At 65.2% G+C, this 56,956-nt stretch carries 51 protein-coding genes and 1 tRNA gene (2 of these 52 only partly in view); 23 read left to right on the plus strand and 29 right to left on the minus strand.

Features of this window, described 5'->3' with window-relative positions:
• Positions 1–528, plus strand: the final stretch of a protein-coding gene (locus E6C48_RS09290) for a lytic murein transglycosylase (RefSeq protein WP_136356379.1). It extends 699 nt beyond the left edge of the window; 528 of the gene's 1,227 nt are visible here — the last part of the coding sequence; its start codon lies off the left edge, out of view; it ends in the stop codon at positions 526–528.
• A 52-nt stretch (positions 529–580) separates the two neighbouring features.
• Entirely contained in the window at positions 581–1,810 is a 1,230-nt protein-coding gene (locus E6C48_RS09295; protein WP_136356381.1) for an SGNH/GDSL hydrolase family protein, read from the plus strand.
• A 54-nt stretch (positions 1,811–1,864) separates the two neighbouring features.
• Here the strand turns inward: E6C48_RS09295 and E6C48_RS09300 are convergent, their stop codons facing one another.
• From E6C48_RS09300 to gltB, 4 genes are read right to left on the minus strand one after another with little or no spacing between them, the layout of a single operon-like run.
• The gene (locus E6C48_RS09300) at positions 1,865–3,319 is read right to left on the minus strand and encodes a glutamate synthase subunit beta (protein WP_136356383.1); all 1,455 of its coding nucleotides are present in this window, start codon (positions 3,317–3,319) and stop codon (positions 1,865–1,867) included.
• Between the two features lie 23 nt (positions 3,320–3,342).
• A complete protein-coding gene (locus E6C48_RS09305; protein WP_136356385.1) occupies positions 3,343–3,753 on the minus strand; it encodes a PIN domain-containing protein in 411 nt (136 codons plus the stop codon).
• A complete protein-coding gene (locus E6C48_RS09310) occupies positions 3,750–4,028 on the minus strand; it encodes an antitoxin (protein WP_136356387.1) in 279 nt (92 codons plus the stop codon). Before E6C48_RS09310 ends, E6C48_RS09305 begins: the two co-directional genes overlap by 4 nt.
• Before the next feature lie 49 nt (positions 4,029–4,077).
• Positions 4,078–8,808, minus strand: coding sequence for a glutamate synthase large subunit (gene gltB, locus E6C48_RS09315; RefSeq protein ID WP_136356389.1), 4,731 nt, complete (start codon positions 8,806–8,808; stop codon positions 4,078–4,080).
• Positions 8,809–9,264: 456 nt separating this feature from the next.
• Here gltB and E6C48_RS09320 point away from each other — a divergent pair, with 456 nt between their 5' ends.
• The gene (locus tag E6C48_RS09320) at positions 9,265–10,308 is read left to right on the plus strand and encodes a threonine aldolase family protein (protein WP_136356391.1); all 1,044 of its coding nucleotides are present in this window, start codon (positions 9,265–9,267) and stop codon (positions 10,306–10,308) included.
• A gap of 65 nt (positions 10,309–10,373) precedes the next feature.
• Here E6C48_RS09320 and E6C48_RS09325 read toward each other — a convergent pair whose 3' ends face one another.
• Positions 10,374–10,841 (minus strand): Hsp20 family protein, encoded by a 468-nt coding sequence (locus E6C48_RS09325; protein ID WP_136356392.1) that lies wholly within the window; start codon positions 10,839–10,841, stop codon positions 10,374–10,376.
• Positions 10,842–11,326: 485 nt separating this feature from the next.
• Here E6C48_RS09325 and E6C48_RS09330 point away from each other — a divergent pair, with 485 nt between their 5' ends.
• On the plus strand, positions 11,327–12,316 hold the full coding sequence (locus E6C48_RS09330) for an alpha/beta fold hydrolase (protein ID WP_136356393.1): 990 nt from the start codon (positions 11,327–11,329) through the stop codon (positions 12,314–12,316).
• 4 nt (positions 12,317–12,320) lie between these two features.
• On the opposite strand, the gene hisN is transcribed toward E6C48_RS09330, so the two are convergent.
• Both hisN and E6C48_RS09340 read right to left on the minus strand, forming a co-directional pair.
• On the minus strand, positions 12,321–13,094 hold the full coding sequence (hisN, locus tag E6C48_RS09335; protein ID WP_136356394.1) for a histidinol-phosphatase: 774 nt from the start codon (positions 13,092–13,094) through the stop codon (positions 12,321–12,323).
• Positions 13,095–13,186: 92 nt separating this feature from the next.
• Positions 13,187–14,029, minus strand: coding sequence for an N-formylglutamate amidohydrolase (locus E6C48_RS09340; RefSeq protein ID WP_136356570.1), 843 nt, complete (start codon positions 14,027–14,029; stop codon positions 13,187–13,189).
• A 261-nt stretch (positions 14,030–14,290) separates the two neighbouring features.
• Between E6C48_RS09340 and cpdR the strand changes: the two genes are divergently transcribed.
• Positions 14,291–14,653: a cell cycle two-component system response regulator CpdR gene (gene cpdR / locus E6C48_RS09345; protein ID WP_006199474.1), complete on the plus strand. Its 363-nt coding sequence runs from the start codon at positions 14,291–14,293 to the stop codon at positions 14,651–14,653.
• 141 nt (positions 14,654–14,794) lie between these two features.
• Positions 14,795–14,869 (plus strand) — tRNA-Val (locus tag E6C48_RS09350).
• A gap of 99 nt (positions 14,870–14,968) precedes the next feature.
• On the opposite strand, the gene E6C48_RS09355 is transcribed toward E6C48_RS09350, so the two are convergent.
• Positions 14,969–15,217: a hypothetical protein gene (locus tag E6C48_RS09355; RefSeq protein ID WP_136356395.1), complete on the minus strand. Its 249-nt coding sequence runs from the start codon at positions 15,215–15,217 to the stop codon at positions 14,969–14,971.
• A gap of 566 nt (positions 15,218–15,783) precedes the next feature.
• Here E6C48_RS09355 and E6C48_RS09360 point away from each other — a divergent pair.
• The 4 genes from E6C48_RS09360 to E6C48_RS09375 all read left to right on the plus strand — a co-directional run bounded on the left by E6C48_RS09360 (position 15,784) and on the right by E6C48_RS09375 (position 20,186).
• Complete coding sequence (locus tag E6C48_RS09360) at positions 15,784–17,013, plus strand: ABC transporter substrate-binding protein (RefSeq protein WP_230978716.1); 1,230 nt, start codon at positions 15,784–15,786, stop codon at positions 17,011–17,013.
• A 248-nt stretch (positions 17,014–17,261) separates the two neighbouring features.
• A complete protein-coding gene (locus E6C48_RS09365) occupies positions 17,262–18,188 on the plus strand; it encodes a carbohydrate ABC transporter permease (protein WP_230978707.1) in 927 nt (308 codons plus the stop codon).
• The gene (locus tag E6C48_RS09370) at positions 18,185–19,066 is read left to right on the plus strand and encodes a carbohydrate ABC transporter permease (protein ID WP_136356396.1); all 882 of its coding nucleotides are present in this window, start codon (positions 18,185–18,187) and stop codon (positions 19,064–19,066) included. The genes E6C48_RS09365 and E6C48_RS09370 overlap by 4 nt, the downstream gene beginning before the upstream one ends.
• 4 nt (positions 19,067–19,070) lie before the next feature.
• Entirely contained in the window at positions 19,071–20,186 is a 1,116-nt protein-coding gene (locus E6C48_RS09375) for an ABC transporter ATP-binding protein (protein ID WP_136356397.1), read from the plus strand.
• Between the two features lie 23 nt (positions 20,187–20,209).
• On the opposite strand, the gene E6C48_RS09380 is transcribed toward E6C48_RS09375, so the two are convergent.
• From E6C48_RS09380 to E6C48_RS09395, 4 genes are all read right to left on the minus strand, one after another.
• Positions 20,210–21,055 carry an EamA family transporter gene (locus E6C48_RS09380; RefSeq protein WP_136356399.1) on the minus strand — a complete coding sequence of 282 codons (846 nt, stop codon included), beginning with the start codon at positions 21,053–21,055 and terminating at the stop codon, positions 20,210–20,212.
• A gap of 190 nt (positions 21,056–21,245) precedes the next feature.
• Positions 21,246–22,337, minus strand: coding sequence for a nickel/cobalt transporter (locus E6C48_RS09385; protein WP_136356401.1), 1,092 nt, complete (start codon positions 22,335–22,337; stop codon positions 21,246–21,248).
• 25 nt (positions 22,338–22,362) lie between these two features.
• The gene (locus tag E6C48_RS09390) at positions 22,363–23,025 is read right to left on the minus strand and encodes a DUF1007 family protein (protein ID WP_136356403.1); all 663 of its coding nucleotides are present in this window, start codon (positions 23,023–23,025) and stop codon (positions 22,363–22,365) included.
• 76 nt (positions 23,026–23,101) lie between these two features.
• Positions 23,102–24,001, minus strand: a complete 900-nt coding sequence (locus tag E6C48_RS09395; RefSeq protein ID WP_136356405.1) for a LysR family transcriptional regulator — start codon at positions 23,999–24,001, stop codon at positions 23,102–23,104.
• A 707-nt stretch (positions 24,002–24,708) separates the two neighbouring features.
• Here E6C48_RS09395 and odc2 point away from each other — a divergent pair.
• Both odc2 and E6C48_RS09405 read left to right on the plus strand, forming a co-directional pair.
• Positions 24,709–25,842: an ornithine/lysine decarboxylase gene (gene odc2, locus E6C48_RS09400; RefSeq protein ID WP_136356407.1), complete on the plus strand. Its 1,134-nt coding sequence runs from the start codon at positions 24,709–24,711 to the stop codon at positions 25,840–25,842.
• Between the two features lie 146 nt (positions 25,843–25,988).
• On the plus strand, positions 25,989–26,693 hold the full coding sequence (locus E6C48_RS09405; protein ID WP_136356409.1) for a GNAT family N-acetyltransferase: 705 nt from the start codon (positions 25,989–25,991) through the stop codon (positions 26,691–26,693).
• Between the two features lie 73 nt (positions 26,694–26,766).
• On the opposite strand, the gene E6C48_RS09410 is transcribed toward E6C48_RS09405, so the two are convergent.
• The gene (locus tag E6C48_RS09410) at positions 26,767–27,051 is read right to left on the minus strand and encodes an SCP2 sterol-binding domain-containing protein (protein WP_136356411.1); all 285 of its coding nucleotides are present in this window, start codon (positions 27,049–27,051) and stop codon (positions 26,767–26,769) included.
• Positions 27,052–27,301: 250 nt separating this feature from the next.
• On the opposite strand from E6C48_RS09410, the gene E6C48_RS09415 reads away from it, so the two are divergent.
• Positions 27,302–27,982, plus strand: a complete 681-nt coding sequence (locus E6C48_RS09415) for a class I SAM-dependent methyltransferase (protein WP_136356413.1) — start codon at positions 27,302–27,304, stop codon at positions 27,980–27,982.
• 32 nt (positions 27,983–28,014) lie between these two features.
• Here the strand turns inward: E6C48_RS09415 and E6C48_RS09420 are convergent, their stop codons facing one another.
• The 11 genes from E6C48_RS09420 to E6C48_RS09470 form a co-directional block, all read right to left on the minus strand.
• Entirely contained in the window at positions 28,015–29,079 is a 1,065-nt protein-coding gene (locus E6C48_RS09420) for an ABC transporter ATP-binding protein (protein ID WP_136356415.1), read from the minus strand.
• Between the two features lie 16 nt (positions 29,080–29,095).
• Entirely contained in the window at positions 29,096–29,887 is a 792-nt protein-coding gene (locus tag E6C48_RS09425; RefSeq protein WP_136356417.1) for an ABC transporter permease, read from the minus strand.
• Positions 29,884–30,792 (minus strand): ABC transporter permease, encoded by a 909-nt coding sequence (locus E6C48_RS09430; protein WP_136356419.1) that lies wholly within the window; start codon positions 30,790–30,792, stop codon positions 29,884–29,886. Before E6C48_RS09430 ends, E6C48_RS09425 begins: the two co-directional genes overlap by 4 nt.
• Before the next feature lie 62 nt (positions 30,793–30,854).
• Positions 30,855–31,955 carry an ABC transporter substrate-binding protein gene (locus tag E6C48_RS09435; protein ID WP_136356421.1) on the minus strand — a complete coding sequence of 367 codons (1,101 nt, stop codon included), beginning with the start codon at positions 31,953–31,955 and terminating at the stop codon, positions 30,855–30,857.
• 243 nt (positions 31,956–32,198) lie between these two features.
• Entirely contained in the window at positions 32,199–33,365 is a 1,167-nt protein-coding gene (locus tag E6C48_RS09440) for an iron-containing alcohol dehydrogenase (protein ID WP_136356423.1), read from the minus strand.
• A gap of 19 nt (positions 33,366–33,384) precedes the next feature.
• Positions 33,385–34,773, minus strand: coding sequence for an aldehyde dehydrogenase family protein (locus tag E6C48_RS09445; protein ID WP_136356425.1), 1,389 nt, complete (start codon positions 34,771–34,773; stop codon positions 33,385–33,387).
• A 174-nt stretch (positions 34,774–34,947) separates the two neighbouring features.
• Positions 34,948–36,318, minus strand: a complete 1,371-nt coding sequence (locus E6C48_RS09450) for a glutamine synthetase family protein (RefSeq protein ID WP_136356427.1) — start codon at positions 36,316–36,318, stop codon at positions 34,948–34,950.
• A gap of 89 nt (positions 36,319–36,407) precedes the next feature.
• Complete coding sequence (locus E6C48_RS09455; RefSeq protein ID WP_136356429.1) at positions 36,408–37,472, minus strand: TRAP transporter substrate-binding protein; 1,065 nt, start codon at positions 37,470–37,472, stop codon at positions 36,408–36,410.
• A 125-nt stretch (positions 37,473–37,597) separates the two neighbouring features.
• Entirely contained in the window at positions 37,598–38,923 is a 1,326-nt protein-coding gene (locus E6C48_RS09460; protein WP_136356430.1) for a TRAP transporter large permease, read from the minus strand.
• On the minus strand, positions 38,920–39,432 hold the full coding sequence (locus E6C48_RS09465; protein ID WP_136356432.1) for a TRAP transporter small permease subunit: 513 nt from the start codon (positions 39,430–39,432) through the stop codon (positions 38,920–38,922). The genes E6C48_RS09460 and E6C48_RS09465 overlap by 4 nt, the downstream gene beginning before the upstream one ends.
• A gap of 12 nt (positions 39,433–39,444) precedes the next feature.
• Positions 39,445–40,248: an N-formylglutamate amidohydrolase gene (locus tag E6C48_RS09470; protein ID WP_136356434.1), complete on the minus strand. Its 804-nt coding sequence runs from the start codon at positions 40,246–40,248 to the stop codon at positions 39,445–39,447.
• Between the two features lie 136 nt (positions 40,249–40,384).
• On the opposite strand from E6C48_RS09470, the gene E6C48_RS09475 reads away from it, so the two are divergent.
• The 6 genes from E6C48_RS09475 to E6C48_RS09500 all read left to right on the plus strand — a co-directional run bounded on the left by E6C48_RS09475 (position 40,385) and on the right by E6C48_RS09500 (position 47,597).
• Positions 40,385–41,206 carry a MurR/RpiR family transcriptional regulator gene (locus tag E6C48_RS09475; protein ID WP_136356436.1) on the plus strand — a complete coding sequence of 274 codons (822 nt, stop codon included), beginning with the start codon at positions 40,385–40,387 and terminating at the stop codon, positions 41,204–41,206.
• Positions 41,207–41,413: 207 nt separating this feature from the next.
• Positions 41,414–42,580, plus strand: a complete 1,167-nt coding sequence (locus E6C48_RS09480) for an efflux RND transporter periplasmic adaptor subunit (protein ID WP_136356438.1) — start codon at positions 41,414–41,416, stop codon at positions 42,578–42,580.
• Positions 42,581–42,605: 25 nt separating this feature from the next.
• Entirely contained in the window at positions 42,606–45,737 is a 3,132-nt protein-coding gene (locus E6C48_RS09485; RefSeq protein WP_136356440.1) for an efflux RND transporter permease subunit, read from the plus strand.
• Between the two features lie 122 nt (positions 45,738–45,859).
• A complete protein-coding gene (locus E6C48_RS09490; RefSeq protein ID WP_136356442.1) occupies positions 45,860–46,345 on the plus strand; it encodes a MaoC family dehydratase in 486 nt (161 codons plus the stop codon).
• Between the two features lie 109 nt (positions 46,346–46,454).
• On the plus strand, positions 46,455–47,117 hold the full coding sequence (locus E6C48_RS09495) for a TetR/AcrR family transcriptional regulator (RefSeq protein ID WP_136356444.1): 663 nt from the start codon (positions 46,455–46,457) through the stop codon (positions 47,115–47,117).
• Positions 47,118–47,348: 231 nt separating this feature from the next.
• Complete coding sequence (locus E6C48_RS09500) at positions 47,349–47,597, plus strand: DUF680 domain-containing protein (protein WP_136356446.1); 249 nt, start codon at positions 47,349–47,351, stop codon at positions 47,595–47,597.
• Between the two features lie 228 nt (positions 47,598–47,825).
• Here the strand turns inward: E6C48_RS09500 and E6C48_RS09505 are convergent, their stop codons facing one another.
• From E6C48_RS09505 to E6C48_RS09525, 5 genes are read right to left on the minus strand one after another with little or no spacing between them, the layout of a single operon-like run.
• Positions 47,826–48,047, minus strand: coding sequence for a hypothetical protein (locus E6C48_RS09505; protein ID WP_136356448.1), 222 nt, complete (start codon positions 48,045–48,047; stop codon positions 47,826–47,828).
• A gap of 51 nt (positions 48,048–48,098) precedes the next feature.
• Positions 48,099–48,671 (minus strand): sarcosine oxidase subunit gamma, encoded by a 573-nt coding sequence (locus E6C48_RS09510; protein WP_136356450.1) that lies wholly within the window; start codon positions 48,669–48,671, stop codon positions 48,099–48,101.
• Complete coding sequence (locus tag E6C48_RS09515) at positions 48,664–51,657, minus strand: sarcosine oxidase subunit alpha (RefSeq protein WP_136356452.1); 2,994 nt, start codon at positions 51,655–51,657, stop codon at positions 48,664–48,666. Before E6C48_RS09515 ends, E6C48_RS09510 begins: the two co-directional genes overlap by 8 nt.
• A complete protein-coding gene (locus E6C48_RS09520) occupies positions 51,657–51,953 on the minus strand; it encodes a sarcosine oxidase subunit delta (protein ID WP_136356454.1) in 297 nt (98 codons plus the stop codon). Before E6C48_RS09520 ends, E6C48_RS09515 begins: the two co-directional genes overlap by 1 nt.
• A gap of 19 nt (positions 51,954–51,972) precedes the next feature.
• Entirely contained in the window at positions 51,973–53,226 is a 1,254-nt protein-coding gene (locus E6C48_RS09525; RefSeq protein ID WP_136356456.1) for a sarcosine oxidase subunit beta, read from the minus strand.
• Positions 53,227–53,439: 213 nt separating this feature from the next.
• Here E6C48_RS09525 and E6C48_RS09530 point away from each other — a divergent pair, with 213 nt between their 5' ends.
• From E6C48_RS09530 to E6C48_RS09545, 4 genes are all read left to right on the plus strand, one after another.
• Complete coding sequence (locus tag E6C48_RS09530) at positions 53,440–54,198, plus strand: SDR family oxidoreductase (protein ID WP_136356576.1); 759 nt, start codon at positions 53,440–53,442, stop codon at positions 54,196–54,198.
• A gap of 86 nt (positions 54,199–54,284) precedes the next feature.
• Complete coding sequence (locus E6C48_RS09535; RefSeq protein WP_136356458.1) at positions 54,285–55,793, plus strand: ATP-binding protein; 1,509 nt, start codon at positions 54,285–54,287, stop codon at positions 55,791–55,793.
• Positions 55,794–55,940: 147 nt separating this feature from the next.
• The gene (gene rpsU / locus E6C48_RS09540) at positions 55,941–56,201 is read left to right on the plus strand and encodes a 30S ribosomal protein S21 (protein ID WP_136356460.1); all 261 of its coding nucleotides are present in this window, start codon (positions 55,941–55,943) and stop codon (positions 56,199–56,201) included.
• Between the two features lie 156 nt (positions 56,202–56,357).
• On the plus strand, positions 56,358–56,956 hold the 5' portion of the coding sequence (locus E6C48_RS09545; protein WP_136356462.1) for a tetratricopeptide repeat protein. The gene runs 241 nt beyond the window's last position; 599 of the gene's 840 nt are visible here — the first part of the coding sequence; it begins with the start codon at positions 56,358–56,360; the stop codon falls past the right edge of the window.

A 56,956-nucleotide genomic window follows, 5' to 3' on the forward strand; every position in this document is an offset into this window, starting at 1 on the left:
AACCTTCTGCGCAAGAACGGCTGGCAGGCGGGGCGCACCTGGGGCTATGAAGTGACCTTGCCGGGAGGCGGGAAATTTCCCGCAGGCTCGATGTCGATCGCCAAATGGCAGCAGCTCGGCTTCACCCGCGCCAACGGCAAGCCGTTCAGGAACACGTCCGACAGGGCGGAACTGAAACTGCCCGGCGGCCGCGAGGGGCCGGCCTTCCTGGTCATCAAGAACTTCTCGGTCATCAAGCGCTACAACAACTCCGACAAGTATGCCCTCGCCGTCGGCCTTCTTGCCGACGAGATCGCCGGTTATGGTGGGCTGGTGCGCGACTGGAACCGGCCGTTCACCAAGCTCAGCTTCGAGGAAAAGCAGGAATTGCAGCAGCGGCTTTCCCAGCACGGTCTCTACGACGGCAAGTTCGACGGCAAGATCGGCAGCGGCTCGAAGGCCGCCATCATGTCCTTCCAGGCGCAGATGGGCTTGACCCAGACCGGTTACCCCAGCATGGAAGTGCTGAAATGGCTGCGCAAGAAGTAGCCGATGAAGACGGCCTGGCGCGCACTTCAGGCCTGAACCATGGAGCGGATGCTTGATCTCGGCAAGGCGCATCGGCGGGGTTCTGCGGCATGTGTCGCTCATGCTCGTCGCCGTCGCCGTGCTTGCGGCAGCCGTCCTTGCCGTCGCGCAGACGCCGGTTCTGGCCCAGGATCAGGGCTGGTCGCTGCGCGATCTCCTGTTCCCGCGCCGGCGCGAGCGCATCGAACCGCCGGTTGAAATCCAGAAGCCGAAGAAGAAGACGCGATCCAAGCCGGTGACGCGCAAGGCCGAGCCTGAAATACCGGTCGTCGAGAAGGCGCCGGACGCCCGCACCGTTCTGGTGATCGGCGACTTCATGGCCAGCGGCCTCGCCGAAGGACTGGAGACGGTCTTCGCCGAGAACCCTTCCATCCGCATCGCCGATCGCGCCAAGGGCTCGTCCGGCCTGGTGCGCGACGACTTCTACGACTGGCCGGCCTCGATCAAGGACGTGCTGGAAACCGAGAAGCCCGTGGCGGTCGTCGTCATGCTCGGCTCCAACGACCGGCAGTCGATGCAGGTCGGCGACAATCGCGAACAGCCGCGCAGCGATGCCTGGACCAAACAGTACGAGCAGCGCGCCGAAGCCCTCGCCACGGGCGTCAAGGCCGGCAAGGTACCGTTCCTGTGGGTCGGCATGCCGTCTTTCAAGATCAGCAAGATGACGTCGGACATGCTGGCCTTCAACGACATCTACCGCTCCGTCGCCGACAAGGCGGGCGGCGAGTTCGTCGACATCTGGGACGGTTTCGTCGACGAGAACGGCGCCTTCGTTTCGACCGGTCCCGACATCAACGGCCAGCCGGTGCGCCTGCGCTCCGACGACGGCATCAACATGACGCGCGCCGGCAAGGCGAAGATCGCCTTCTACGCCGAAAAGCCGTTGCTCAAGATTCTCGGATTGGGCGACCCCTCGGGCACCGGCACGTTGTCGGCGCCGGCCGGCCAGCCGGCGGTCACCGGCCCGATGCCGCCGGCGGCCCCTGCCGCCGTCGACCGCACGCCGCCCATGCTCCTCAGCGATCCGGCGCTGGATGGAGGCGGCGAACTGCTCGGCTCCGCACCGGCGGCCACGCCAGCCACGCAGGCGCCCGGCGAGAAACTGCCCGGCGAAAAGCTGCTCGTCGAAGGCGTGGCGTCGGAAGCGTCGCCCGGCCGCGCCGACGATTTCTCCTGGCCGCCGAAGGCGCAACCGGCAACCGCCGCGACCGCCGGCGATAAGACGACGGCGATCACGCCGTAAGGCCCGGTTCGCCGATCTGGAGTCCGCTGTAAGCCGTCCAGTCGGGACAGGCGCTCAGCGCGGCAGGAGGGTGGAGCCCATCAAGGCCTCGTCGATGGCCCGCGCCGCCTGTCGGCCCTCGCGGATTGCCCAGACGACGAGCGACTGGCCGCGCCGCACGTCGCCGGCGGCCCACAGCCTGTCCACGCTGGTGCGATAATCGCGGTCGTTCGCCGCCACGTTGCGCGACCGGCGTGCGTCGGTGGCGATGTCCATCCGGCCTTCGAGTTCCTTGACCAGCCCGCCTTCCAGCGGGCCGGCGAAGCCGATGGCGATGAAAGCGAGATCGGCGCGGATGACGAACTCGGTGCCGGGAACGGGCTTGCGCTTCTCGTCGACTTCGCAGCACTTGACGCCGGTCAACTGCCCTTCCTCGCCGATGAATTCCAGCGTCGCCACCTGGAATTCGCGCTCCGCGCCCTCGGCCTGGCTGGAGGACGTGCGCATCTTGGTCGCCCAATAGGGCCAGACCGTCAGCTTGTCCTCCCTCTCGGGCGGCTGCGGGCGGATATCGAGCTGGGTCACGCGCACCGCGCCCTGGCGGAAGGCGGTGCCGACACAGTCGGAAGCGGTGTCGCCGCCGCCGACGACGACGACATGCTGGCCGCCGGCAAGGATGGGTGCTGCCGGCCATGCGACGGACACAATGTCCTCGCCGCCGACGCGCTTGTTCTGCTGGACCAGATAGGGCATGGCATCGTGCACGCCTTCCAGGTCGTCGCCGGGAATGCCGGCCGGACGCGGCGTTTCGGAGCCGCCGCAATAGAGAACGGCGTCGTATTCGGCCAGAAGTTCGTCGACCTTCCTGTCGACGCCGACATTGACGCCGCAGAAGAAGGTCACGCCCTCGCCCTGCATCTGTTCGACGCGCCGGTCGATGTAGTGCTTCTCGATCTTGAAGTCGGGAATGCCGTAGCGCATCAGCCCGCCGGGCCGGCTCTCGCGCTCGTAGACATGCACCTCGTGACCGGTGCGGCCGAGCTGCTGGGCCGCCGCCATGCCGGCCGGGCCGGAGCCGATGATGGCAACCCGCTTGCCGGTCTTCGCCTGCGGCGGATAGGGGCGAATGTAGCCGGTCTCGTAGGCCTTGTCGGCCAGCGCCTGCTCCACCGTCTTGATGGCGACGGGGATGTCCTCGAGGTTCAGCGTGCAGGCTTCCTCACAGGGCGCGGGGCAGATGCGGCCGGTGAATTCGGGGAAATTGTTGGTCGAGTGCAGGTTGCGGATCGCCGCGTCCCAGTTGCCGTTGTAGACGAGGTCGTTCCAGTCCGGGATCTGGTTGTGCACCGGGCAACCGGTCGGCCCGTGGCAATAAGGCACGCCGCAATCCATGCAGCGCGCCGCCTGCTTTTCCACTTCCTTGTCCGACATCGGCAAGGTGAATTCGCGGAAATGACGGATGCGGTCTGAAGCCGGCTGGTACTTCGGCACCTGCCGGTCGATCTCGAGAAAACCTGTTACCTTGCCCATGTTCGTTCCAACCTGGTATTCGTTCAAGGCTGCGACCGCAGCCAGTTCTCGATCTTGAGGCCCGGGACGCGGGAAAACTCCCCAACATTCGCCGTAACGAGAGTGGCGTCCAAAGCCAATGCATGTGCTGCGATCAGCAGGTCGTTCGGTCCGATCGGACGGCCTCGTCGCTTGAGCTCTGCCCGCAAAGCCCCGTAGTGGCGATCCGCCGGGTACTCAAAGGGCAAGATCGGCAAGACCGAAAACACTTGCTCCATCTGAGCCCTGAGTCGCTTGCTTTGCTTCAACTCCAGCCCGAATTCGATCTCCCCGTTGACAATGATGCTGGTGGCAACGTTTTCTGGCCCGACCTTGCCGATATGCCGAGCAATCGGTCCGGCCGGCTCATCCGCCAGGTTCGACACTGCGTTCGTGTCCAACAGATAAAGCGTCACAGCTTCACGTCGTCCAACGGCAGCAGGTCGCTGTCATCGATTTCCGGGAATCGGTCTTCCGGCGCCAGAGGCTCCAGCGTCGCCAGCACTTCCAGCAGCGTCGGCTTCTTCCTGACCGGCTCAATCGTCAGCTTGCCCGTATCGTCGCGACTGATAAGAACCTCGTCTCCTTCAAATTCGAACTCCTTCGGTATTCTCACGGCCTGGCTACGCCCGTTGCGAAACAGGCTCGCCGTGCGAACGTCCTTGTCATGAGCATTCATGCGCGCCTCCATTTGGCATATGCCAGAACATATGCCAAACCTTCTCGCCGTTCAAGGAAGCCTACTCCGCCGCCACGCTCATGCGGGCGCGCTCCATTTCCTGTAGCGCCCGGCGGTACTCGACCGGCATCACCTTGCGGAATTTCGGCCGGTAGGTCGCCCAGTCGTCGAGGATCTCCTTGCCCCTGGTCGAGCCGGTGAAATGCACATGGTTGGAGATGAGTTGGTAGAGCCGCTCCTCGTCATGGCTGGTCATGTCGTCGGAGACGTCGACGCGGCCCTTGTGGTCGATGTCGCCGCCGTGATGCAGAAGCTTCTCCATCAGGTCGTCTTCTTCCGGAACCGGCTCCAGTTCGACCATGGCCATGTTGCAGCGCTTGGCGAAGTCGCCCGCCTCGTCCAGCACATAGGCGACGCCGCCCGACATGCCGGCGGCGAAGTTGCGCCCCGTCTGGCCGATGACGACGACGATGCCGCCGGTCATGTATTCGCAACCGTGGTCGCCGACGCCTTCGACCACCGCCACGGCGCCGGAATTGCGCACGGCGAAACGCTCGCCGGCGACACCGCGGAAATAGCACTCGCCCTCGATGGCGCCGTAGAGCACGGTGTTGCCGACGATGATCGAGTTCTCGGCGACGATCTTCGCTTCCTCCGGCGGGCGGATGACGATGCGCCCGCCCGACAGGCCCTTGGCGACGTAGTCGTTGGCGGCCCCCACCAGGTCGAAGGAGACGCCGCGCGTCAGGAAGGCGCCGAAGGACTGCCCGGCCGTGCCGGTCAGCTTCACCTTGATGGTATCCTCACGCAGGCCCTTGTGGCGGAAGCGCTTGGCGACCTCGCCAGCCAGCATGGCGCCGGTGGAACGGTCGACGTTGCGGATCGGCACCTCGATCTCGACCGGCTGGCGCGCTTCCAGCGCCGGCTTCGCCTGCTCGATCAGCCTGCGGTCGAGCACGTCGTCGATGGGATGCTTCTGCCGCTCGGTCCAGTGCGTCGCCTGCGGCGGCGCGTCCGGCTTGAAGAACAGCTTCGAGAAATCGAGGCCCCTCGCCTTCCAGTGCTCGACGACGGCGCGCTTTTCCAACAGGTCGGTGTTGCCGACGATCTGGTCGAGATGGGTGAAGCCCATCGCTGCCAAAAGCTCGCGCACCTCCTCCGCCACGTAGAAGAAGAAGTTGATGACGTGCTCGGGCTGGCCCTTGAAGCGCTTGCGCAGCACCGGGTCCTGTGTGGCAACGCCGACCGGGCAGGTGTTGAGATGGCACTTGCGCATCATGATGCAGCCGGCCGCGATCAGCGGCGCGGTCGAGAAGCCGAACTCGTCGGCGCCGAGCAGAGCACCGATGACGACATCACGGCCGGTGCGCAACCCGCCGTCCACCTGCAGCGCCACGCGCGACCGCAAGCCGTTCAGCACCAGCGTCTGGTGCGTCTCGGCAAGGCCCATCTCCCACGGCGAGCCGGCATGCTTGAGCGAGGTCAGCGGCGATGCGCCGGTGCCGCCATCGTAGCCGGAAATGGTGATGTGGTCGGCGCGCGCCTTGGCGACGCCGGCGGCAACCGTGCCGACGCCGACTTCCGACACCAGCTTGACCGACACGTCGCCGGCCGGATTGACGTTCTTCAGGTCGTAGATGAGCTGCGCCAGGTCCTCGATCGAATAGATGTCATGATGCGGCGGCGGCGAGATCAGGCCGACGCCCGGCGTCGAATGCCGCGTCTTGGCGATGGTGGCGTCGACCTTGTGGCCGGGCAACTGGCCGCCCTCGCCGGGCTTCGCGCCCTGGGCCACCTTGATCTGCATCATGTCGGAGTTGACGAGGTATTCCGCCGTCACGCCGAAGCGGCCCGACGCCACCTGCTTGATGGCCGAACGCTCGGGGTTCGCCCCACCGCCCGGCAGCGGCAGGTAGCGGTCCGGCTCCTCGCCGCCCTCGCCGGTGTTCGACTTGCCGCCGATGGCGTTCATGGCGCGCGCCAGCGTCGTGTGCGCCTCGCGTGAAATCGATCCGAACGACATGGCGCCGGTGGAGAAGCGCCTGACGATCTCGGCCGCCGGCATGACCTTTTCAAGCGCAACCGGCTGGCGGCCGGTTTCCCCCGCCAGCTTGAGCTTGAACAGGCCGCGAATGGTCTGTGCGCGCGCCGTCTCGTCGTCGATCTGGGCGGAGTATTCCTTGAACGTCGCCCATGAGCCCTTGCGCACGGCATGCTGCAGGGTGGCGACCGCATCCGGCGACCACATATGCGCCTCGCCACGCATGCGGAACATATATTCGCCGCCGACGTCGAGGCTGCCCGCCAGCACCGGGTCGTTGCCGAAGGCGCGGTGGTGGCGCTGCACCGTCTCGGTGGCAAGCTGCTCGAGCCCGACGCCTTCGATCAGCGTGGCGGTGCCGGTGAAATACTTGTCGACGAATTCCGACTTCAGCCCGACGGCATCGAAGATCTGCGCGCCGCAATAGGACTGGTAGGTCGAGATGCCCATCTTGGACATGACCTTGAGGATGCCCTTGCCGATGGACTTGATGTAGCGGGTGACAACCTCGTGCGCGTCAACCTCGGGCGGAAAGTCGCCACGCCGGTGCATGTCGATCAGCGTGTCGAAGGCCAGATAAGGATTGATCGCCTCCGCGCCATAGCCGGCGAGGCAGCAGAAATGATGCACCTCGCGCGGCTCGCCAGATTCCACCACAAGCCCGACTGCCGTGCGCAATCCCTTGCGGATCAGGTGATGATGCACGGCCGCCGTCGCCAGCAGCGTCGGGATGTCGATGCGGTCCGGCCCGATCTGGCGGTCGGACAGGATGATGATGTTGTAGCCGCCGGCCACCGCAGCCTCGGCCCGCTCGCACAGACGCTCGATGGCCGCCGGCATGCCTTCCGAGCCCTCGGTCGCGGCATAGGTGATGTCGATGGTCTTGGTGTCGAAGCGTTCCTCGGTGTGGCCGATGGAACGGATCTTCTCGAGATCGGCATTGGTGAGGATCGGCTGGCGCACCTCCAGCCGCTTGCGGCGCGAGGAGCCGACAAGGTCGAAGATGTTCGGACGCGGCCCGATGAAGGAGACGAGGCTCATCACCAGTTCCTCGCGGATCGGGTCGATCGGCGGGTTGGTCACCTGCGCGAAGTTCTGCTTGAAATAGGTGTAGAGCAGCTTCGTCTGGTCCGACATCGCCGAGATCGGCGTGTCGGTGCCCATCGAGCCGACCGCCTCCTGGCCGGTGGTCGCCATGGGCGACATCAAAAGCTTCAGGTCTTCCTGCGTGTAGCCGAAGGCCTGCTGACGGTCGAGCAGCGTCACGTCCTTGCGCAGCGCGCGCGCCTCGACGGGGTTCAGGTCCTCCAGGATAAGCTGGGTGTTGGCGAGCCACTTCCTGTAGGGGTGCTTGCCGGCGATCTCGGCCTTGATCTCCTCGTCGGAGATGATGCGGCCCTTGGCGAGGTCGATCAGCAGCATCTTGCCCGGCTGCAGGCGCCACTTGGCGACGATGTGCTTTTCCTCGACCGGCAGTGCGCCGGCTTCAGAGGCGAGGATGACGCGGTCGTCGTCGGTGACGATGTAGCGCGCGGGGCGCAGGCCGTTGCGGTCGAGCGTCGCGCCGATCTGGCGGCCGTCGGTGAAGCACACCGCCGCCGGCCCGTCCCACGGCTCCATCAATGCGGCATGGTATTCGTAGAAGGCCTTGCGGTCCTCGTCCATGAGCTTGTTGCCGGCCCAGGCTTCCGGGATCAGCATCATCATGGCGTGGGCCAGCGTGTAGCCGCCCTGGAACAGGAATTCGAGCGCGTTGTCGAAGCAGGCGGTGTCGGATTGGCCCTCGTAGGAGATCGGCCACAGCTTGGAGATGTTGTTGCCGAACAGTTCCGAATCGACCGAGGCCTGGCGCGCCGCCATCCAGTTGTTGTTGCCGCGCACCGTGTTGATCTCGCCGTTATGGGCGACCATGCGGTAGGGATGCGCCAGCTTCCACGACGGGAAGGTGTTGGTGGAAAAGCGCTGGTGGACCAGCACCAGCGCCGTCTCGAAGCGCGGATCGGCGAGGTCCTTGTAGTAGGCGCCGACCTGATAGGCGAGGAACATGCCCTTGTAGACGATGGTGCGCGCCGACAGCGACACGCAATAGGCGCCGACGTCCTTGTTGTCGTTCTCGGCATAGATGCGGCCGGAAATGACCTTGCGCAGCAGGTAGAGCCGGGCTTCGTACTCTTCGTCGTCGTCAATGTCGGCGGTGCGGCCGATGAACACCTGCCGGTGGAACGGCTCGGCGGCGGCGATATCCGGCGCCTTCGACAACGAGGAATTGTCGACCGGCACGTCGCGGAAGCCGATCAGCGGCAGGCCCTCCGAAGCGGCCGATTCGCGGATGATCTCGTCGATATGGGCACGCAACGCCGCATCCTGCGGCATGAACCAGTGGCCGACGCCGTATTGGCCGGGTGGCGGCAATTCGATGCCCTGCTTTGCCATCTCCTCGCGGAAGAAGCGGTCGGGAACCTGCACCAGAAGGCCGGCGCCGTCGCCCATCAGCGGATCGGCGCCGACGGCGCCGCGATGCGTCAGGTTCTCCAGCATTGCCAGACCGTCTTCGACTATTCTATGCGACTTCACGCCCTTCATCTGAGCGATGAAGCCGACGCCGCAGGCGTCGTGTTCGTTGCGCGGGTCGTAGAGGCCCTGGGCTGCCGGCAGGCCGGGCAGCGCACCGCCGCTGGCGGTCGTTTTGACGGTCGCCGCTCGCTTCTGCGCGGCGGGGCCGTCTGTCGCAGGGAGCGTGAACGCCGTCATATTCTTCATCCTCGTTTGGCCGGCCGCCAACTGCGCCAGGAAGGTTCTCTTCCCCCAAAGTCGCAGCGCGACACCTGCTCAGGTTACTGACCACGGTCCTTCGAGCGGACCACCGAACATCCCGCTGGCCTTCGGCCGGGAGAAGAGTGCGATCCGCACGTCGCGCCACACCCCGCACCGCGATGATAGCTCATCTTGGCCGGCTGGGCGCGATTAAATAAGACAGCATTACTGTCCTATATCGATATTGCAGAAATCGCAGGGCCACACAAGACCGATTCATCAAAAAACGCGACCGCGCGCGAAATAAAATTGCTCGCATCGCCGGTATGGCGAAATCTTGCCCGATGGCAGGCACCCGGCGGTGTCGCAATTTTCGCCTCGTCTGGCCCTTGCGGTTTGTGCAGGAAGCGCCATGGTCCGGCGTCCCTTCACCAACGCAATCACGGATCCCGCATGTTCTTCGCATCCGACAACTGGGCCGGCGCCCATCCAGCCATCGCCGCCGGCCTTTCCGCGCACGCCGGCGGCTATTCGGCCGCCTATAGCGACGGTGCGCTCGACAAGGCCGTCACCACTCGGTTTTCTGAAATCTTCGAGCGCGAGGTGGCCGTATTCTTTGTTTCCACGGGAACGGCGGCCAACGCGCTGTCGCTGACCGCCTACAACAAATCCGGCGGCATCGCGCTCACCCATCGCGAGGCGCATCTGATCGCCGACGAATGCGGGGCATTCGAATATCTTTCCGGCGGCGGGCGGCTGCATGGCGTCGACGGCGCTTCGGGCCGCATCGATCCGGCGGAACTGGAAAGGGCGCTCGACCGCCTCGCTCCGGAAGTCGTCCACACCGGACGCCCCATCGCGGTGTCGATCACCCAGTCGACGGAAGTCGGCACCATCTACAGCCTCGACCAGATCGCCGCGATTTCGGCCCTGGCCAAGCGCTACAAGCTGCCGCTGCACATGGACGGCGCACGCTTCGCCAACGCGCTGGTGGCGCTGGACACCTCGCCGGCCGAGATGACCTGGAAGCGCGGCGTCGACGTGCTTTCCTTCGGCGGCACCAAGAACGGCTGCTGGTGCGCCGAGGCGGTCGTCCTGTTCGATCTCGACCGCGCCCGGGAACTGTCCTTCCTGCGAAAGCGCGCAGCGCAGCTCTTTTCCAAGTCGCGCTTCATCGCCGCCCAGTTCGACGCCTATTTCCGCGACGGGTTGTGGCTGGAGACGGCCCGTCATTCCAACGCGATGGCAGCAAGGCTCGCGGCGGCGGTCGAGCAATCGAAAACGGCACGGCTGGCATGGCGGCCGGAAGCCAACGAGGTTTTCGTAATCCTGAAGAAGACGAACGCCAAACGGCTCGAGGAAGCCGGCGCGGTCTTCTACGATTGGGCCGTACCGCAGGGCCTGATCGTCGAAGCGGACGAGATGCTCTATCGCTTCGTCACCTCCTTCGCCACCACGGCCGAAGACATCGAGCGCTTCGCCGGCTTCGTCGCATAGCCCGCGACAAAAAGGCGGCGCGGGTTGCCCCACGCCGCCTTCGTCTCACGGGAGGATGAGACGCGTCAGTTCGCGGCCTTGGCCTCGATCTGCTTGGTTTTCGCCGGAGCCGCCGAAATCGCGATCTTGCGCGGCTTCAGTTCCTCGGGAATGTTGCGCTTGAGGTCGACGAACAGAAGGCCGTTCTTCAGCGCGGCGCCCTCGACATCGACATGGTCGGCGAGTTGGAAGCGGCGCTCGAAGGCGCGCGCGGCGATGCCGCGGTAAAGCAGCTCCTTGCCGTCCTCGTCGCTCTCTTCCTTGCGCTCACCCTTGATGGTCAGCACGTTGCGATGGGCTTCGATCGAAATCTCGTCGTCCGAGAAGCCGGCCACCGCGACCGAGATGCGATAGGCGTTCTCGCCGGTCTTTTCGATGTTGTAGGGCGGATAGGTCTGGCCGCCCTCGGGCTGGGCCAGCGAATCCAGCATCGTGAACAGTCGGTCGAAACCGACGGTCGAGCGATAGAGAGGGGAAAAATCGACATGACGCATGATGTGTTCTCCTTTGAGCAACATGTTTTGCGTGATGGCCCTGATGAAACCCTTGGGCGAAAACCCTGATGGCGTTCCAGACGGACCAGCGGCCCCGCTATCGGCGGCCGCACTGGTTAGGTGGGAGTGCTTTTTCGGCATTTCAAGACTGTTTTTGCGCCCGCGGCACGTCCTTGATTGATGAACGCCGGATGAACCGGACCTTCGGATCACGTTCAGGTGACCGCCGCTAGGATCAGCTCAACAGTTCAGCGGCCGAAATGGGTCGCGACGAGATCGAGCCGGGTGTAACGTCCCTTCCTCCCGGATCGACGAAGGCCGGGAGTTCGCTCTGGCGGCTCCCGGCCGTTATCTTGCGGCCGCGTCAGGAGACTTGCCGTCTTTGCATTCTGGCGCATTTGCTTCTATCACCATGTGGCCCTCCCGCAGGCAACCTCACATCAGCCGAAGCGCCGCCTCTCGAAACGCCGCCCCCAAAACGCCGAATGACGGACGATCTGTTCCACGACATCCCCGGCAATCCCCGGCCCGAGAACGCCGAGGGCGGTTTCTTTACCGCGCGCGACGGGCGCCGCGTCCGTTACGCCCGTTTCGCCGCCACCGGCCGGCCGATGAAGGGCACGGTCGTCATCCTCACCGGTCGCAACGAGTGCATCGAGAAATATTTCGAGACGATCCGCGACCTTGCCGGCCGCGGCCTCGGCAGCGCCATCCTGGACTGGCGCGGACAGGGCGGCTCCGACCGGCTGCTCTCCAATCCGCAGCGCGGCTACGTCAAGAGCTTTTCCGCCTATACGGCCGACCTCGAGCAATTCTTCGCGGAAGTCGTGCTGCCCGATTGCCGCGGCCCCTATTATATCCTTGCCCATTCGGCCGGTGCCACCGTGGCGTTGCTTGCCGCCCCCTTCATGACCAATCGCGTCCGCCGCATGGTGCTGATCGCGCCCTTCCTCGCTTTGCCCGGCCAGAAGGTGTCGATGCGCTGGGTGCGGCGCGTCACCACCTTGCTGACCTTTCTCGGCTTCGGCCGCATGTACGCCGCGTGGGGTCCGCGGCCGAAGGAATCCACGCCTTTCGCCGTCAACAAGCTGACCACCGATCCCGTCCGCTACCGGCGCAACACCCTGCTTTATGAGACATATCCCGAACTCGCCCTGGGCGGCCCGACGGTGCGCTGGCTGCGGGCCGCGGCGATCGCCGCCGAAGCCGTCAGCGCGCAGGACTTTATGGGCCGCTTCCAGGTGCCAACGCTGATCGTCGGTGCCGGCGCCGACGAGGTGGTCTCCACCCGGGCGGTGGAAGCCTACGCCCGGTACCTGCGGCTGGGTTCGTTCCTGATGATCGACGGCGCCCGCCACGAGATCCTGCAGGAAGCCGACCTCTACCGCGAACAATTCCTCGCTGCCTTCGACGCCTTCATTCCCGGCACCGAGGATGGTGCTCAGCAAGCCTCGACGTCCGACGCCGAAGGCTGAGGCCCTATCCCCTCAGCGCAGCCATGGCCGCTTCGTGCAGTTCCGGCGTGGCGGCGGCGACGATGTCGCCGCCGTTCTCGGCCGGGCCGCCGTCGAAGGTGGTGACGATGCCGCCCGCCTTCTCGATGATCGGGATGAGCGCCACGATGTCGTAGGGTTTCAGGCCGGGCTCGGTGACGATGTCGACGCTGCCGGCCGCCAGCATGGCGAAGGCGTAGCAATCGGTGCCGTAGCGCGCCAGCCGCACCGTCTGCTCGAAACGGTTGTAGCGGCCGCGCGCCTCGTCCTTGAACAGGGCCGGCGTGGTGGTGAACAGCGTCGCTTCCTCGATGCGGGTCGTCTTGCGCGTCTGCAACCGGCGCGGTCCGCCGGGGCCTTCATAGTGCGCGCCGGACCCGTTGGCGTAGAACAGCTCGCCGGTGAAGGGCTGCGCCATCATGCCCGCCACCGCCTCGCCGTCGGTGGTGAGCCCGACCAGCGTGCCCCATGTCGGCAGGCCGGAGATGAAGGCGCGCGTACCGTCGATCGGATCGATCACCCAGACGTGCCGGCTGGCGAGGTTCTGGCTGCCGTGCTCCTCGCCGAGGATGCCGTGGTCGGGGAACTCCGCCGCAATCAGCGCCCGGATCGCCAGTTCGGTCTGCTGGTCGGCTTCTGTGACCGGGTCGAAGCCGGCCGCTTCCTTGTTGGCGACCGCGCCCTGCCTGCGGAACCGCGGCAGGGTCTCAGCGGCGGCGGCAGCAGCGATGCGCCGCAAGAAATCGGTCGAAATGTCCAAGACGCCCTCCTCGGCCCGCGCGATCCGGCACGGCCTTCGCTGCATAGCAAAAGCGCGACCGGAATGTCACGCGCCGCAGTGCCGCTCGCGGACTATTCGGCCGCCAGCGGCAGGTCGAGGAAATGATGGTCCGGCATCGCCATGAGGTCGGCAGAGAAGCGCGCCAGATCCTCGGCCAGCGCGGCAAAGCCGACCGTCTTCTGCAGCGTGCGTTCGTTCATATAGAGCCCGCGATTGACCTCGACCTGCAGGGCATGCAGCCGCCGCGCCGGCCGGCCGTAGTGTTCGGTGATGAAGCCGCCGGCATAGGGCTTGTTGTGCGCCACGGTGTAGCCCATGGCCGACAGGAGCGAGATCGCCCGCTCCGTCAGCGCGGCGGACGCCGCCGTGCCGAATCGGTCGCCGACGATGAAATCCGGCCGGAAGCCGCTGTCGCCGACGCGCACGCTGGCCGGCATCGAATGACAGTCGATCAGCACCGCATAGCCGAAACCGGCATGGGTGCGCGCGATCAGCCGCTTCAGCGTCTCGTGATAGGGCTTGTAGACCGTCTCGATGCGCGCCACGGCTTCCGCCAGCGGCAGCCGCCCGGCATAGATGTCGAGCCCCTCGCCGACCAGCCGCGGCACCGTGCCCAGCCCGCCTGCGACGCGAGCCGAGCGGATGTTGCAATAGGACGGCACCGGTTCGGCGAACATGCGCGGGTCGAGTTCCCACGGCTCGCGGTTGACGTCGAGATAGGCGCGCGGAAAATTCGCCGCCAGCAGCGGCGCGCCGAGGGCCACCACCGCGCCGAAAAGCTCGTCCACGTAGCAATCCTCGGATCGGCGGATGGCGGTGCTGTCGAGCCTTGCCATGGCCAGGAAACGCTCGGGATAGAAACGGCCGCTGTGCGGCGAGGAGAAGACGAAGGGAACGCGCTGTTCGGCGCCCATGCGGACCTCGAAGGGCGCGACGCCCGAAAAATCCTCGGCGACCGTCGTCAATTCCAACCTGCTGGCAAGCACCGCAACATCATCGGCAAAGCCTGCCACCTCGGCGCCCACCTGTCCAGCTTTTCAACGGCTTGCGGCGCTTTGTACGAAGGTTCAGCGGCGGCATCATTCACTTGATGTTTACCCTCGCCACCTCATATACAGGATGGTTAACGGGATCGCGTTCCAGGATCCCGCTGAGTGATTCGGACGGCAATCGACATGGCACGCATCCTTCTGGCGGAAGACGACGATGATATGCGCCGCTTCCTGGTTAAGGCGCTTGAGCGCGCCGGCTACCAGGTCAGCGATTTCGACAATGGCGCGAGCGCCTACGAGCGCCTGCGCGAAGAACCCTTCTCGCTGCTCTTGACCGACATCGTCATGCCCGAGATGGACGGCATCGAACTGGCCCGCCGCGCCACCGAGATCGATCCCGACCTGAAGGTGATGTTCATCACCGGCTTCGCCGCCGTCGCCCTCAACCCCGATTCGAAGGCACCCAAGGACGCCAAGGTGCTGTCGAAGCCGTTCCACCTGCGCGACCTCGTCAACGAGGTCGAGAAGATGCTGCAGGCGGCCTGAGACGGGACCGCGGCCGGGGCATACCTGCCCTTGTCCGCCGTATCGCGGAGCCAGCGATTCCGGCCCTGCGAATAGCCCGATCTTTTCGCCATGCCGCTATTGACGCGCCGGGGCAAAAGTGGTGTATGCGCGGCCTTGGATGGGCGTATAGCTCAGCGGGAGAGCACTACGTTGACATCGTAGGGGTCCCAAGTTCGATCCTTGGTACGCCCACCATCCAACCCTCTGAAATCGTTGCGACGGTCCGCCCGTTTCGAGCGGAATTCGGAGGCCTCGGCAGGTTCATCGAACCTGGTACGGCCGAGGCCTTGCGGTCTACGCCCGCGCTGCCGGGTGGAAGAGGTGCCGCAACGACTGGCGCAGCACCGCGAACTCGTCCGGTTCGATGCGATAGCCCTGCACCGAAATCGCCACCACGCGCTTGTCCGACCCGTCCAGTCGCTCGACGGCGACAAGGGCGTCCTCGACATCCCGGCAGGGCATGTCGATCTCGTCCCCCGATCGTGCGGCAAGATAGAGGTGGACGGGCGATATCTCGTCGGCGCGCGCCGTGCGGTGTCTCATCGGATTTTCCAGGTGGATCGGGGTTTTGCCCGCCGCTTCGGATCAATCACCCGGCGGTAAACAATCTCTAAACTTTTAGCCGAATCCCACAGATGATTCGCACCTCACAAGGAATCGGCGCACACTCCGCTCCGACCGCTGGACAGGACCTTTCGACGGGCAAGGCCGGGGCGGGTTCGAATCGATGGCCAGACGGCGGCGGTCCGCGAAACGACGATCGAAGCCGCTTTCACGCATTGACGTTTGAAACGATTGAAAAGACATTGCACATCGCTGGCGACAAGCCCTATGGTTCGTCGCAGGGATGGAACCGGAACACCCGCATGGCGCATCCGTGGCCGGCGCGGGCGAATAGATAGTCCGGAATGCCCTTCGGGGAACAGTCCGGACAATAGCGGGCCTGACAGACGGTCAGGGACGACGCGGAGGGAAGGACGATCCGGTTTCATCACGGCTGGCACGCCGCTTGGGCAGGCCGGTTGAGTTGGGAGTAGCCGACGGATACCGTCGGCCATAGGAATGCAACAAGGGAGGAGTTCATGTTGCGCAAATTGCTCATTGGAACCATGCTGGCATCCAGCCTCGTCGGCTATGCCGCCACGAGCTTCGCGGCCGGCGGTTCGGTCGAAGTGCTGCACTGGTGGACGTCCGGCGGCGAAGCCGCCGCGCTCGACGTGCTCAAGAAGAAGCTCGAGAGCCAGGGCATCACCTGGAAGGACATGCCGGTTGCCGGCGGCGGCGGCGAGCAGGCGATGACGGCGTTGCGCGCCCGCGTCACCGCCGGCGATCCGCCGACGGCCGTGCAGGCGCTCGGCTTCGACATCACCGATTGGGCCAAGCAGGGCGTCGTCGGCGATCTCGGCGAAGTGGCCGACAAGGAAGGCTGGGACAAGGTGATTCCGACCGCGCTCCAGAACTTCGCCAAGTACGACGGCAAATGGATCGCAGCTCCGGTCAACGTCCACTCCACCAACTGGGTGTGGATCTCCAAGAAGGCGCTCGACGCGGCCGGCGGCAAGGAGCCGACCAACTGGGACGAGTTCGTCGCCATGCTGGACAAGATGAAGGCCAACGGCATCACGCCGCTCGCCCATGGCGGCCAGGCCTGGCAGGACGCCACCCTCTTCGACGCCGTCGTCCTGGGGCTAGGCACCGACTTCTACAAGGCCGCCTTCATCGACCTCGACCCGGCCGCGCTCGGCGGCGACAAGATGGTCGAGGCCTTCGACCGCATGAAGAAGCTGCGTTCCTATGTCGACGACGACTTCTCCGGCCGCGACTGGAACCTCGCCTCCGCCATGGTCATCCAGGGCAAGGCCGGCGCGCAAATGATGGGCGACTGGGCCAAGGGCGAGTTCCTCAAGGCCGGCCAGAAGCCGGGCACCGACTTCGTCTGCATCCGCTTCCCCGGCACGCAGGGCGCCGTCACCTTCAACTCCGACATGTTCATGATGTTCAAGGTCGGCGACGACAAGAAGGCGGCCCAGCTCCAGATGGCGTCCGACATCGAGAGCCCCGACTTCCAGTCGTCCTTCAACGTGGTCAAGGGCTCGGTGCCGGCGCGCACCGACGTTCCCGACACCGCCTTCGACGATTGCGGCAAGAAGGGCATCAAGGACCTGGCCGAGGCCAACTCCAGCGGCAAGCTGTTCGGCTCGATGGCCCACGGCTACGCGGTGCCCGCCGCGATCAAGAACGCCATCTACGACGTGGTGACGCGCCACTTCAACGGCGACGTCGACTCCAAGGAAGCCGCCAAGGAGCTGGTCGACGCGGTGGCCGCGGCCAAGGGGTGAGCCACCAGTTTGCGCAGCAAGTCCATCGTGCCGACGGCACGATGGAAGGCGGCGAACGCCGGGGATCTGCGAAGCAGCGGAGCCCCGGCCGGCGATAGCGCAAACCACCCCTCATCCGCCTGCCGACGCCTTCTCCCCGTAGGGAACGGGGAGAAGGAACCAACGGCATTCGGGGCTCCCTATTCCCGTTTGATGGGACAGGGTAAGGCGAGGGGCAAAGCGCCTCGCTGCAATCTCTGGAGAACTTGATGACCCAGACACAAGCCGAAATCGCGCCGGCCCTAGCAAGGACCCGCCGCGCGCCGCGGGAGACGCTGCAGGAACTCCTGCCGAAAATCGTCCTGGCGCCGAGCTTCGCGCTGATCCTCGTCTTCGTCTACGGCTTCATCGTCTTTACCGGCTTCCTCTCCTTCTCGGGCTCGAAGCTGCTGCCCGACTTCTCCACCTGGGTCGGCTTCGACAACTACGTGCGCCTGTTCAGGCACCCGAACTGGATTGTCTCGCTCAAGAACCTCGCCATCTTCTCGGTTCTCTACATCGTCATCTGCTCGGTGATCGGACTGGCGCTGGCGATCTTCCTCGACCAGAAGATCCGCGGCGAAGGGCTGCTCAGGCCGATCTACCTCTACCCGATGGCACTCTCCTTCATCGTCACCGGCGTCGCCTGGAAATGGTTCCTCGATCCCGGCATCGGGCTGGAGCATGCCATGCACGAGCTCGGCTGGGACAGCTTCTCCTTCCGCTGGATCAAGCAGGGCGACATGGCCATCTACACCATCGTCATCGCCGCCATCTGGCAATCGTCCGGCTTCGTCATGGCGATGTTCCTCGCCGGCCTGCGCGGCGTCGACAACGAGATCATCAAGGCCGCCCAGATCGACGGCGCCTCGACGCTCACCATCTATCGCCGCATCATCATCCCGCTGATGCGGCCGGTGTTCCTCTCGGCCTTTGTCGTGCTCGCCCACCTTGCCATCAAGTCCTACGACCTCGTGGTCGCCATGACCGACGGCGGCCCCGGCACCGCCACATGGACCCCTGCCCTGTTCATGACCAAGTTCACCTTCGGCCGCAACGAGATGGGCATGGGCGCGGCCTCGGCCATCATCATGCTGATGATGATCTTCGCCATCATCGTCCCCTATCTCTATTCGGAACTGGGGCAGAAGAAATGAGCACTGCTTCCCAGGACGTCGCCACCCGCAATGGCGTTTTCGCCCGCGCCGCGATCTATGCGATCCTCATCCTCTTCGCGGTCTATTATCTCCTGCCGCTCTACGTCATGCTGGCGAACTCGCTGAAGCCGCTGGACGAGATCCGCCAGGGCAACATGCTGGCGCTGCCGCATCAGTGGACCATCGCGCCCTGGCTGTCGGCGTGGTCGACGGCGCAGATCGGCGTCTCGCCGACCGGCCTCAAACCCTATTTCCTCAATTCGGTGATGATGGTGGTGCCGGCGGTGGCGATCTCCACCATCCTCGGCGCGCTGAACGGCTACGTGCTGACCAAATGGCGCTTCCGCGGCGACACCATCGTCTTCGGCATGATGCTGCTCGCCTGTTTCATCCCCTTCCAGATCGTGCTGATCCCGTCCGCCCGTATCCTCGGCCTGTTGCATCTGGCCGGCACGGTGCCCGGCCTGATCCTGATCCATGCCATCTACGGGCTCGGCTTCACCACGCTGTTCTTCCGCAACTATTACGAAGCCTTTCCAACCGAGCTGATCCGCGCCGCCCAGATCGACGGCGCCTCCTTCTTCCAGATATTCCGGCGCATTCTGTTGCCGTCCTCGGGGCCGATCATCGTCGTCACCGTCATCTGGCAGTTCACCAACATCTGGAACGACTTCCTGTTCGGCTCCTCCTTCTCCAGCGTCGATTCGATCCCGCTGACGGTGGCGCTGAACAACCTGGTGAACTCGTCAACGGGCGTGAAGGAATACAACGTCCACTTCGCCGGCGCGATCCTCGCCGCCCTTCCGACCCTCATCGTCTACATCGTCTCCGGACGCTATTTCGTGCGTGGCCTGATGGCCGGCGCGGTGAAAGGCTGAGCCCATGCCCTTCCTCGAAATCGACAATCTCCAAAAATCCTACGGGACGGCGAAGATCCTGAAAAACGTCTCGCTGGAGATCGAGGAAGGCGGCTTCCTCGTGCTGGTCGGTCCCTCCGGCTGCGGCAAGTCCACTCTGCTCAACACCATTGCCGGACTGGAGCCGATCACCGGCGGGGAAATCCGCATCAACGGCCAGCGCGTCAACGAACTGCACCCGTCGAAGCGCGACATCGCCATGGTGTTCCAGTCCTACGCGCTCTACCCCAACATGACGGTGGCCGAGAACATCGGTTTCGGCATGGAAATCCGCGGTGTGCCGAAGCCGGAGCGAGACAAGGCCATCGCCGAGGTGGCGCAGCTTCTCCAGATCGGCCACCTGCTCGACCGCAAGCCGAGCCAGCTTTCCGGCGGCCAGCGCCAGCGCGTCGCCATGGGCCGGGCGCTGGTGCGCAAGCCGCAGGTCTTCCTGTTCGACGAACCGCTGTCCAACCTCGACGCCAAATTGCGCATCGACATGCGCACCGAGATCAAGCGGCTGCACCAGCGCATGGGAACCACCATCGTCTACGTCACCCACGACCAGATCGAGGCGATGACGCTGGCGACGAAGATTGCCGTGCTGAAGGACGGCATCCTCCAGCAGTTCGGCAGCCCGGCCGAAATCTACAACAACCCGGCCAACATGTTCGTCGCCGACTTCATGGGCTCGCCCGCCATGAACCTGATCCCGGCGACCGTCGCCATGAACGGCAAGGGCCTGCAGGTCGTCATGGAGCGGGAGGCGCGCGAGCCGATCAAGCTGCCGATCGCCCATGCGCCGGCCGGTCTCGGCGCCTTCCAGGGCAAGAAGGTGATGTTCGGCGTGCGCCCCGAGGCCTTGACCGATCCGGAAGGCGCCGACCGCGACGCCAAGGCGGTGGCGACGGCGGACTGTCACATCGAGGTAGTGGAACCTGCCGGCTCCGACACCTTCGCCGTCACCAACCTCGGCGGCAAGGCGGTGGTCGCCCGCCTGCGCGCCGACGCCCATATCCAGCCCGGCTCGAATGCGCCGCTGGCCTTCAATCTGTCGAAGGCCGTGTTCTTCGACCCGGCGACGGAGGACCGCATCGTCTGAAGCGCTGCAGCCGGACGGAGGCTCTATCCCATCCGAAGCGCAATGACGCCGGCGACGATCGACAGCGCCGCAGCACCCCGCCAGCCGGTCATCTTCTCGCCGAGCGCGAGGACCGAAATCAGCATGGCGAACAGGATCGAGGTTTCGCGCAGCGATGCGACCGAGGCGATCGGCGCCCTGGTCATCGCCCACATGGCGATGGCATAGGCCGCCGCGCTGAGGAAGCCGGCGACGATGCCGCTTGCCCAGTCGGCTGCGGAGACGGCGAGCAATTTGCGGCCGCGATAGAAGACACCGATCGCGATGGCGCATAGGCCGTCGCAGACGAACAGCCACGCCGCATAGCTTGCCGCAGTTGTGGCAAGACGCACACCGCTGCCGTCGACCAGCGTATAGCTGGCGATGCACAGAGAGGTGGTCAGCGCATAGCCGACCGCCGCACGGTTCAGCGTCGCCAGATGGCCGCCGCCGCGCAGCGACATCAGTAGCGTACCCAGCGACAGCAGCAGGATGCCGACCACCGCCAGGCCGCTCGGCACTTCCGACAGCAGGAAGACGCCGCCGATGGCCGTGATCAGCGGCGCGGTGCCACGCGCCAGCGGATAGGTCTGGGCGAGATCGCCATGGTCGTAGGCACGGATGAGAAACAGGCGGTAGCCGATGTGGATGATGACCGAGGCGACGATCCACGGCCAGACATTGGCCGTCGGCACGTCGACGAAGGGCAGGACCGGCGCCGCCGACAGCGTCATGCCGAGCGACGTCAGCGTGATCGAGGCGAAGCGGTCGCTACGTACCTTGACCAGAGCGTTCCAGGTGGCGTGCATGGCAGCGGCGGCGAGCACGGCGAGGAAGACGAAGGGCGTCAAGGCGCAACGCTCTGCCAGGCCGGCGACGCACCGCCGGAGCCGTTCGGGATTTGACTGCTGGAGCGCTTCATTTGCTTAACCGGCTCATTTTCCAGTGCCGGCGTAGCCGTTCATCCAGACGGTTGCAATGTGCGCGGCGGGCGGCTGGCTTGGACCACGGCGATGTCGGTATGCTGCTCCGGGCCGCCCTCTACGCCGCCAGGCTGGCCGACAGAAGCGTCAGGCCGAACAGGAAGACGAGCGCCGCGCCGCCGATCTCGATGATCGCATGCACCCGGTTGCCGAGACGGCCATCGCCGGCGAACCACACCGCCCAGTCCTTCGCCGTTACCGCCAGCGTGGCGAGGATCGCCACGGTGATCGCGGTGCCGACAGATATGGCGAGCACCGAAAGGATACCGCCCGTCCACAAGCCGTTGAGGAAGGCGAAGGACAGCACGATCAGCGCGCCCGAGCAGGGCCGGATGCCGACGGCTGCCACCGCCGACCAGGCGGTGCGCCAGTCGAAGCGGTCTCCCGAAAGCATCGCCGGGTCCGGCGCGTGGCTGTGGCCGCAATCGGCGCAGACCGTGCCCGGCGCGTGATCCTGCCCGCAGTCGAATGCCAAGGCGGGGCTGGCGTCGGGATGATTCAACCGCGCGCGGACCATGCCGCGCCCGGCAGTCGTCCCGCCGGCAAGCGCCGGCCCGGCCTGGGCCGCCGACAGGCTGTAGGCCGGCGCCGTCCCGAACAGCCGTACCACCAGCGGGCGAAGCTTTCGCCACAAAAGCCAGGCGCCGAAGGCGGTGACGAAGACGTAGCTGGCGATCTCCAGGAACCATGCCGCGTCCGTCATCGAGATCGCCGTGCCGCGCAGCACGAAGAACGCCAGCAGCATCACCGCGATCGCCGTGACCGCCTGCAGGAAGGCGGAGATGAAGGAGAGCAGGACGCCTCGCCTCAGCGCCACCTCGTTGGCCACCATGTAGGAGGAAATGACCGCCTTGCCGTGGCCGGGGCCGGCGGCGTGGAAGATGCCGTAGAGGAAGGACAGGCCGACCAGCACCCACAGCTTCGAGCCGTCCTGCCGCATCGCCTTCATGGCGCCGGCAAGTGCCCGGTAGAATTCCTGCTGCTTCAGGTTGATCCAGGCAAGCTGGTGGGCGAACAGGCCGGTGGTGGCCGGCATGGCGTCGTTGGTCCCGATGCCGAGCGAGCTCTGCGCATGGGCGACGCCCGCCAGATGCAGAGCCAAGGCAGCCGCAGCCAGCACCAGGCCGGCATGCACTATTCCCCGCCTCATCGGCCGTGCCCTCTTGGCTTGCCCCTCATGGCTTACAGGTCAGCTCCAGCTTGGTGGCGAAAATCTTCGACATGTCGGTGCCGGTCGGATCGTTGAAGAAGGCGTCGGTCAGCGTCTTCTGGTTCTGCGCGATGGCCGTGTCGGGATCGGGGCGGATCACCTTGCGCGTGCAGGTCGACGGCAGGCCCTCGACAGCCATGTTGGCGTCCTCGGTGAAGTCGATGGCCGTATAGAAGGTCGGGTCGTAGACGCCGAAATCGATGGTGCCGGCAAGCTTGATCGGCGTCGCCGGCTCGGATTCGAACAGCACGATCAACTGGTCGTTGTCGAAATTGGTCATCACCTGCGACGGCGCGTTCATATGCACATCCTTGCCGTCGACGGTGACGAGCTGGAAATAGTCGTATTCGGCCAGTGAGGAAAAGATGGTGTCGGCGACATCCTTCAGTTCCGCATCGTCTAGCTTCAGGTCGGAATTCTTGTCGAACTGCATCAGCACCGTACTCGAAAACAGTTCGTCGAACCGCCAAAGGTGGCGCAACGCTTTCACGCTTTGGTGATCGGCGCTGAGCACGACGTCGAGACGCGCCTCGGCGAAGACGTGCGGGTGCGCACTTGCCGAACCAACTGCCGCAAGCAGCGCGGCCAGCGCGCCGATCATGCGCTGAAGGGACGTGGTTGCGATCATTCCTGCTCCCGGGTGGACTGCGCCGAAAGTCGTGACAAAACGGGCGAAATTGGGACCGCGACGAGACGGCGCGGCGTCATGCCGCCTCGCGCGCCTTGAACCACTGGGCGAGGAAGTCCACGAAGACGCGCACCTTGGCCGGCAGGTAGCGGCGATGCGGGTAGACGGCGAAGATACCGCCGCCCTGCAGGATGCGGTCGTCCAGCACCGGCACCAGCCGGCCGCTCATGATCTCGGGCTGGGCGATAAAATCGGGCAGCACCGAAAAGCCGAGCCCGGCGACGGCCGCGGCGCGCGCCGCCATCGGACTGTTGACCTCGATCGGCCCGGAAACGGCGACGCTGGTGGTATCGTTGTCATCGCCGCGGAACGGCCAGTTGGCCAGCCAGCGGCCATTGGTGTCGATGATGCAGGGCGCACGCGCCAGATCACGCGGATGCGCCGGCATGCCGTGCCTGGCGATCAGTTCCGGCGCACCGCAGATGCGCACCGAGAACGGCGCCAGCCGCCGCGCGATCAGCGACGAGTTCTCCAGCCGCGAAATGCGCACGGCAAGATCGAAACCCTCCTCGACCAGGTCGACGAAACGGTCGTCGAGATGGATTTCCAGCACGATGTCGGGATACTGCTTGGCGAAATCGACCAGCGACTGACCAACCGGCGCGTCGGCGAAGGTGCGCGGCGCCGACAGCTTGATCCGGCCGCGCACGTCGCCTGACGATTCGCGCACCGCGTCGGCCAGACTGTCCACCTCGCGCACGATCTCCGAGGCGCGGCGATAGTAGGTATGACCGGCTTCGGTCAGCGAGAACTGTCGCGTCGTGCGGTTGAGCAGCAGCGCGCCGAGTTCGTCCTCCAGTTCGCGCACATATTTCGACAACAGCGCCTTGGAACGGCCGATCTTGCGCGCGGCAGCGGAAAAGCCTTCCGCCTCGACCACGTCGATGAAGGCGCGCATGCGGGTGAGCGTGTCCATGCGAATCAGATCCTTGCTGCAACGAAGTGATGACGCGACCGCGCAGTAATCGACGAGCCGGCGGTCCCCGCAACCGCCCAAAACCCCTCGGATCGAGAAATCACCAGGGAAATCAAATGCGTGTCTCTATTCCGGCGAAACCGCAAGCTGGTTTTTCGCCGCGTTTCCGTTCGCCATTCGAATACAATCGCCGCAAGATTGTTCGCTATCGCGATTTTTTCAACCCGTCGGGAGATTTTAATTGATTGTGAAGGGCGATCTCCCTATATCGCCGCTTGCCCAAAGTCGCACGTGCCTGTGGGCGTCCCCCGACCCTCGAAATGGCGAGGCAATCGGGACGGTACCCGGGAAGTAACGAACCCGGTCGGATGAGCGGCCAACCGCATATCCGAGGACGCCTTGAAGCAACGACGGTGCGGGCCTTTCTGGTGTTCTGCCGGTCGTCCATAGACCGGGGTTACTGAAGAGGCACACCTTCATTGCCGGCAGTGCGGTTGGGATTTCCCATCCAAGCCAAGGCAGACAAAGCGGATCGTGGCCGGGCGGCCAAGGTCCATCGCCGCGGGACGGCGAAGCGCGGATCCGGCGTCTCCACCGGCCGGTCCCGCGAGAAACCATCCCGCCTTTGTTTGACCCGCGTGTCGCGAGGGCTGCGTGCCCGCGCACGCAGCTTGATGACGCGCCGACAGGCGCGACGGGAGTGACCGATGGCAACCCAGCGCATCCTCGATTTCCTCGCCACCCGACGTCCCAGCGGCCCGTGCCTCGTGGTCGACCTCGACGTCGTGCGCGACAATTTCCACGCTTTCCGCAAGGCCCTGCCGGAATCCAAGATCTACTACGCGGTGAAGGCCAATCCCGCGCCGGAGATCCTGCGCCTGCTGGCCTCGCTCGGCTCGTCCTTCGACACCGCTTCGGTCGCCGAGATCGAGATGGCGCTGGACGCCGGCGCGCCGGCCGAGCGCATCAGCTACGGCAACACCATCAAGAAGGAGCGTGACGTCGCCCGCGCCTACGAACTCGGCATCCGCCTGTTCGCGGTCGATTGCGTGGAAGAGGTCGAGAAGGTGGCCCGCGCCGCGCCCGGCAGCCGCGTGTTCTGCCGCGTGCTGACCGACGGCGAAGGCGCCGAATGGCCGCTGTCGCGCAAGTTCGGCTGCGTTCCGGCGATGGCGGTGGACGTGCTGCGCCATGCAGCCCTCCTCGGGCTGGACGCTTACGGCGTGTCCTTCCACGTCGGCTCACAGCAGACGGACCTCGATGCCTGGGACCGTGCGCTGACCGACGCCAGGCAGGTCTTCGCGACGCTCGCCGACGAAGGCATCGTGCTTCGTATGGTCAACATGGGCGGCGGCTTCCCGACGCGCTACCTGAAGGACGTACCGGCGGCGCAGGCCTATGGCGAGGCGATCTTCGGCGCGCTGTCGAAGCATTTCGGCAACCGCATCCCCGAGACGATCATCGAGCCGGGCCGCGGCATGGTCGGCAATGCCGGCGTCATCAAGTCGGAGGTCGTGCTGATCTCGAAGAAAGCCGACAACGACAATGTGCGTTGGGTCTATCTCGACATCGGCAAGTTCGGCGGCCTCGCCGAGACGATGGATGAGGCTATCCGCTATCCGATCGTCACCGGGCGCGACGCCGACGCCAAGGCGCCTTGCGTGCTTGCCGGCCCGACCTGCGATTCGGCCGACGTGATGTATGAAAAGACGCCCTACCCGCTGCCTCTGTCGCTCACCATCGGCGACGAGGTGCTGATCGAGGGTACCGGCGCCTACACCACCACCTATTCGGCGGTGGCCTTCAACGGCTTCGAGCCTCTCCGATCCTACGTGATCTGAAGACTCTCGTCTTCAGATCACCCGGCCGGGCGACGTCTTTGGTCGCGCATGATCCTACCTCGGCCTTTGGCCTCGGATACATGCGCCGGCTGCCGCCCTCCGGTTCGCTTGTGGAAGAAAACCTCCGCTCGTGAAGGATCACGGACATGGAATTCGCAGAAATTCAAACGGCCGCCCAGCCGGCCTTCATCATCACCGCCGAAACCGCCGTCGATGTGCCGGCGCGCGAGGCGCTGCTCGATCGCGCCATGGGACCGGGGCGGAAGAAGAAGTCGTCGGAAAAGCTGCGGCGCGGCCGCCGGCCGTCCGAAGGGCTGGCCTTCGTCGCACGCGATGCGGCGGGCGCGATCGTCGGCACGGTCAGGCTGTGGGATGTGGCGTTTGCTTTCTCCCCCCTTGAGGGGGCTCCGAAGGAGGCCGGCAGGCCAGAGGGGGTAGCAGCAGAAGGCACCGTCAATAAAGCGTCGAGCCTGGTCGAGGCATCCCCCTCCGACGCCTTCGGCGCCACCTCCCCCTCAAGGGGGAAGGGAAAAGCCCTTCTCCTCGGCCCGCTCGCCGTCGAACCGTCGTTGAAGAGCGCCGGCATCGGCTCGGCGCTGATGCGCCATGCCATAGCGGAGGCAGCGCGGCTCGGCCACAAGGCCATTCTGCTGGTGGGCGATGCGCCATATTACAGCCGTTTCGGTTTCTCCTCGCAGAAAACCGGTGCGCTCGCCATGCCCGGCCCCTATGAGCGCCATCGGCTGCTGGCGCTGGAACTGTCGCCCGGCGCACTGGACGGTGCACATGGCACCATCCGCGCTGCCGGGAGGAAAACGGCGAAGACGGCCCGCATCCGGCTGGCCGCTTGAGATCGACGCATCCCAAACAAAAAGGCGCAGCGGTCCGGCCGCTGCGCCTTTTTGAATCGAACAGGCGTGTGCTTCAGCCGATCAGCTGGCTGAGCGCCATGGCGACCGACATGTCACCCTCGATCTTCAGCTTGCCGGTCATGAACGCCATGGTCGGGTTGAGGTCCCCGGCGATCAGCGATTCCAGATCGTCCAGCGAAAGCTTGATGGTGCAGTCGGCCGGACCGTCGGTGGTGGTAACGGTCGCGCCGTCGATGACGATGACGCCGTCGGCACCGGTGTCGAACTTCACCGACCGGTCGAAGCCGGCGCTCGCGACCTGCGCCTTGAGCCTGTCTGCAATATCCTGAACGCCCATGCTGGGACTCCTCGTCTCTTGCGCTGTCATGCGCGTTGCGGTTCGCCGGACTTTGCCGATCCGGCCGGACATGGCAATCCCTTTTGCCGCGTCGTTGGTCACTTCTCGTATAGATCAAAATTGACGTTAACGTCAACGTAATTGAGGGGCGACGAAGCGGAAGAAAGCCCGGCTGCCGCCCGATCTTGCAAAGCGCGGCAGCCCAGGCGGCCGCTGCGCCGGGCGCCAAAACTTCTGCTATAAGGCGCCGATGCCTCTCACCCCGCATCGCGTCGATCCGTCGGGCTTCATTGCCGCGAACCTGCCGCTGACGGCGGTGCCGTTCGTGCCGGAACTCCGCCTGCATATGGCGACGCCGGCAAGCGGCCTGCGCCGCATGCTGGAAGCGACTGGTGCGCCGGGCTCGCCCTATTGGGCCTATCCGTGGGCCGGCGGTGCCGTGCTTGCCCGCTTCGTCCTCGACCGGCCGCAAACCGTCGCCGGCCGGCGCGTACTCGATCTCGGCACGGGCTCCGGCCTCGTCGCCATCGCCGCGGCCAAGGCCGGCGCCGCAAGCGTCATCGCCGCCGATACCGATCCGAACGCCCTCGCCGCCCTTTGCCTCAACGCCGCAGCGAACGGCGTCAAGGTGGAGACGTGGGCGCACGACGTCATCGACGGTCCTGCGCCGGACGTGGACATGATCCTCGCCGGCGACCTCTTCTACGAAACAGGACTCGCCGCGCGCGTCACCGCGTTCCTCGACCGTTGTCTGGACGCGGGCGTTGCGGCGGCGTTGGTCGGCGATCCCGGCCGCGCTCCCCTGCCCCGCCAAAGGCTGCGCCTGCTGGCCGAATACGCGGTGGCCGACTTCGGCGCTGCCGCGCAAGGCGGAGAGAAGCCCGCTTTCGTCTTTTCCTTCCAAGCCGACACACCGAGCCGGGAAGCATAACATGGCTTCCCATCGATCTGGCGGCCAAGTCCTCAGTGCAGGACCAGCACGTCCCCGGACGAAAAGCTGATCTCGGTCTTGTCGCCGACGACGGGTGGCGGGGTCGAGGAATTGTTGAAGGTATCGAGCGAGATCTGCTTGCCACCGACACCGACGCGCACCCGGATGACGGAGCCGAGGAAATGCACGTCGGCGATCTCGCCGGCGAGTTTGCTGTCGTGGCCGGGGCGTGCGCCGAGTGCAATCGCCTCGGGCCTGAGCGCCAGCGACAGCGTGTCGCCGGTCCTGGATCCGTCGAGCTTGCCCTTCAGCGCCACGTCCTGACTGGCGACACGCACCGTGCCGGCGGAGGCGTCGGTAACGGTCCCCTCCAGTACGTTCAGCGTGCCGACGAAATTGGCGACAAACCGCGTCGCCGGCCGGTTGTAGATCTCGAACGGCGCGCCCACCTGCTCGGCCTTGCCGCCATACATGACGGCGATGCGGTCGGAGATCGACAGCGCCTCTTCCTGGTCGTGCGTGACGAAGATGGTGGTGATGCCGAGCTCCTTCTGGATGGAGCGAATTTCCTCGCGCAGCGACACGCGCACCTTGGCGTCGAGCGCCGACAGCGGCTCGTCGAGCAGCAGCAGTTTCGGCTTCGGCGCCAGGGCACGCGCCAGCGCGATGCGCTGCTGCTGGCCGCCGGAGAGCTGGTAGGGATAGCGGTCGGCCATCTGCGGGAGGCTGATGAGGGCCAGCATCTCGGCCACGCGCTTGTCGATATCGGCCCTTGAGGCACCGGCGACCCTGAGGCCGAAACCGATGTTCTGGGCAACCGTCAGGTTCGGGAACAGCGCATAGGCCTGGAACACCATGCCGATGTTGCGCTGATTGGGGCGCAGCCGGGTGATGTCCTTGCCGCCGACGAGGATATGCCCGGCGCTCGGCTCCTCGAAGCCGGCCACCATCCTCAGCACCGTGGTCTTGCCGCAGCCGGACGGCCCGAGGAAAGAGACGAACTCGCCCGCTTCGACATCCAGATTGAAGTCGTGCACGACCTTGGTCGCCCCGAAGGATTTCTCGACATGCTGGATCGAAAGAAACGGATCGGCCATCGAACTCTCTCTCAACTCAGTGCAACTGTTCAGGCGGCTTCGGCGCGAAGCGCGACACCACCTGGATCAGCGCCATGCAGCCCCAGGTGATGAGGAAGGCGATGACGGCGAGCGCCGCCGGCTCGTAAGCCCGGTTGGCACCGAGCAACTGCATGTATGGACCGAAGGCGGGGCGGCTCAAAAGTGCCGCCATGACAAATTCACCGATGACGATGGCGAAGGTCAGGAAGGCGCCGGACAGCACCGCCACCGCGACATTGGGCAGGATGACGCGGGCAAGGATGGTCACCCATCCCGCGCCCAGGCTCTGCGCGGCCTCCGTCAGCGTGGCGACGTCGATGGCCCTGAGGCCCGTATCGACGGCGCGGTACATATAGGGCAACGCCAGCACCACGTAACCGAACATCAGAAGCACGTTGGTTCCCATCGCCGAACCGGTCAGCGGCAGCCACGACGACGTGTTGTAGAGCCGGATGTAGCCGAAGACGATGACGATCGGCGGAATGACGAGCGGCAGCAGCGTCATGAATTCCATGAACGGCCGCCAGTGCGGCAGCTTCAGCCGGACCCAGTAGGCGGTCGGCACCACGAGCAACACGCCGACGGCGATGGTGGCCAATGCCATCAGCACCGAATACATGAACGTCTGCTGGAAGCGCGGGTCGCCGAGCACGACGGCATAGGCGTCGAGGCTGTAGGCGGCGCGCCGCATCTTCAGGGAAAACTCGAACGTGCCGATAAGCGGCAGGGCGAAATAGGCAATCGCCAGCGCGACGAACAGCCAAGACCAGATGCGGTTGGTCCTCATTTGATCCACCGTTCGCTGCGCGCCCTCAGCCAGATATAGATGCCGTTGGCGATGCCGGTGACGACGATCATGCCGAACGCCAGCGCATAGCCCAGATGCGGGTCCTGCAGCACGTCGCCACGGATCTGCGCGAACAGCAGGATGGGTACGATCGACAGCGAGCTTCCCGTCAGCGCATAGGCAGTGGCGACCGCGCCGAAGGAATTCGCAAACAGCAGCGCGAAGGTGCCGAGCAGGCTCGGCCACAGGATCGGAAAGGCCACGATACGCCAGTACTGGAAGCCGGAAGCGCCCAGTATGGCGGCCGCCTCGCGCCATTCGCGGCGCATGCCGTCGAGCGCCGGCGTGATGATGAGGATGGCGAGCGGTATCTGGAAGAAAAGGTAGGTCAGCGTCAGGCCGCCGAAACTGAGCAGGTTGAAGCCGAGGCCATAGATGTTGATCCCGAACCAGTCGCGCAGGATCAGCGTCACCAGCCCCAGCCTTCCGAAGGTCGCCAGGAAGGCGAAGGCCAGCGGCACGCCGGCGAAATTGGAGGCGACCCCGGAAAATGTCAGCAGGGGCGAACGGATCCAGCCGGGCAGGCCGCCGAGCACGAATGCCCAGGCGACGAGAAAGCCGAAGCCGCAGCCGAGCAGCGCGGAAGCGAGGCTGATGCGGATCGATATCCAGTAGGCCGAAAGGATCGACGGCTGGAACAGGTTCGCGATGTTGGCGAGGGTGAACCCGCCTTCATTGGTCTGGAAGCTGCCGACGACGATCTTCATCGTCGGCAGGATCAGGAACAGCAGCGCGAACAGGAGAAACGGCATGACGCCGAGCCATGCGAACGACATCCGCCGTCCGCTGCCCGACGCATATGCGACCGGGGCCGGGCTTGTCGTTTCGCTCGTCGATGAAGTCATCCGCCGCCGTTTCATTCACACGGGTGCGGCACCGCGATGGGCCGCACCCGTTTCTTGCCGGATTACTGGACGTTGGCGCCCACGACGCTGTCCCACCCGCCGGTGACGGCGGTCTTGTTGGCGTCCTGCTCCTCGAGCGAGGGGAAGATCGCCTGCTTGTAGAGGTCGGCCGCCGGTAGCTTGTCGAGGATTTCCTGCGGCACCTTGCCGTCCGCGACCAGTTTGTTGAAGCGTGCCGGGTGGCAATAACCCTTCAGGAAGCCGAGCTGGCCTTCGTCGGAATAGATGTATTCCATCCACAATTTGGCGGCGTTCGGGTGCGGCGCATAGGCGCTGATCGCCTGCGCATAGACGCCGGCCAGGACGCCGGACTTCGGCACCACAACCTCGACCGGCGGGTTGCCGTTCAGCGTGTCGCGATCGGCCAGCGCGTTGTAGTCCCAGCGGATGACGATCGGCGTAGTGCCCTGCGCCAACGACGCGGCCTTGCCGATGACGGGCACGAAATTGCCGGCGTCGTTGAGCTTCTTGAAGAAGTCCAGGCCGGCCTGCGGCGCCTTGGCGGCATCGCCGCCGGAAGTGGCCAGGCCAGCCGCATAGACCGACAGGATCGCCTGGTTGGCGGCGCGCGGGTCACCCGCCAGGGCGACGCTGTTGGCGTATTCGGGCTTCAGGAGGTCCGCCCAGTCCTGCGGCACGTTCTTGACGATGTCCTTGTTCACCTCGAAGGACAGCACGCCGTAATAGCCGCCGTACCAGTGGCCTTCCGGATCCTTGTTCTCGATCTCGTCGAAGGTCTCGACCTTGTAGGGCAGGAACAGGCCTTCCTTGGTCGCCGCCGGGCCGAACGCCAGGCCGACGTCGACCATGTCGGGAGCCTGCGGGCCCTTGTTGTCCTTGTTGGCCTTGATCGCCTCGATCTCGTCGGCCGAGCCGGCGTCGGGGTTGAGTTCGTTGAGCTTGATTTCCGGATACTTGGCCTTGAAGCCGTTCAGGATTCCTTCCCATCCGCACCAGTCGTGCGGCAGGGCGATCGGCGAAAACATGCCTTCGGCCTTGGCCGCGGCGATGAGTTCCGCCGACGGTTCGGCATAGGAAAACGCGGTGGTCGCCAGGAAGGCGACGGCTGAAAGGGAAAGGACCTTCCCTGTTACTCTCGACATTGTATTCCCTCCATTGAACTGGCGCTGTTGGACGCCTGCGATCCGGTATTGCCGTTGCATGACAGTCCGATGAAGAAGGGACCGCCCCGCGCCCAGAAAGACGAAAAGTTAACTACTTTTGCCAGGCGCCTGCAATCGGCGCCCCTTTCATTTCCCGGCTAATCTTTTCCTCCTTCCCCTCGTGGTTTTTCAGGGCTGCGGCCCGCCGAAACCGACGGGCGCAGAAACCCGGCGGCGCCCGGCCTATCCGTTCAGGGCGCTCTCCAGCAGCGACAGCGCCGCCTTCTTGGTCAGCTTGACCGGATTGCCGCCGGCGGTCGGATCGACCACCGCCATGTCGGCGATCAGCGTCTTGCGCTTCTTGTCCATCTCCAGCCCCTTGATGAGGCCGGGCAGCGCATGCGGCACCTTGAGTTCCTTGCGCAGCTTCATCACCGCCTTGGCGAAGCCGTCGAAGCCTCCCTTGATGCCGCAATAGGCGGCGAGCCGGTCGATCTTCTCCTCCACCGCATCGCGGTTGAAGGCGAGCACGTAGGGCATGAACACGGCGTTGGTCATGCCGTGATGGGTATCGTAGAGCGCGCCGATCGGATGCGACAGCGAGTGGATGGCGCCGAGCCCCTTCTGGAAGGCGGTGGCGCCCATCGCGGCGGCCGACATCATGTGGGCGCGGGCGACGAGGTCCTTGCCATTGGCAAAAGCCTTCGGCAGGTTCTCGAACACCAGGCGGATGCCTTCCACGGCGATGCCGTCGGCCATCGGATGATAGCCCGGTGCGCAATAGGCTTCGAGGCAATGCGCCAGCGCGTCCATGCCGGTTCCGGCGGTGATGAAGGCCGGCATGCCAACCGACAGTTCCGGATCGGCGATGACGATCTCGGGCAGCATCTTCGGATGGAAGATCACCTTCTTGGTATGGCTGGCCTCATGCGTGATGACGCCGGCACGGCCGACTTCCGAGCCGGTTCCGGCGGTGGTCGGCACGGCGACGATCGGCACGATCTTCGTCGCGTCGGCGCGCGTCCACCAGTCGCCGATATCCTCGAAGTCCCACACCGGCCGCGTCTGCCCGGCCTGGAAGGCGATCAGCTTGCCGAGGTCGAGCGCCGAGCCGCCGCCGAAGGCGATGACGCCGTCATGCTTGCCCTTCCTGAAGACTTCAATGCCGGCGGTGAGGTTGGATTCCACCGGGTTCGGCTTGACGTCGGAAAAGACGCCGTAGGGAATTTTCGCGTCGTCGAGGATCTTCAGCGTCGAGGCCACGACCGGCAGTTTCGCCAGTCCCGGATCGGTGACGAACAGCGGCCGCTTGATGCCGGTGGCGGCCAGCGCGTCGGGCAGTTCCTTGATGCGGCCGGCGCCGAAGCGGACGGTGGTCGGGTAGTTCCATTTGGAGACGAGGGTGGTCATTTCTTTTGCTTTCGGAAGATCAGATGGTTTCGCGCAGGTGATAGCTTTTCGGCCGGGTCAGGTTGTCGTAGCCGATCTGGCTGAGACCCGCGCCCTTGCCGGTGTCTTTCACGCCGGTCCACACCAGCGCCGGGTCGAGATAGTCGCAGCGGTTCATGAACACGGTGCCGGTCTCGACCCGATCGCCGATGGCGACGGCATGATCGGTGTCGCGCGTCCAGATCGAGGCCGTCAGGCCATAGGGAGAATCGTTCATCAGCGCGATGGCCTCCTCGTCGTTGCGCACCTTCATGATGCCGACGATGGGGCCGAAACTCTCCTCGCGCATCACCGACATCTGGTGGTCGACATTGGTCAGCACTTCGGGCGCGATATAGGGCGAGCCAGCAACGTCCTTATCCACCTTCATGTTGATATGCGCCGCAGCACCCTTGCGCAGCGCTTCGGCCTTCTGCTCACGGATCAGGTCGGCGAAGCGCGCCTGCGCCATCGGCCCCATGGTGGTCGCCTGCTCCAGCGGGTTGCCGACGACATAGTTCTTCGTCTCGGCGATGAAGCCGTGGACGAAGTCGTCATAGACCTTCTCGTGCACATAGACGCGCTCGATGCCGCAGCAGCACTGGCCGGAGTTGAAGAAGGCGCCGTCGACGAGGTTGGCGATGGCGTGGTCGAGCTTGGCATCGGGCAGCACATAGGCCGGGTCCTTGCCGCCCAGCTCCAGCCCGAGCGTCATGAAGGTGCCAGCCGCCGCCTTTTCGATGGCGCGCCCGCCGGCGACCGAGCCGGTGAAGTTGACGTGGTCGATTTTTCCGCTGCCGAGCAGCTTCTCCGTCTGCGCGTGGTTGAGCACCACGTTCTGGAACACGCCCTTGGGCAGGCCGGCCTTCTCAAAGGCCTGGGCGAAGCGCTCGCCGACCAGCAGCGTCTGCGCGGCGTGTTTCAGGATCACGGTGGAGCCCGCCATCAGCGCCGGCACGATGGTGTTGACGGCCGTGAGGTAGGGATAGTTCCACGGCGCGATGACCATGACGACGCCGAGCGGGTCCTTCTTCACATAGCGGCGGAAGCCGTCCTTCGGGTTCGATGCAGGCACCGGCGCCAGCGCCTTCTCGGCGATCTCGACCATATACTGGGTGCGTTCCTTGACGCCGCCGAACTCGCCACCGTAGCGCACCGGCCGGCCCATCTGCCAGGCGATCTCCGGCACGATCTCGTCGGTCATGGCAACCAGCGCCTCCAGCATGGCGAGCATGTACTGGCCGCGCTTGGCGATCGGCACCTGCGCCCAGTCGGCCTGCGCGGCTCGCGCCTTTTCCACGGCGGCATTGACCTGCTGGTCTGTCGCGACCGGTCGTTCGGCATAGATCGAACCGTCGACGGGGGATTTGAGTTTGATGGTTTCCAAGATAACCGACTCCAGTTCAAGATTCCGTTCGTCCGTAGTGCGTCCTTCGAGGCTCGCTTCGCTCGCACCTCAGGATGAGGACCGTTTGTGCGGGGCCTGCGAAAGTGAAGTCGGGCAAACCACCTCCCTCATCCTGAGGTGCGAGCGAAGCGAGCCTCGAAGGACGCACCACATTCGTCAATACCGCTCGAAGCCGCGATGCAGTTCCCAGTCGGTGATGCGGCGGTCGTATTCCATCTGCTCCCAGCGCGCATTGTGGACATAATGCTCGACCACGTCTTCGCCGAGTGCCGCCTTCATCATCTTCGATTTGGCGAAGGCCTCGGTGGCGTCGCGCAGCGTCTTGGGAATTTCCGGCAGCCTTGCGGCCTGGTAGGCGTCGCCGACGAACGGCTTCTGCAGTTCCAGCTTCTCGTCGATGCCGGCCAGCCCCGCCGCGATCAGCGCCGCGAAAGCCAGATAGGGGTTCAGATCCGCGCCGCCGATGCGGCACTCCATGCGGATGCCCTTGGTGCCCTCGCCGCAGAGCCGGAATCCGGCGGTGCGGTTGTCTTCGCTCCACATGATCTTGGTCGGTGCGAAGGTGCCGGACTGGAAGCGCTTGTAGGAGTTTATGTAAGGAGCCAGAAGCAGCGTGAATTCCTTGGCATACTTCAGTTGCCCGGCGCTCCACTGCTGCCCAAGCTTCGACAGCGTCCAGGGCTGGCTCTTGTCGAAGAATAGCGGCGTCTTGCCATCCTTGCTCCACAACGAGTTGTGGATGTGGCTGGAATTGCCGGCCAGCCCGTAATTGTACTTGGCCATGAAGGAGACGGCCTTGCCCTCGGCGTCGGCTATCTCCTTGGCGCCGTTCTTGAGGACGGTGTGGCGATCCGCCATGTCGAGCGCTTCGGCATAGCGCACGTTGATCTCTTCCTGCCCCGGCCCCCATTCGCCCTTCGAGTTCTCGATGGGAATGCCGGCCGCCTGCATATCGTTGCGCAGGCGGCGCATATAGCCTTCTTCCTTGGTGGTGATGCCGATCAGGTAGTCGCCGATATAGGGCGAGGCGGTTTCAAGGTTCTGCCAGTGCTTGGCGCGCGCTGACCGATAGGTTTCCGAGAACAGGTAGAATTCCAGCTCGGACGCGAAATAGCCCATGTAGCCGCGCTCGGTCAGCCGCGCGATCTGCTTCTTGAGGATGGCGCGCGGCGAATGCGGCAGGTCGCCATGGGTGTGGTGGTCGAGAAGATCGCACAGCACCATCGCCGTCTTCTCGAGCCACGGCACCGACCTCAGCGTGGCGAGGTCCGGCTTGACGACGAAGTCGCCGTAGCCTTTCTGCCAGGAAGCGGCCTTGTAGCCGGGCACCGGCTCCATATCGATGTCGTTGGCGAGCAGGTAGTTGCACCCATGCGTCTCGTCATGGGCGGAATCGACGAAATACTGCGCCAGGAAGCGCTTGCCGATGAGTCGTCCCTGCATGTCGACGGCACAGGCCAGAACCGTGTCGATCTCTCCCGCCGACACTGCCTTCTTCAACTGATCGAACGAGAGATTTCCGGCCATTCTTTTCGCACTCCGCCCCTTTGGGCCTGAATTTCAAACGATGCCCGGCCGCCGGAATGGCGGCCGGACGGGTAATCAATATCCCGCTCTCACGCGTAGCGGTAGGGCGGTCCGGCTTTGATCATCGACTGGTTGTACTTCTTGATGATCTCGACGACCTTGGCCGAACGCGGGCTCTGGCCGGCCACTTCGTCCCAGAACTTCGAGGCTTCGTCCTCGACCTGCTTCCAGTCGGATTCGGGGATCGAGGTGAGTTCCAGCTTGCCCTCGTTGCGGTACTTGGCCTCGCCCGCCCAGTACCAGTGCTGGCGGTAGTAGTGCGAGGTGTCGATGGACATCATGAAGAGCTGCTGGAGATGCTCCGGCACCGCCTTCCACTTCTCGGTGTTGACGAAGTAGGAGCCGGCCCAGGCGCCCGACAGCGGGTTGGTCAGGAAGTATTTCAACACGTCCGCCCAACCGACGGTGTGCATCTCGGTGATGCCGCACCAGCAAACGCCGTCCAGCTCGCCCGTCTGGATCGCCGGCTCGACGTCCTCGTAAGGTAGCGACACCGGCACGACGCCGAATTTCGACAGGAACTGGCCGCCGGTCGGGAAGGTGTAGACACGCAGGCCTTTCAGGTCCGCCACAGACTTGATCGGCTTTGTGGTGCCGAAGTTGCACGGATCCCATGCGCCGGTCGATAGCCAGGTGACGCCGGGGATCTCGGCATAGGCCTCCTCCCAGACTTCCTTCAGCCCGTGCCAATGCCACAGCGCCGGCACGTCGAGCGAATAGCGCGAGGCGAGCGGGAAATAGGCGCCGAACACCTTGACGTCCACCGGAGCCGCGGCCGAGTCATCGTCGCTCTGCGCGGCGTCGATGGTGCCCGACTGCACGGCGCGGAACAGTTCGCCCTGCGGCACGAGCTGGTCGGCCGTGTACATCTCGATTTCCATCTCGCCATGCGCGGCCTTGTTGAAGGCGTCGACGCCGACCTTGCACACATGCTCGGCCAGTGCCGGGCCTGCATAGGTCTGCAGGCGCCATTTGATCGGAGCCTGCGCCTTCACGTAGGGCGTCGCCAGCGCGGTCGCGCCGACCGCGCCGGCGCCTGTCAGGATGGATTTGCGCAGGAAATCGCGTTTGTTGATCGTGCTTTTCTCGGTCATCTCACAAGTCTCCCATCAGTCGATATTGGATTTCGAATGGAGGCGGGATGCCCGCCCCCCGGCACGTCTGTCTGTTCTCCATCGTCCCCCTTCTTATGATTTTTCACCGTGTCTGCGTTCGTTCCCTACCGCCCCGAAAAGTATTCGGGCAGCCACATTGCGATCTGCGGAAAGATCATGATCAGGATCAGCGACAGCACCATCAGGAAGAAGAACGGCACGATGGACCTGTAGATGTCCATCAGCGAAACCTCGGGCGGCGCCATCGCCCGCATCAGGAACAGGTTGTAGCCGAAGGGCGGCGTTATGTACGCGATCTGGCAGGTGATGGTGTAGAGGATGCCGAACCAGACCGGGTTGAAGCCGAGGCTTTTCACCAGCGGGATGTAGAGCGGGGCGACGATGACCAGCATGGCGGTATCGTCGAGGAACATGCCCATGACGATGAAGGACAGCAGCATCAGGCTGAGAACCGTCCACGGCGAGAATTCCCAGGTGTCGATGAGCAGCGTCTTGACCGCCTTGACCGCACCCAGCCCGTCATAGACCGACGAGAAGCACAGCGCGCCGAGGATGATCCACATGAACATGCACGAGATGCCCAGCGTGTTGCGCGTGGAGTCCTCGAATACCTTTCTGTTCAGGTTGCCGGCCCACCAGGCTGCGGCCGTGGCGAGCAGCGCGCCGACAGCCGAGCTTTCGACGAGGCTGGTCGTGCCCGACATGAACAGGCCCATCATGATGAAGAAGATGGCGAGCGGCAGGATGCCCTGCCTGAGCAATTGGAACTTCTCCGCGCGCGTGATCTGCGCGCGCTCCTCCGCCGGCAGCGCCGGGCCGATATCGGGCTGCACCAGACAGCGGATATAGACATAGGCACCGAAGATCACCGCCATCAGAAGGCCCGGCCCGACGCCCGCCAGCCACAGGTCGAGCACCGGCTGGCGCGCGATCATGGCGTAGAGCACCAGAACCACGCTCGGTGGAATGAGGATGCCGAGCGACGATCCGGCCTGGATGACGCCGGTGACCATCACCTTGTCGTAGCCGTGGCGCAGAAGCTGCGGCAGCGCGATGGTGGCGCCGATCGCCATGCCTGCCACCGACAGCCCGTTCAGCGCCGCGATCAGCACCATCAGCCCGATGGTGCCCAGCGCCAGACCACCGCGCACCGGCCCGAACCAGACATGGAACATGCGGTAGAGGCCGGTGGCGATGCCGGATTCCGACAGCATGTAACCCATGAAGATAAAGAACGGCACGGTGATCAGGGGATACCAGTTCAACACCTGGAACGAGGCGTTGAACGGCATCTCGAAAGCGCCCTCGCCCCACAGCCAAAGGGCAGCCGCCGAACCAACGAAGCCGATCACGCCGAAGACGCGCTGCCCGGTGAACAAAAGCACCATCATGGTGCCGAACATGAAGAGCGTGATGAATTCCGAACTCATGCGATCGGCTTCCCGCGTGCGATGGCGACGTCTTTGATGAAGGTTGAGATGAGCTGAAGCAGCATCAGGAAAATGCCGGCGGTCATGATGACCTTGATCGGCCACAGCGGCGGCGCCCAGGCGGTATAGTTCTTCTGACCGTAGACGATCGCGTAGTTTGTGCTCGAAATGCCGCCGCCGAGCAGTACGCACAGATAGAAGATGACGAACAGGATGGTGACGGCATCGAGGATGGCCCGCTTGCGTGCCGCGAGCTGGCCGTAGAACAGGTCCATGCGCACATGCTGGTCGAGTTGCAGAGCGTAGGCGCCGCCGAGAAGGTAATAGGCCGACAGGATGAACTGCGACATCTCCAGCGCCCAGTTTATCGGAACGCCGAGCACCAGACGCGAGGCCGTGGAGGCGAGCAGGATCGCGCCCATGGCGAAGAACAGATACATGGCGACGCGGCCGACGCGGTAGTTCAACGCGTCGACATTTCGGACAAAGAGAACGGCGGCTTTCGGCACGGTCTTTCCTGTCTATCGATGGCTGACGGTTTCGTTGGCGGCTTGCCCGCCGGCGAGACGGATCGGAGCAAGCGCCTGCGCCAGCAGGCCCGCCCACTTCGCCTGCTCCGCCCCCGTGGCGATCTCGTCGTTGCGGATCTCGATCATCGCGCAAGGCAGAGCGCGCGGGCGCGCGTGCGCCTCGAGCGTGAAATAGACCCGGTCGGCCGGCGAATAGGGCTGGTTGACGCCGACCGTCAGGCTGCCCTGCCCCTTCAGGGCAGCGATCAGCGGCGCGGCGAGGCGCGTGTCGTCATCATGGATGATGCCGATCTGCCAGGGGCGCTGCACCCCCTTGTAGATTGGCGTGAAGGAATGCACCGAAATCAGCCAGGCCTCGCGTCCGCGCGCCAGCCTGTCTTCCACCACCGCCTCGACGGCATCGTGGAAAGGACGCCAGCAGCGCGCCACGCGCGCCTCGCGCTCCGCCTCCGACAGCTTCGCATTGCCGGGGATCGCGGTCGTCTCGCTGACCGGCGGTATCAGGTCCGGCGCGTCGAGTGGCCGGTTGCAGTCAAGCACCAGACGCGAAATGCAGGTCTCCACCAGCGTCGCGTCCAGCGCTTCGGCGAGAAGGCGGGCTACGGGCAGCGCGCCGGGGTCCCAGGCGATGTGGCGCGATAACTCCGCCTCGGCCAGGCCCAGCGTGCCGAATTCCGGCGGCAGGAAATTGGAAGCATGGTCGCAGGTGAAGACGAAGCGCCCGGCACCGTGGGGATTCGTCACCCGCACGGACTGCGACATCGCATGATCGTCCAGCCGCCCTGTCCTGCCCATGTCCCTCCCCTCGACGGCGCGTATCTAATGATACGTTTTTTCTATGATTGCGTCGTCACGGATGATTTCATACAGTTTGTCCGGCTTTGTCAAACGGCTTTTGCGACTTCCTTTCGGGCGGGGAACGGGTGAGGACATGACAGCAGGCGTTGCCGAATTGATCGCCGACCGGATCGGCGTCATGCCGGCCGGCGAGCGCCGCGCGGCGCAGACGCTGGTGGCCAATTATCCTGTCGTCGGCCTCAAGACAGTCGCCGAGTTTTCGCAGGCGGCGGGGGTCTCCTCGCCCACCATCTTGCGCTTCGTCGCCCGGCTCGGCTTTCACAACTACGCCGAATTCCAGTCGGCCCTGCAGGATGAACTCGCCGCGCAGTTGCAGTCGCCGGCGGCGCGCCCGCCCGGCCCGGCTCTCGACAGTCCCGTCCGGCCGATGATGGAAGCGGCGATCGACAATCTGCGCGAGACCTTCCGCCATTTCTCGCAGGAACAGATGGCCGACATCGTCGAGCGGCTGGCCGATAGCCGCGGCCATATGTTCCTGGTCGGCGGCCGCTTCACCGACCCGCTCGCCCGCTACATGGCCGCCCATCTCACCATCATCCGGCCGAACGTCTTCCATCTCGCCGGCCAAGAAAGCATGTGGCGGGACCGGCTCATCGACATGGGCAAGCGCGACGTACTCTTGATCTTCGACATCCGCCGCTACCAGGACAGCCTCTTGCGCTTCGCCGAGAAGGCGCACCAGCGCGGCGTGCAGATCGTGCTGTTCACCGACCAGTGGCTGTCACCCATCGCGCGCTTCGCCCGCCACGTCGTCGCCGGGCGCACCGCCGTGCCCTCCCCTTGGGACTCCTCCGCCTCGCTTTTCGTCGTCGCCGAGACGTTGCTCGCCTCGGTGACACGCCAACTGGAAGCCGAAAGCACCCGCCGGCTGGGCGAGATGGAAAAACTGCGCTGACCGCTGCCTCCGCTCGGGTGATTTAGCGGATGCCCGACCCTACGCGGATTTGATGCCCAACCTTACGCAGATTTAATGTGCGCAAACGTTGGAGAATTGCCATAAAGGCATAGTATTACGCTGCTCCGTGCCGGGCATGGCGCGTCGTGTCGTCGTCCGGGCGGGAGGAGCCGGTGGACGTTGGTCATATCGTCAGCCGGAGTGCCGATGGCTACCTGGAAACAGATCGTCCTTTCTCTGGTGATCCTCGTCGCCGCGGCGTTCGGCTGGGTGCTGTTCTTTCCCGGCGCGCCGCAGGTGCTCGACCGCCTGGGCATTGAGTGGGCGCATGCCTCGACCCCGAAACCGGGCAGCGACGCCGGCAGCAAGGCGCCTGGCAAGGCGACTGAAGCTGGCCGGGCGCCGACCATGGTGGTTGCCGCGGCCGCGACGACCGAGACGATCAACGATCGCCTGCAAGCCATCGGCACCGGCCGCGCCAAGGCGACGGTCACCGTCAATCCCTATTCGTCCGGCCGCATGACCGAGCTTCTCGTCGAATCCGGCGCGCATGTCGAAGCCGGCCAGGTCATCGCCAGGCTCGATTCCGACGTCGAGCAGATCGCCCTCGACAAGGCGGTCGCTGCACGCGACGACGCCAAGGCGAAAGTGGATCGCCTGCGCGCGCTGCGCGCCTCCAACGCGGCGACGGCCGTACAGCTCAGCGACGCCGAACTCGAACTGCGCAACGATGAACTGTCCGTGCATGATGCGCAGGTCTCCCTCGACCGCCGCTCGGTCGTCTCGCCGATCGCCGGCACCGTCGGCATCCTGCCGATCGCCGCCGGCAACTATGTGACCAGCACGTCCGCCATCGCCACGGTGCATGACCGCTCCTCCATCCTGGTCGATTTCTGGGTGCCGGAACGTTTCGCCGCCGCTGTCCGGATCGGCGCCGAACTGACCGCAACCTCGCTTGCCAGCCCCAAGGACGTGTTCAAGGGCACGGTGAGCGCCATCGACAACCACATCGACGAGAAAAGCCGCACGCTGTGGGTGCAGGCGACCATCGCCAATCCTGCCGATTCGCTGCGCGCCGGCATGGCTTTCCAGGTCGGCATGAAATTCCCCGGCGACACCTATCCGGCCGTCAGTCCGCTGGCCATCCAATGGGGCGCCGACGGCGCCTTCATCTGGGTCGTCAAGGACGGCAAGGCGCAAAACGTGCCGGTGCGCATCATCCAGCGAAATAGCCAGACGGTGCTGGTCGACGCGCCCGTGGCCGTCGGCGAGATGGTGGTGACGGAAGGCGTGCAGAGCGTGCGCCAGGGCGGCGCGGTGCGCATCGCCGACGAAGACGACGCCGAACAGGCCACCATAGCGGCCGGCTCGTGACCCGGCGCGTGACAAGGATCGGCCGATGAGCGAAGCCGCCCCCAGGAGCAGCGAGACGGGCTTTACCGCGCTGTTCATCCGTCGGCCGGTGCTGGCCTTCGTCCTCAACACGCTGATCGCGGTGGCGGGCCTCGCCGCCTTCTACGGCGTCGAGATCCGCGAACTGCCGGACGTCGACCGCGCCGTCGTCACCGTCAACACGACATTCACCGGCGCTGCGGCCGAAACCGTCGATCGGGAGTTGACCAAGACCATCGAGGGCGCGGTGGCCCGTGTCTCCGGCGTCAAGTCGATCTCCTCCACCTCATCCTTCGGCTCCAGCCGCGTCACCATCGAATTCAACGACGGCGTCGATTTGAACGTCGCCGCCTCGGACGTGCGCGATGCCGTCGGCCGCGTCGCCAACCAGATTCCGGAGGAAGCCGATCCGCCCCGCATCATCAAGGCGGACGCCAATTCCGACGCCGTGATGCGGCTGGCCGTGACCTCCGACAAATTGTCCGTCGAGGACATGACCGTCATCGTCGAGGACCGCGTCGAGGATGCGCTGGCCGCCGTGCCCGGCGTCGCCGACGTGCAGGTCTACGGCGACCGCGACAAGATTTTCCGCATCGACGTCAACCAGGCGAAGCTCGCCGCCCTCGGCTACACGGTGGCCGACCTGCGCAAAGCGCTGGCCTCCGTCGCCTTCGACACGCCGGCAGGTTCCATCACCACCACCGACCAGAACCTTGTCGTGCGCACCACCGCCGACGTCACCACGCCCGAGCAGTTCGCCGCCATCGTCATCGGCGGCACGACCCACATCGGCGACGTCGCCACCGTCACCATGGGGCCAGATATCGGCCAGTCGACGCTGCGCTCCGACGGCAAGACGGGCATCGGCATCGGCATCGTGCGCGCCGCCGAGTCCAACACGCTCGACATTTCCGACGGCGTGAAGGCGGCGGTCGCCAAGATCCAGGAGAACCTGCCCAAGGGCATGACGATCAAGGTGACGTCCGACGACGCGGTCTTCGTCAACGGCGCCGTGCACGAGGTTGAGATCGCCCTTGGCCTGTCTGTGTCTATCGTGCTGATCGTCATCTTCGTCTTCCTGCTCGACTGGCGCGCCACGCTGATCCCGGCCTTTTCCATGCCGGTCGCCATGATCGGCACCATCGCGGCGATCTATCTCGCCGGCTTCTCCATCAACATCCTCACCCTTCTGGCCCTGGTGCTGGCGACCGGCCTCGTCGTCGACGACGCCATCGTCGTGCTGGAAAACATCGTGCGCCGCCGGAACGAGGGCATGGGACCCCGCGCCGCCGCCGTGCTCGGCGCCGAGGAAGTGTTCTTCGCCGTCATCGCCACCACCGCCACGCTTGTCGCCGTCTTCGTGCCGATCTCCTTCCTGCCCGGCCAGACCGGCGGCCTGTTCCGCGAGTTCGGCTTCGTGCTCGCCATGGCGGTGCTGCTCTCCTGCGTCGTGGCGCTGACGTTGTGTCCGATGCTCGCCTCACGCATGCTGACGGAAGCCTCGCTGCATCACGAGGGGAACAACGGCATCGGCGGCCGCATCGGCGGCGCCCTCATGACCGTCTATCGCCGCTGCCTGCACGTCTGCCTCGACGCGCCGGTCATCGTGCTTCTGGTGGCCGTGTTGTTCGCCGGCGCCGCCTTCGCCATGTTCGGCACCATCCGCCAGGAACTGACGCCGACCGAGGACCGCTCGGCCGTGCTGCTGCGCTTCAGCGCGCCGCAAGGCGTCAGCCTCGACTTCACCACGTCTCAGATGCGCAAGCTGGAGGAACTGATCCAGCCGCTGCGCGATTCCGGCGAGATCGTCTCCACCTTCGAGAGTGCCGGTTACAACAACCAGTACAATTCGGGCTTCATGGTGATGACGCTGGCGCCGTGGGACGAGCGTACCCGCAGCCAGCAGCAGATCATGGCCGAGATCACCGAACTGGCCAAGCAGGTGCCGGCAGCCCGCATCTTCCCTGTCCAGCCGAACAGCCTCGGCATCCGCGGCGCCGGCAACGGCCTGCAGTTCGCGCTGGTCGGCAACGATCGCAAGGCTTTGTCCGAAGCGGCAGGCAAGATCATCGACACCATGCAGGCCGATCCACGCTTCCAGCAGCCGCGCCTGTCGATCGACCCGACCCAGCCGCAACTCGCCGTGGCGATCGACCGCGCGCGCGCCTCCGATCTCGGCATCGATATCACCGGCCTCGCCGACACCATGCAGGCGATGCTCGACGGCAACGACATCGGCGACGTCTACATCGCCGACCGCAGCTACGGCGTGAAACTCGTCTCCACCACCAATCCGATCAACGACCCGACCGACCTGGAAAACATCTTCCTCAAGACGGCCGACGGCCGTTACGTGCCGATGTCGACCATCGCCACGCTGGAGGAGCGGGCCGTGCCACCGTCGCTGACGCGCGAACAGCAGCAGCCGTCCGTCGCCATCACCTCCAATCTGCGCAGCGACTTCGCCCTCGGCGACGCGCTGAAGGCGGCCGAAAGCATCGCCACGCCGCTGCTGCCGCCGGGTTCCCGCATCGTGCCGCTGGCCGAGGCGGCGACGCTCGGCGAAACCAATTCCGGCATGGTCACCATCTTCGGCTTCGCGCTGGTCATCATCCTCCTGGTGCTGGCGGCCCAGTTCGAAAGTTTCGTCTCGGCCGTCATCATCATGGCGACGGTGCCGCTCGGCCTCGCCTGCGCCATCTTCGCGCTCATCCTCACCGGCACCAGCCTGAACGCCTATTCCCAGATCGGCCTGGTGCTCCTGGTCGGCGTGATGGCCAAGAACGGCATCCTGATCGTCGAATTCGCCAACCAGCTGCGCGACCGCGGCCTCGGCGTGCGCGAAGCGATCGAACAGGCCGCCAACATCCGCCTTCGCCCGGTGATGATGACGATGATCTGTACCGTGCTCGGCGGCGTGCCGCTGGTGCTGGCAAGCGGCGCCGGCGCGGAAGCGCGCGTCGCGCTCGGCTGGGTGATCGTCGGCGGCCTTGGGTTGGCCACAGTCTCGACGCTGTTCCTGACCCCGGTCGCCTACCTGCTGCTCGGCCGCTTCGTCACGCCGAAGAGCCACGAGCAGGCCCGCCTCAAGCGCGAACTGGAGGAAGCCGCCTACGCCAACGTCGAGCCGGCTGAGTAGCGCCGACGTTTACCCTCCCTCTCGATAGGGAGGGAACGCCATTCGCGGATGACATTGCCCGCCCCACGCTCTATCTGTGCGCCCGAGCCGGCGCCGCTGCCGCGCATCCAACCGGAGGCCGCATGTCCGCAACCACCATTCCGCTCGAAACGTTGCTCGCCAATGCCGGCAAGGAAGTCGGCCTCTCGCCGTGGCGTGTCGTCACCCAGACGATGATCGACCAGTTCGCCGACGCCACCGACGACCATCAGTTCATCCATTGCGACCCGGCGCGCGCCGCCGCCGAGACACCCTACGGCGGCACCATTGCGCACGGCTTCCTCACGCTGTCGCTGTTGTCGGCCATGACCTTCGAGACGCTGCCGCAGCTCGAAAAATCGAAGATGGGCGTCAACCACGGCTTCGACGAGATCCGCTTCCTTGCCCCGGTCAAGACCGGCGCGCGCATCCGCGCCCGCTTCGTGTTGGCCGACGTCAAGGCCCGCCCTTCCGGTTGGGTGCAGATGACGCACGACGTGACGATCGAGATCGAAGGCTCGAAGAAACCGGCATTGACGGCGCGCTGGCTGACGCTGGCCTTCGTGGAGCCGGAACCGGACGGCGCCTGACCGCAAAAGCCTTCCCCTCGCCGGCTGCCACCTGCCGCTGCGTGATCTTGCCGCATGCCGTACGGCGTATATAGTCGCCGGGACGAACCCGAGAAAGGCAGGCAGGATCGTGTCCCTGACGGTGCAGAAGCGCCGCGAAAAGCACAAGGCGGAGCAGCGCGCCGAACTGGTGGCGGCTGCGCGCGAACTGGTTCAGCAGGAAGGCTATGAGGGCCTGACCATCCGCAAGCTGGCAAAGCGCGTCGGCTACGCGCCGATGTCGGTCTATTCCTATTTCGCCGACAAGCAGGACATCCTGCTCGCTCTTGCGGAGGACGCGTTCGCCACGCTGGCCCGGCGCATCGAGGAGCAGCCGGCGGACGATCCGCTGGACGCGCTGCGTGTCGTCATGACCGAATACGCGGCTTTCGGCCTCGGCAATCCCAACGAATACCGCACCGTCTTCATGACCGAGAAGACGAGGGCCCCCGAAGGCAAGACCTTCGCCGAGATGGAGGCCGACAACCCCGCCATGAAGGCATTGATCGGCCGCGTCGAGGCCTGCATCGCCGCCGGCAAGCTCAAGGGCGACGCCGAGGCCATCGCCAACATGCTGTGGGCGGTTGGACACGGGACCATCTCGCTGCTGATCACCTTCCCCTTCCACCCGTTCGGCGACCCGCAGGCCTTCGTGAAGCGCATGTGCGACTTCGCCCTCGCCGGCCTCTCCACGCAGGACGTGGCGCCGCTGGGCGGCGAACGGACAAGCTGCCGCACCGTTTCGGAAAAGTAGCCGCGATCTTTTTCATCCGAGCTTGGGCTTCTTCGGGTGCTGGGCGCACAGGCAGCCTCGACATGCGCTTCGCCCGGATGCGCAGGGCCGGAACGAGGACGTTCGCATCCGGTCGCTCGCATCTTAAATTTTTTCGTACACGTACGAAATCTTGCTTGAAACCCGCACCGGCTGAGCGTACATGTTTTCAATCTCGTACATGTACGAAGAAATTCAACCCGGAGACAGATCATGAAAAAGACCGCATTCGCTCTCGCCGCGCTGATCGCCCTGCCGGGCGCCGCCTTCGCCGGCAACAATGCCGTCAGGACCCAGGCTCCAGTTCCCGCCGCCTGCGCGACGGCTGCCGTGCGCGCCAATCTCGATTGCAGCGCCACCGGTTCCGTCGAAAAGGCGCGCCCGGTTACCGACAATACCGCCACCGGCGGCAAGAAGCTCGGCATCGACCTCAACCCGTGGAGCATCTCCAACGGCATGTGAGCCGATGTCCAGCCGGAAAACTTCGACCTCGGGAACAGCAAGGGCGGCCGGCAAAAACCGGCCGCTCTTTTTTATGAAGCAGGTAAAAGGTCCGGCGTTTCGTCAGCCGCTATGCTCGGATCTGTCCCAAACGTCAGCGCCCGAACGACAGGGCCGGTGGCGATTTTCATCTGTTGGCCGATATCGGCGGCTCTTCTGGACAAGCCCGGAGATGGCGCGGAAGCGGTCCTACCGCCGCGGCTTCTTGCCCGCGACCTTCTTCGGCTTACCGGGCTTCAGCGGCGCGCCGGCGATGATCGAATCGGTGATCGAGATCGGATCGCTGGCCGGGAAAGTGTCCTCCAACCCTTCGTCCAGCTCGCTTTCCGTGTCCGGATGGCGGCGTTCTTCCTCCAGCGACTTCACCGCCGCGCTTTTCTTGTCTTTGCCGGTTTTCGACGCAGTGGCCATAACCTGTCCTCGGCTTGCTCGCATCAAACGGAAAGGCCGAGCCGGCGCCTCCTATGCGGCGGCGTCGCGGGCGGCCTCGCTGAGGAAAGTAAAGACATAGTCCGAGAAGGAACGCCAGCACTCGACGCGGAAAGCGTCTTCGGCCGGGCGGTAGAGGATGATCTCGGCCTTGCCGAGCACCGTACGCGAGCAGGCGCCGACCGGGAATGCCGCCAGCGACAGGTCCTGCGGGCAGCCGGCATTGACGCAGGCCTCAGCCGCTGGACCACTGACGGAAATCGCCACGTTGCGGTGCGAGATGCCGACCGCCGAGTGCAGTTGCTTCGCCTTGGCGCAGTCGCCAAGCAGGTCCTTGCCCTCTTCGTCGAACACCAGCCATTCGTCCGGCCCGAGCCACAGCGCGATACGGCTGCCCTTGGCGGCCGAGGTCTTCGGTTTCTGCGGCAGCGTGAGGCCGAGCGCCCGCGACAGCGAGGCGACTGATTCGGCCGACGCCCGCAGCGAGACGCGCTCGGCCGGCCCCAGCGGCTCGACCTTCACACTCTTGCCTGTCGCCTCGCGCCCTGCCAGCGCCGGACGGCGCTCCACGCCCGCCGGAGCGGACTTCACGGCCCCTTTAGCCATTGAGGCGTTCCCCCTTCTCGTCGAAGAACACGGTGCCCGACACTTCCACTTCGATGACGCGATCCGGCATCGGCACATAGAGCGTCTGGCCCATCTTCTCGCGTCCGCCGGCGACCAAGCCAAGGGCAATGCTGCGGCCGCAATTTTCCGACCAGTAGCTCGAGGTGACGTGGCCGATCATCTTCATAGGGATCGGCTGGCTGGGATCGGCGACGATCTGCGCGCCCTCCTCCAGCACGACGTTGGGGTCCTTCGTCTTCAGGCCGACGAGCTGCTTGCGCCCCGGCGCCACGAGGTCAGGCCGCATCATGCCGCGCATGCCGACGAAATCGGCCTTCTTCTTGCCGATCGCCCAGTCAATGCCCGCATCGTTGACCGTAACCGTGCCGTCCGTGTCCTGACCAACGATGATGTAGCCCTTCTCGGCGCGCAGCACATGCATGGTCTCCGTGCCGTAGGCGCAGGCGCCGTGCTTCTGGCCCTCGGCCCACAGCGCTTCCCACACCGCCTCACCGTAGTCGGCCGGCACGTTGACCTCGAAGCCGCGCTCGCCCGAGAACGACATGCGGAACAGCCTGGTCGGCACGCCGCAAATCTTGCCCTCGCGCACCGACATGTGTGGGAAGGCTTCGTCCGACAGGTCGATGCCCTCGACCAGCGGCTCGATGATCTTGCGCGAGTTCGGACCCTGCACCGCGACCACCGCCCATTGCTCGGAGATCGAGGTGAGCCACACCTTCAGCTGCGGGAACTCGGTCTGGAGATAGTCCTCCATCTGGTTCATGACGCGCGCCGCACCGCCGGTCGTCGTCGTCACATGGAAGCGGTCTTCCGCCAGCCGCCCGACCACGCCGTCGTCATAGATGAAGCCGTCCTCGCGCAGCATCAGCCCGTAGCGGCAGCGGCCGGGCGCCAGCTTCTGCCAGGGGTTGGTGTACATCAGTTCCATGAAGGTCGCGGCGTCCGGCCCGACCACCTCGATCTTGCCCAGCGTCGAGGCGTCGAACAAGCCGGCCGTCTTGCGCACCGTCACGCATTCGCGGTTGACGGCCGCGTGCATGTCCTCGCCCGCCTTGGCGAAATACCAGGCACGCTTCCATTGGCCGACGTCCTCGAACACGGCGCCGTGCTTTTCCGCCCAGCCATGGGTGGTAGTGCGCCGCGTCGGGTCGAACAGCGCGCCGCGCGCATGATTAGCGATGGAACCGAAGGTCACCGGCGTATAGGGCGCCCGGAAGGTGGTGAGCCCCACCTGCGGGATCGGCTTACCGAGTTCTTCCGCCGCGATCGCCAGCCCATGCATGTTGGAGGTCTTGCCCTGGTCGGTCGCCATGCCGTTGGTGGTGAAGCGCTTGACGTGCTCGATCGAGCGCATGCCCTCGTGCACGGCCTGGCGGATGTCCTTCGCGGTCACGTCGTTCTGGAAATCGACGAAGGCCTTGACCGTCGTGCCGGGACCCGCGCCGGGCGCCGCCCCCAGCATGCCACGCGACCAGCCTTCGCTGGCCTCCACCTTCGGCTTGGCGGATTTCGCCGCCTTGCCGCCCGCTTCCTTGGCAGCCTTCGCGCCGGCCGCATAGGCTTCGTCCACCGAAGCTGCCAGCCCGTCGGTGCCGTTGCAGGCGCCGACCGACACGCAATCCTGCGCATAGGTGCCGGGCAGGAAGCGCTTGACCTCATCGTTGAAGGCGACCTTGCCGCGCGACTGCGAGAACAGGTGCACCGACGGCGTCCAGCCGGCCGACATCAGAAGCGCGTCGATGGGCAGGGTCCGCTCGCCGCCGCCAGTGCGCTTCTGCACGGTCATGGAATTGACGCGCAGCTTGCCGCCGACGCGCACCACGGCGCGGCCGTCATGGATTTCGATGTTGGCGGCGCGTGCCTGGTCGACCAGCTCGCCGGACGGGTTGTCACGCAGGTCGACGATGGCCGCCACGTTGACGCCGGCCTTCTTCAGGTCGAGCGCCGCCGCATAGGCCGAATCGTTGGCCGTATAGATGCCGACGTTGCGGCCCACCGCCACGCCGTAGTGATTGAGATAGGTGCGCGCCGCAGAGACGAGCATGATGCCGGGCCGGTCGTTGTCGGCGAACACCATGTGCCGCTCGATGGCCCCGGTGGCGAGCACCACCTTCTTCGCCCGAATTTGCCACAGCCGCTCGCGCGGCAGGTCGCGGCCGGGTGCTGCGAGATGGTCGGAAACGCGCTCGACCAGGCCGATGAAATTCTGCGCGTAGTAGCCGAAGGCGGTCGTACGGTTGAGCACGCGCACATTGTCCATCGCCTTCAGCCTGGCGACAACGCCCTGCGCCCAGGTCCATCCGTCCTGCCCGTCGATCCGCGCGCCGGCCTCGAAGCGCAAGGCGCCGCCGAAATCAGCCTGCTCGTCGACGACGATGACGCGCACGCCGGTTTCCGCCGCCGCCAAAGCCGCCGCAAGGCCCGCCGCGCCGCCGCCAAGCACAAGCACCTCGCAATGGGCGAAGCGCGCTGCATAGTGGTCCGGATCGGGTTGGTCCGGCGCCACGCCGAGGCCGGCGGCAGCCCTGATCTTCGGCTCGTAGAGCGATTTCCACGCCGTCTTCGGCCACATGAAGGTCTTGTAGTAGAAACCGGCCGAGAACAGCGGCGAAAAAGCGTCGTTGACCGCGCCGACGTCGAAGGACAGCGACGGCCAGCGGTTCTGCGAGGCAGCCTCCAACCCGTCATAGAGTTCCTGCACGGTGGCGCGCACGTTCGGCGTGCGGCGCGCCGCGTCGCGGCGGATTTCGACCAGCGCGTTCGGCTCCTCGGCGCCGGCAGAAAGGATGCCCCGCGGGCGATGGTACTTGAACGAGCGGCCGGCAAGGTGGACGCCATTGGCGAGCAGCGCCGAGGCCAGCGTATCGCCTTCGATGCCCGCATACGGCCTGCCGTCGAAGCTGAACTTGGCGACCTTGGCATGACTGAAGCGGCCGGCGCCGGAAATGCGATAAGAGGCGGCCATTATTTTGCAACTCCCGGCAGCTTCTTCGGCTTCGGCTCGCCGGCCTTGTAGGTCATGACGAACTTGTCGGTGACGGTGTCGCGCACCGCGTTGAAGAAACGCGCGCAGCCATGGATATGGCGCCAGCGCTCGTAGATGACGCCTTTCGGATTCGAGCGGATGAAGAAGTATTTCTCGAAATCCTCGTCGCTTGTCGCGGCCATGTTGGCCGAGCGCACGACATGCGCCTCGCCGGCGTTGCGGAACTCGAGCTCCGGCCGTTCTTCCTCGCAATAGGGGCAGCGGATCAAAAGCATTTCGTCCCCCTCGCCTTTCTCAGTGCGCCACGGCGGCGGCGGCCGCCTCGTCGATCAGCCGGCCGGTGCGGAAGCGTTCCAGCGTGAACGGCGCGTTGATCGGGTGCGGCTCGTCGCGGGCGATGGTGTGGGCGAAGACGTTGGCCGAGCCTGGCGTCGCCTTGAAGCCGCCGGTGCCCCAGCCGCAATTGACGTAGAGCCCCTTCACCGGCGTCTTGGCCAGGATCGGCGAGCGGTCCGGCGTCACGTCAACGATGCCGCCCCACGAGCGCAGCATCTTCATGCGCGTGAACATCGGGAACATCTCGCAGATGGCATCCAGCGTGTGTTCGAGGATATGGAGTCCACCCGTTTGTGAATAGGAAATATACTGGTCGGTGCCGGCGCCGATCACCAGTTCGCCCTTGTCGGACTGGGAGATGTAGGCGTGCACGGTGTTCGACATCACCACGCACGGCACCACCGGCTTGACCGGCTCCGACACCAGCGCCTGCAAGGGGTAGCTTTCCAGCGGCATCCTGACGCCCGCCATGTCCATGATGACGGAGGTGTTGCCGGCCGCCACCACGCCGACCTTCTTGGCACCGATGAAGCCCTTGGTCGTCTCGACGCCCGTTACCGCGCCGCTGGCGTCGCGCCGAACGGCCGTGACCTCGCAGTTCTGGATGATGTCGACGCCGCGCGCATTGGCCGCGCGCGCATAGCCCCAGGCAACCGCGTCGTGACGCGCCGTGCCTCCGCGCCGCTGCAAGGCAGCGCCCATCACCGGATAGCGCGCGTTCTTCGAGATGTTCAGCGGCGGGCAGAATTCCTTCGCCTGTTCCGGCGTCAGCCACTCGTTGTCGACGCCGTTCAGCCGGTTGGCGTGGATATGACGCTTGAACACCTGCACGTCATGGACGTTGTGCGCCAGCATCATGACGCCGCGCGGCGAATACATGACGTTATAGTTGAGGTCCTGGCTGAGCCCGTCCCACAGCTTGACCGCATGGTCGTAGATGCCGGCCGATTCGTCGTAGAGGTAGTTGGAGCGGATGATGGTGGTGTTGCGGCCGGTGTTGCCACCGCCGAGCCAGCCCTTCTCCACCACCGCGACGTTGGTGATGCCGTGCTCCTTGGCCAGATAGTAGGCCGTCCCCAGCCCATGCCCGCCGGCGCCGACGATGACGACGTCGTATTCCTTCTTCGGCTCGGGCGAGCGCCATTGCTCCTCCCAGCCCTTGTGGCCGCGCATGGCCTCGCGGGCGATGGCGAATACCGAATATTTCTTCACGTTGTGGCCTCGAATGACTACCGGCGCGAGGTGTATCACTATCGAAACGCCATCTCCATCCTTGCGCTGTTTGCGACGGCGATTGCCGCTTTGTGCGGGCGGCGTCGCGTGTACCGTCCATTCGCTTCGCAAGTATCGGGTGGAGAGGAGAGGGCTCGATCTGCCACCTGTGGGTCACGCTGGAAACAGCACCTCCCACAAGAAGGAAGCACGATGTTCACTCTCATCAACAAGGTTGCAATCGTCACAGGCGCGAGTTCCGGCATCGGCCGCGCCACGGCCAGGCTGTTCGCCGAACAGGGCGCAAAGGTCGTGGTTGCCGCGAGGCGGCAAGCCGAACTCGATGAATTGGTGGACGAAATCGCCTCCAATGGAGGCGAAGCCGCTGCACTGGCCGGCGACGTGAAGGACGAGGCCTATGCAAAGGCATTGACGGACATGGCGACCGGCAGGTTCGGCGGGCTGGACATCGCCTTCAACAATGCCGGCATCGTCGGCGCGATGGGGCCGATCTCCGATCTGACACAGGAAGCATGGCACGAGGTTATCGATACCAACCTGACGAGCGCCTTCCTTGCATCCAAATACCAGATCCCCGCCATGCTGGAACGCGGCGGCGGTTCGCTGATCTTCACCTCGAGCTTTGTCGGCCACACCATCGGCATGCCGGGAATGGCCCCTTACGCCGCCAGCAAGGCTGCCCTGATCGGGCTGACGCAGGCATTGGCTGCCGAGTTCGGCCCGAAGGGTATCCGGGTCAACGCGCTGCTGCCGGGTGGCACGGACACACCCGCCGCGACTTTCAAGACACCGGAAGCCCGCACCTTCGTCGAAAGCCTTCACGCGCTGAAACGCGTGGCGCGGCCTGACGAAATTGCCCGCTCGGCGCTGTTTCTGGCTTCCGAGGCGTCGAGTTTCACCACCGGCACGGCCTTGTTCGCCGATGGCGGTGTTTCCATCAATCGGACCTGAGCCTTCAAAATCACGCCTGTGGGTATTGCGTGCGGGCGGTTCGCATCCGACGGACACGATGTTAGAGCGTGTGCCAAGGTGATGCGATGAAAGTGGACATTGACATGGGCGTGGCCGGCCCCGGCAAGCCGGCCGCGCTCGATCTTGAGGAATTGCTGGCGACCCGGTTGCTCGTGCAGGGCAATTCGGGTTCCGGCAAGTCCCACCTCCTGCGCCGCCTGCTGGAGCAGAGTGCGTCTTGGGTGCAGCAATGCGTGATCGACCCGGAAGGCGATTTCGTCACGCTGGCCGATAAATTCGGCCATGTCGTCGTCGACGCCCAGCGCACCGAGGCGGAACTCACCCGCATCGCCGGCCGCATCCGCCAGCACCGCGTTTCCGTCGTGCTCAACCTCGAAGGGTTGGACGTCGAGCAGCAGATGCGCGCCGCCGCGGCTTTTCTGGGCGGGCTTTTCGACGCCGAGCGCGACCATTGGTATCCGATGCTGGTGGTGGTGGACGAGGCGCAGCTTTTCGCCCCCGCCGCCGCCGGCGAAGTGGCCGACGAGGCACGCAAAGTGTCGCTCGGCGCCATGACCAACCTGATGTGCCGCGGCCGCAAGCGCGGACTGGCCGGCGTCATCGCCACGCAGCGCCTCGCCAAGCTGGCCAAGAACGTCGCCGCGGAAGCCTCCAATTTCCTCATGGGCCGCACCTTCCTCGACATCGACATGGCCCGCGCCGCCGATCTTCTGGGCATGGACCGCCGGCAGGCCGAAATGTTCCGTGACCTCGCACGGGGCCATTTCGTCGCCCTTGGCCCTGCCCTGTCGCGCCGGCCGCTGCCGCTCACCATCGGCCCTGTCGAAACGGCGGCGCGCTCCTCCAGCCCGAAGCTGACGCCGCTGCCGGAAGCGCCCGAGGATGCCCGCGACCTGATCTTCACACCCGGCCCGGACGAGGAGATGCTGCGCCCGCCGCGCCGCGTGGCACCACCCCCGCCGATGCCGACGGCGGACCTTCTGGCCCAGCTTTCCAAGCCGAAGCTCGTGCTCGAACCGGCGCCCGAGCCGGTCTTCCCGCTGATCGACGAAGCCGAGCGCGAGGCCGGCATCGATGCGGTGCTCGGTGAAATCCTCGAAGACCCGGACGCCGGCTTTCGCACCGACGCCGTGCTTTACCAGGATTTCCTCGTCCGCTGCCGCATCCGCCGCGTGCCGGGGGAGCCGCTGCACCTGTCGGCCTTCCGCCGCCGGCTGGCTGTGGCGCGTGCCGGCGTCGACGCGCGTGCGGCCGGCGGCGATGCCTGGGCCAAGGCGCTGGAGCTTTCCGAAAGCCTGCCGGACGACCTGCAAGGCATCTTCCTGCTGGTCGCCCGCGCCGCCGTCACGCAAGGCCCCTCGCCTTCCAACGCAGCCCTTGCCCGCGCCTACGGCACCCATTCGGAGCGGCGGGCGCAACGCCTGCTCGACTATTTCGAGGAGCGCGGCCTGCTCGTGGTGCGCACCGATTTTCAGGGCAAGCGTATCCTCGCCTTCCCCGATCTCGGCTGCGAGACGGCGCCCGGCGATCCCAACGCGCCGGAGCCGGCCACCCTCGGCCACGCGGCGGAATAGGGATCGCTTCGCTTTCCTGCAATTGGCCGTGGACAACGCGCCCTGATTCTGCTAAAGCGCGCCACAATTCGCGGTGGAGTCTGCCGCGGAGGCAGATGGGTGTGGCCGTTTGCCTTGTGAATCCGAACCCGAAAGACAGGATCGCCCGTGCAGGTACTCGTCCGCGACAACAATGTTGACCAGGCGCTCCGCGCGCTCAAGAAGAAGATGCAGCGCGAAGGTATCTTCCGCGAGATGAAGATGCGCGGACACTACGAGAAGCCGTCGGAAAAGCGCGCCCGCGAGAAGGCTGAGGCCGTCCGCCGCGCCCGCAAGCTGGCTCGTAAGCGCGCCCAGCGCGAAGGCCTGCTGCCGTCGACGCCGCGCCCGACTCCGGCCGCCGGCGCTCCTGCCCGCGCGCCGCGCTGATAGCGCCTATTTTTCGTCCCTTTCCGGGGATAATCGAGGTGGCGCGATGCGCAATCGCCGCCACCTTTTTCATTTGGTCGATCAGCTATTGTTTGGTGAAATGGCCGTGGCCGGTGAGGGGTCGGCAGGGTCAAGGTAAGTGAGGACAGAGCAGCCATGATTGTTTCGACCGCAGAACGCCGCACGGCCATGCGCGGCTTCGCGCTGACGGCTGCCCTCCTCTCCGGTCTTGCGCTCGCCGCTTGCCAGACCACGCCGGTCGGCCAACTCGCCAACATCGACAAGGCGCAAGGCTCCAGCGAGAACATTTCCTCGCTCAGTTCCGTCATCAACAGCAATCCGCGCGATCCCGAAGCCTACAACGTGCGCGGCTCGGCCTACGGCCGCAGCGGCCAGTACCAGGCGGCGCTGAAGGACTTCAACACCGCCATTCAGCTCAAGCCGGATTTCTACCAGGCCTATTCCAACCGCGCGCTGATCTATCGCTTCCTCGGCGACCAGCAGACGGCACTGGCCGACTACAACCGCGCCGTCCAGATCAATCCCAGCTATGACGCCGCCTATATCGGCCGCGGCAACCTCTACCGGAAGGCCGGCCAGACGCAGCTCGCCTTCAACGATTACCAGAAGGCCATCCAGCTCGACACCACCGATGCGCGCGCCTACAACAATCGCGGCCTGATCTACCAGCAGCAGGGCCAGCACAAGTTCGCCATCGAGGATTTCTCGACCGCCATCTCGCTGGCGCCGGATGC

The sequence above is a fragment of the Ollibium composti genome (assembly GCF_004801285.1).
Classification (GTDB): Bacteria; Pseudomonadota; Alphaproteobacteria; order Rhizobiales; family Rhizobiaceae; genus Mesorhizobium; species Mesorhizobium composti.

What these genes read in the sequence shown, in the direction of transcription:
- E6C48_RS09440 (WP_136356423.1), bottom strand. Translation starts at nt 33,365, where the DNA reads ATGACCACCCTCGTCTCCAAATGGAACTACCCGACCACCGTCCGCTTC.
- E6C48_RS09485 (WP_136356440.1), top strand. Translation starts at nt 42,606, where the DNA reads ATGAGCGAAGCCGCCCCCAGGAGCAGCGAGACGGGCTTTACCGCGCTG.
- E6C48_RS09515 (WP_136356452.1), bottom strand. Translation starts at nt 51,657, where the DNA reads ATGGCCGCCTCTTATCGCATTTCCGGCGCCGGCCGCTTCAGTCATGCC.
- odc2 (WP_136356407.1), top strand. Translation starts at nt 24,709, where the DNA reads ATGGCAACCCAGCGCATCCTCGATTTCCTCGCCACCCGACGTCCCAGC.
- E6C48_RS09320 (WP_136356391.1), top strand. Translation starts at nt 9,265, where the DNA reads ATGTTCTTCGCATCCGACAACTGGGCCGGCGCCCATCCAGCCATCGCC.
- E6C48_RS09360 (WP_230978716.1), top strand. Translation starts at nt 15,784, where the DNA reads ATGCTGGCATCCAGCCTCGTCGGCTATGCCGCCACGAGCTTCGCGGCC.
- E6C48_RS09410 (WP_136356411.1), bottom strand. Translation starts at nt 27,051, where the DNA reads ATGGGCGTTCAGGATATTGCAGACAGGCTCAAGGCGCAGGTCGCGAGC.
- E6C48_RS09510 (WP_136356450.1), bottom strand. Translation starts at nt 48,671, where the DNA reads ATGGCTAAAGGGGCCGTGAAGTCCGCTCCGGCGGGCGTGGAGCGCCGT.
- E6C48_RS09500 (WP_136356446.1), top strand. Translation starts at nt 47,349, where the DNA reads ATGAAAAAGACCGCATTCGCTCTCGCCGCGCTGATCGCCCTGCCGGGC.
- E6C48_RS09395 (WP_136356405.1), bottom strand. Translation starts at nt 24,001, where the DNA reads ATGGACACGCTCACCCGCATGCGCGCCTTCATCGACGTGGTCGAGGCG.
- E6C48_RS09460 (WP_136356430.1), bottom strand. Translation starts at nt 38,923, where the DNA reads ATGAGTTCGGAATTCATCACGCTCTTCATGTTCGGCACCATGATGGTG.
- E6C48_RS09310 (WP_136356387.1), bottom strand. Translation starts at nt 4,028, where the DNA reads ATGGAGGCGCGCATGAATGCTCATGACAAGGACGTTCGCACGGCGAGC.
- E6C48_RS09340 (WP_136356570.1), bottom strand. Translation starts at nt 14,029, where the DNA reads ATGGGCGCCGAACAGCGCGTTCCCTTCGTCTTCTCCTCGCCGCACAGC.
- E6C48_RS09365 (WP_230978707.1), top strand. Translation starts at nt 17,262, where the DNA reads ATGACCCAGACACAAGCCGAAATCGCGCCGGCCCTAGCAAGGACCCGC.
- E6C48_RS09375 (WP_136356397.1), top strand. Translation starts at nt 19,071, where the DNA reads ATGCCCTTCCTCGAAATCGACAATCTCCAAAAATCCTACGGGACGGCG.
- E6C48_RS09415 (WP_136356413.1), top strand. Translation starts at nt 27,302, where the DNA reads ATGCCTCTCACCCCGCATCGCGTCGATCCGTCGGGCTTCATTGCCGCG.
- E6C48_RS09385 (WP_136356401.1), bottom strand. Translation starts at nt 22,337, where the DNA reads ATGAGGCGGGGAATAGTGCATGCCGGCCTGGTGCTGGCTGCGGCTGCC.
- E6C48_RS09480 (WP_136356438.1), top strand. Translation starts at nt 41,414, where the DNA reads ATGGCTACCTGGAAACAGATCGTCCTTTCTCTGGTGATCCTCGTCGCC.
- E6C48_RS09520 (WP_136356454.1), bottom strand. Translation starts at nt 51,953, where the DNA reads ATGCTTTTGATCCGCTGCCCCTATTGCGAGGAAGAACGGCCGGAGCTC.
- E6C48_RS09505 (WP_136356448.1), bottom strand. Translation starts at nt 48,047, where the DNA reads ATGGCCACTGCGTCGAAAACCGGCAAAGACAAGAAAAGCGCGGCGGTG.
- E6C48_RS09370 (WP_136356396.1), top strand. Translation starts at nt 18,185, where the DNA reads ATGAGCACTGCTTCCCAGGACGTCGCCACCCGCAATGGCGTTTTCGCC.
- E6C48_RS09430 (WP_136356419.1), bottom strand. Translation starts at nt 30,792, where the DNA reads ATGACTTCATCGACGAGCGAAACGACAAGCCCGGCCCCGGTCGCATAT.
- E6C48_RS09455 (WP_136356429.1), bottom strand. Translation starts at nt 37,472, where the DNA reads ATGACCGAGAAAAGCACGATCAACAAACGCGATTTCCTGCGCAAATCC.
- E6C48_RS09475 (WP_136356436.1), top strand. Translation starts at nt 40,385, where the DNA reads ATGACAGCAGGCGTTGCCGAATTGATCGCCGACCGGATCGGCGTCATG.
- E6C48_RS09420 (WP_136356415.1), bottom strand. Translation starts at nt 29,079, where the DNA reads ATGGCCGATCCGTTTCTTTCGATCCAGCATGTCGAGAAATCCTTCGGG.
- E6C48_RS09330 (WP_136356393.1), top strand. Translation starts at nt 11,327, where the DNA reads ATGACGGACGATCTGTTCCACGACATCCCCGGCAATCCCCGGCCCGAG.
- cpdR (WP_006199474.1), top strand. Translation starts at nt 14,291, where the DNA reads ATGGCACGCATCCTTCTGGCGGAAGACGACGATGATATGCGCCGCTTC.
- E6C48_RS09530 (WP_136356576.1), top strand. Translation starts at nt 53,440, where the DNA reads ATGTTCACTCTCATCAACAAGGTTGCAATCGTCACAGGCGCGAGTTCC.
- E6C48_RS09425 (WP_136356417.1), bottom strand. Translation starts at nt 29,887, where the DNA reads ATGAGGACCAACCGCATCTGGTCTTGGCTGTTCGTCGCGCTGGCGATT.
- E6C48_RS09435 (WP_136356421.1), bottom strand. Translation starts at nt 31,955, where the DNA reads ATGTCGAGAGTAACAGGGAAGGTCCTTTCCCTTTCAGCCGTCGCCTTC.
- gltB (WP_136356389.1), bottom strand. Translation starts at nt 8,808, where the DNA reads ATGACGGCGTTCACGCTCCCTGCGACAGACGGCCCCGCCGCGCAGAAG.
- E6C48_RS09490 (WP_136356442.1), top strand. Translation starts at nt 45,860, where the DNA reads ATGTCCGCAACCACCATTCCGCTCGAAACGTTGCTCGCCAATGCCGGC.
- E6C48_RS09355 (WP_136356395.1), bottom strand. Translation starts at nt 15,217, where the DNA reads ATGAGACACCGCACGGCGCGCGCCGACGAGATATCGCCCGTCCACCTC.
- E6C48_RS09390 (WP_136356403.1), bottom strand. Translation starts at nt 23,025, where the DNA reads ATGATCGCAACCACGTCCCTTCAGCGCATGATCGGCGCGCTGGCCGCG.
- E6C48_RS09470 (WP_136356434.1), bottom strand. Translation starts at nt 40,248, where the DNA reads ATGGGCAGGACAGGGCGGCTGGACGATCATGCGATGTCGCAGTCCGTG.
- E6C48_RS09300 (WP_136356383.1), bottom strand. Translation starts at nt 3,319, where the DNA reads ATGGGCAAGGTAACAGGTTTTCTCGAGATCGACCGGCAGGTGCCGAAG.
- E6C48_RS09535 (WP_136356458.1), top strand. Translation starts at nt 54,285, where the DNA reads ATGAAAGTGGACATTGACATGGGCGTGGCCGGCCCCGGCAAGCCGGCC.
- E6C48_RS09405 (WP_136356409.1), top strand. Translation starts at nt 25,989, where the DNA reads ATGGAATTCGCAGAAATTCAAACGGCCGCCCAGCCGGCCTTCATCATC.
- E6C48_RS09450 (WP_136356427.1), bottom strand. Translation starts at nt 36,318, where the DNA reads ATGGCCGGAAATCTCTCGTTCGATCAGTTGAAGAAGGCAGTGTCGGCG.
- E6C48_RS09325 (WP_136356392.1), bottom strand. Translation starts at nt 10,841, where the DNA reads ATGCGTCATGTCGATTTTTCCCCTCTCTATCGCTCGACCGTCGGTTTC.